Consider the following 57,671-nt stretch of genomic DNA (forward strand, 5'->3'; position numbering starts at 1 on the left):
AATTAGCAGCCTTCGCGATTACGCAACACACATGGATATTTTGCGCGAACACATGCAGGCCGTCTGGGAGGCACTCAAAGAGTACACGCAGGGCAGGGGAGTCGAGGCTCTGCGACGACTCGACCAGGCAAGCACCCTCACAGCAACAGAAGGGCCATCCTCCTCATTCCTCTACTCGCAACTGAGGGTTACGACAGAGAACGTCTCCGGGATGATCCGGCGAGGAGCGATGGACTACGCCGGTGCGAGAGCCGCTTTCGACAGAGCTGCCGCCACCGCTCAAGACTACTCGGAAACTTTATCCGGCCAATCGGAGAACAACGAAGACGATGAAGATATCCTGGCTCTATTCAGCTACTTGCAACACGCCAGTGAGGCTTACAGCTACCATATGCAGTACGAGCAACAAATTAATTGGGGAGATTACGTCAGTGCGGCAGAGAGTGCCGACGCGGCAAATTCATCATACCTGGAGGCTGCATCTTGCGCCGACAGGCACATTCCCGTAATAGCTAACTTCCTTCGCGCGTCGTCGTTTGAGGCTCTCGCTTTGCGCGATATTGCGAACGCCACTATTCAGCTTGAACAAGGAAACTGGGAAGCTACATCGGGACTGATCAAGTCGATTCAAGCACATTATCAAACGGCCAGTCGAGTATCCCTCAGGAGTAGACATCCGGCTGCGAGCGCCATGCAGGAGAGGTTTCTAAATTCTGGCTCCAGTTGGGTCACAAGGTTTCGTCGGCAGATGGATCGCGAACAAAAGCACCGTGCGCGAATTGAAGAGCTGCAACTTGAATTGCGAAATCTTTACGGAAGCGTCTGCAACGCTTTGGGACCAGCAGGCATAGTCGTTAATAACGCCACAGAAATGGTGACTTCAGTCAAACAGCAAGTAGAGGTGGTAAGTCGCGTCGAAATAAACATTCGCTCGCTATTGCGAGAGGTTCCGGACGCCCTGGACCAATCAGATATGCCGCCCCAAGAAATAGAAGAACTCTCCGCAGAAGCAGTCAGGTTGGCCGAAGAAGAAAGTGATCAAGCCACCTTCTTCTCTCGTGTGCGAAACTTCGCCGAAGGGCTTGCTACCGCTTTGGGAAAAGGAGTGGAACTAGCTACACCTGTTGTCGCACTTCTGAAGTCTTTGTCGATCGTGAAGTGATCGTCGTAAGTGGAATGATCTCCCTCAAGTCTCATCACCATGAACGGCTCAGCTCGGCTCCGCATGAGGGTGTCCGAGCTGTCCGGCTGTCCGATTATTACCCTGACCTGCAGAAATACCCCGGACAGCTAGAACGCTAGCTGTCCGGGGTGTCCGGACGGATGGCCTCAGATGTCGGTTAGGACCCGAGGCTTCGGGTACGACCGGTTCCCGATGTCAAGGTGTCCGCACGACTTGCCCCTGTTGGTGAAGGCCGCACCGGTCTCCCGCGTCATGGCAGGGAAGAACAGTTGCGCCTCGGGCGACTGGCCCGAAGTAACCCAGTCGCAACCAGGACTCTCCCGTAAAACCCACAGCAAGAGCCGTCGCCCTAGGCCTTGTCGCTGCCATTCGTCGATGATCGAGATCTTCGCGATCATCCCGAACCTGCAGTCATGGCAGACGTTCCAGATCAGCATTGCGTGATCGAGCCCATCCCGGTCACATACGCGGATCACCTTGCAGTCCGTACGCGCACTGTTCGGGTAGTAGAGGAAGAGCTTCTCTGTCCTGGGGTGACGTGACTTGATCCACCGCCATCTGAACTCACCTACGCCTTCGGGCATTTAGCCTCCATCGATTCGATGCCCAAACCGTACGAGTCGAGACTGACAACGGGGGCACACCTCTCAAACTGGCTGAGCGGAGCGTCGAACGGCCACAAGCGGCTGCAACACCCCGGGTGTTGCAGCCCGTCGGCGAAGCCGACCTCTCAATGGGTGCAGGAGCCGGAGGCGACTTCCGACTTCGCACTATCTGCGATACAGGAGGGCACCCCACACCTTCAGAGATCAAGGAAAATGCTGGTCAGCGCCGAATTGCAAGCGGATCTCCGAACGTGCTCCGGAGCCGTGTGCGCAGGTTCGAATCCTGCCGGGGGCACACTGTGTAAGTGTGCCCAAGACCCCGCCATCAGCGGTTTCGCTGAGGACGGGGTCTTCGCGTGTCTGGGGGCGTGTGCAGGCGGATGCCGCCGAAAGCAGCCGTTTGCCAGTGATCACGTAATAGCGACGTGATGACCTTGGCGACCCTTCTGGCAGTTCAACGGCTGCCTCGTCTCCTTGTCCGTCTCCGCGCAGGCAGTCGAGCCTCTCGGTCCGACCACTCGCAAGTGAAGATCCCTGGCATGTGGCCGCGCTGGTCGTCTTCAGCCTTCACGCTGTCCACTCGTAGGTCCCGCGGCACGGGACCTACGAGTGCGGACGGCCTACCCACGCCACCAACGCTGTCGGCACGCGTCTCACGCTCGGTCGCTCGGGGCTCCACCCAGGTCCTGTTGTCCCATGCGGCCAGCTCGTTGGATCAAGGAGGAGAGATGCTGGCGAACCTACTGCCTGGCCTTCGTGACGTCCGGGCACCGCTGTCGGCGGGGTGCATTTGGCTTTTGACGCTCTGGCTGATCGTGGAGCATCGGGTCCCCACGCGAGAGCAAGCGCAAGGCGTGTGGGCGTCGCTGTATCGTCTCGGCGGTTTGATGGGCCCTGCCGCACTGCTGGCGTCCGCGGCTTTTGCCGCGTACCTCATCGGTGCGATGTTGATGGTCCGAGTTGCCGCGGTGAATGTGCAGGAAGCGCGGAAGACGGCAAGGCTCAGGAACATTCAGATGGCTCTCACACCACGTGTGTCGAGGCTCGCGTTCGATGACCTGGTCCGCTTCCTGCAGGCGCAAGGACGAGTGGCGATACCAAAGCCGGACGAGGTCAGAGATGCTCGGCGTGAGCAGGGCGAGCGTGGTCTGGCCAACCTTGTGGCACGTGACGTTCTTGGTGAGACCAGGCAGCTTCGCATTAAACTCCTGATCGCCAACTACGACTTGTTCAACGAGTACGACCGAGCTGTGGGAGAGGCAGAGTTCCGCAAGAACGTCGCCTACTCCCTCGTAGGTCTCGCAGCCACGCTGAGCTGGCTCTATTCGCCTTGGTGGGCTCTCATTCTGATTGTGCCTTTCCGGCTCTACATCGCCGGGGTGGGCAGCGAGCGGATAGCCAACGACGTCATCATCCAGGCTGTGGTGGCGGGACTCCTGGAGCCAGCTACCCTGACCGGAGCCGCCGGGCTGCCGGCTGTTCCTACGGAGCAGGGGCCCTAGCAACGCGAGAGGAACTCCTCCCTCTCTCCTCAGAGGCAGTGCTGGAACGCTGGTGGGCAGCCGCAGCACTCCAGAGAGCCGGTATGGCGGATGCGTCGATCCAATTAGCGTTTATTTTTCCGAGTTTCGATGAACCGAGCGGTATTTTTGGCAGCTTGCGGCACGCATTTTCAAATAGCCGGTGGAATAGTTGCCGATAGACGTACGGTCTTCCGTGGGAACGAGCACTGCGGCGCCTCATCGTCAGAGACGGACGGCACTCCGCTGATGCCTGCACGGGGTATGTGGTAACCGTGCGAGCGTTGTGGATCTCCCGGAATTGTTATCGGGCCTGCCCTGCCACTTGCTCCGCTCAGCGAGCACAACAGTCTTAAATCTCATGCCCATCGAGCTGCTGCCCGCTAGTCTCCGACCATGGCGAGCACGACATGCGGATGGTGCGGACGGCTGGCTCACATGAGACCCGTCGGCGGTGCCGAAGTGGTCCTCGATCAGAACAGCCGTCTCAACGTGGGATTCGAAGCCTATCAATGTGCCAACTGCCGTCGACTGGTCCTCGCCCACGGGTGGACCGACTACAAGCCGACGAATGATTGGGACAACGCACCTTCTGATCTCTGGGACCATCCTCAGGCCCAGCAGCCACGATGGTTTCCCCCGGCAAAGTCCAACAGGACATTCCCAGATGTCCCCGCAGCAATCGAGTCACTCGCGGTTGAGGCGCACGACTGTCTGACCATCAAGGCTGACCGAGCTGCAGTCGCACTCGCCCGCTCAGTGGTCGAGGCATCTGCGAAGGAAAAGGGTGTCAACAGAGGGAGCCTCATCGCGAAGATCGATGAGCTCCACCGTCTCGGACTGCTGCGTGAACACATCACGGAGGCTGCACACGAGGTGCGCTTCGGCGGAAATGAGGTGGCCCATGGTGACCTCACCCCCATCGATCACGAGGCGGCCGAAGAGATACTGACACTCATGGATGAGGTGTTGAACGACCTGTTCCAGTCTCCGGCTCGCGTGGCCCGTGCCCGTCAGCGGCGCGAAGAACGTTCCCAGGCAGTCACTGAAGCGAACACGACTGCGCCAGAAGGACAGCCCGGCACCTGAGCTCCTGAACCAGCGGTCACAGCAAGGCCCCGCGGACCATCACAGACGCACGGTGGGCTCGCGCGTGTCCCGACGGCGGTGTCATGTCCGAAACGCGTTGCGATCAGAGCTCCCATACCTGGTCCGGGTCGTCCAGTGCCGACCGGATCTGGGAGAGGTCTCCGATGTCCGCGAGTGGTGAGCTCTTGGCGATGTCGACGATCCCTCGCACGACGGCCTGCAGAACCTCGCCGTTGCCCTCGTCGAGTGCCCTGTCCAGCCGCACGAACATCTCGTCGTAGATGTTGCGTCGTTCCTCAAATGCCTGCGCAAAGTAGTCCTTGAGGACGGCTTCGGCAGCCCGGATCCGAGCGACCTCGGTGGCTTCGTAGGCCTCGATCCGGGCTCTCTTGGTGCTCTCGACCTCATGGATGTGGATGCACTCACGGGCGGCTTCGACCATCCCGTTCAGCGCGGCGAGGCCGTCCATCGCTCGAACCGAGCCCTTGGCCGCGTTGACGACCTTGCCCACGTGCACCTTGGACTGGTCAGGCATGGTGAGTCTCCTCGATCAAGGGTGTGTACCTGATGGTCAGGTTTCCGCTGCGCTCGTCCAACTTGCCTTCGGTGTCGACAATCGGAGTCGCCGCCACGTCGCGGACCGCCATGACCAGTGCCATGGCTCGCTGAAAGCGCTCGGCGTGCCTCGGCGGATCGAACGGCTCGGACTCCAAGAGCTCCAGCGCGTCGAGCGCCCGGAAGGTGAGGTCAGTGAGAAGCTCGCGCAGTTCTGCGGCGCGGGTGTCGACGCCCTTCAGTCGGGCGTCTGTCTCGTCAAGCTCAGCGACTGCCACGGCGATCTTCGCCTCGGTCTCCCTTGCCCGGGTGATCGCCTTCGTGCCTTGGCCCTTGACGATCAGTCCACCGATGAGCAGCGCGGGACCAATGGTGACGAAGTTGAGCGCTGTGGCTCCCAGGGCCACGCCTCCGCCACCCGACGCAAGCGACCCACCGCCAAGGAGAGCGAGGGTCGCGCTCTCGGCTGCGGCACCGGCCAAGCCGGAGATCGCGGCTCCGGTGCTCGCGACTCCAAAGTTGCTCACCGCGGCTGTGATCCCAGCGCCCGCGCCCGCTCCCGCCACCGCAGATCCCAGAGCCCCGCTGATCCATGCCACCGCGTCGACGTCGAGGCCGCGAAGCCCGGGGATCTTGGTCATGGTGGCATCGATGCCCTCCACCAGCAGCCGTTCACTCTCGCGTACCTGTCGCTCGTGGCGGCGCAGGAAGTCGCCCATGCGTAGGACGACATCGGCCAATGCCTGCCTCTGCTCCTCCCCCAATGCCTTGAGGGCAGCATTCGTTTCTGCCAGTGCGTCCTCGGCCTGGGCTCGGCGTAGCTCGTAGCTCCGGCCTGCCTCTTTGCACCGGTCCTTGGAACGCTTCAGATCGCGAGCGCCTTTGCCGCCAAGCGCGACCCCGCTACCGCCCGTCGCCACACCAACACCGATGAGTATAACGGGTATGAAGAATGGCACGATATCCCCCTTCGGCCGCCCACGATCCTGCGCAATCGGCAGGTACAGCCGTTCACATTGTGCCCTTGGTCGGTAATCGTCCGAGGTGTCATTGCGTCGATTGATCGTTGATTGACCGACGCCATCGACAGTCGCGGCGCTCCAAGGAGAAAAATCAGGCTCTACGCGAGCAGTTGCGCCAAGCCCGTCAGCGGAGGGACCAATGGAGCGGCCTTGGAACAGCCGACGCCCCGGTCACAAGCTGGATGGCCACGCACTCAAACGCCCCCTGCGTCCTCCCCGCGTTGCCGGACAGTGAGCGGTTCCGTTGCTCGGACTCGTAGCGGCGGGCCCTCGTCCAGGCTCAGCACCACCGCGGGGTCGTCCCCGTCATGGCGTTCGCTTCGTGCGCTGACGACCACGCGCCACTCACCCCATACCTTCACGAGCTGGTCCGGTCCCACCATGGCCGCCGCGATCTCCCGTTCGACGGGCTCGGCGACGATGTCCGGCGCCTTCAGCTCGGCCCATACCGTTTTTCCGGTACCGGCCTCGTGTTCCTCGACGCCCCAGCGGTGCGCCAGTGCCTCCACCAGGAGTAGCCCGCGCCCACCGGTCTCGTCGTCGCTGGGCGTTCGCACTTCGGGCCGGCCCGCGCCCTCGTCGCTGACCTCCAGTCTCAGCAGACCGTCCGCCGTTGCTCTCGCGATCCGGACGCCGACCTGTCGGCCACTCGACGCGGGGGCTCGCAGCGCATTGGTCACCAGCTCGGAGAGCAGCAACTCCGCCACGTCCAATACGTCTTGGCCGACGCCCCATTCCCCGAGCACGGCGTGCGCCAGCGCTCGCGTTCTCGGGACGCTGCGACGGCAGTGAGGCAGCTGGAAGGTGACTTCGTTCGAGCCTGGGCTCCCTGTCATGACACTCCCTGGTGATCGGTGGTCGGCGATCTCGTCCCCGCGCTGCGGCGGCAGTTGCTGGTTCACCGAGGCAGACATTCCGCAGCATATGTATTGGCGCAACGTTGCATAGGGCTTGTTAGTCTCGCTTCACCCCTTCGAGTCACTTCGCGGCCTGAAAGCCTGACCTCTGGTAGGAGTCGCCCCATGCCTACTGTCAAACCGTCCACCGTGCTCGGACGCCAACTCGGCGACGAGCTGCGCAAGTTCCGTGAGGCTTCGGGTGTGTCCATGGCGGACGCCGCCGAGTTGCTCGACTGCACAAAGGGAAAGATCAGCCGGATGGAGAACGGGCACGTTCCCGTCCGCGCTCCGGATCTGAACGCGCTCATGCAGGCTTACCAAGTCCGGGACCTTGAGGCTCGCACGCGTCTCAGTGCCATGGCGCAGCGCGCCAACCGACGTCGCCGCGAGGGATGGTGGCATCCCTACGACGCAGTTCTAGGAGATTCGTACCGGGACCAGATCGAGCTGGAAGCCATTTGCGACAGCGTTCGAACGTACGAGGTGCAACTGGTCCCCGGACTGCTTCAGACCGCCGAGTACGGGCGGGCGGTGACAGTCGCCTCGCGGGCTTGGCAGACGCCTGAGGAGATCGACCAGTTCGTTGAGGTCCGGCTCGCCCGGCAACGACGGCTCACCGACGAGGACCCCATGTCACTCTGGGCGGTGCTGGCAGAAGGAGTTCTGCGCCAGCACGTGGGCGGCCCGACCGTGATGCATGCACAGCTGGAGCACCTCGTCGCCATGGCGGAGCGGCCCAACATCACCGTCCAGGTTCTGCCGTTCGCACGTGGTGCCCACTCGGGTATGTTCGGCCCGTATCTGCTGCTGAGCTTCCCTCAGGTGACATCGCTCGACCTTGTACTGACGGAGACCCCGACCGGCAACATCTGGGTGGAGCGCGAACCGGCGGTCGCTTATTACCGCACGCTCTTCGACGACGCCCGCACTACAGCGCTGCCTCCCACGGAATCACGCACGCTGATCCGCCGCATCGCCAAGGAGTATCGAGCATGAGCCAGGACCACCACATACAGCCCGTACTCGCGGAAGCCGTATGGCGTGCCAGTAGCTACAGCGGCGGCCAAGGCAACTGCGTCGAGGTCGCCGGCAACCTCACCCCCCTCACACCCGTCCGCGACAGCAAGCGCCCCGCCGGACCCGTACTCGCCTTCTCCCGCAACGCATGGACCAGCTTCGTCGATCACCTGCGTTGAACCGACGGCGGCTGCGCAGGACCGACGATGCCTGGATCTACGGCCGACTCAAATCCCCCCGAGTGCAAAATTTACCTAGCGCAATGATTGCCTTGTGCTTCTCGTACGTACCCCCTGTGGACCGGGTCGTACAGCTCAGGAGGCAGCATGCGTGTCACGCAACGCACCGCAGGGACCGTATTCGTGATCGGTGGGCTGGGCGTGACGGTTGCCGCGCTTGCGTATCCCGCTCTCGTCGGGGTGGAGACCACCACGACCAGTCAGGACCGGATCATCGCCAACACCCGGTACGGGCCCCTGACCGAGGCCGACCGGGATTTCGTCGTCAAGGTGCGGGCCGCGGGGCTCTGGGAGCATCCGCTGGGGCTGATGGCCATGGAGCGTGGGACGACCCCTGCCATGAAGGAGGCCGGGAAGCATCTCGTCGCCGGGCACTCCGGGCTCGACGAGATGTGCCGGAAGATAGCGCCCGAGCTGGGCATCACCCTGCCCAACCAGGCCAGCCCGCAGCAACAGCAGTTCGTGGCCACCGTGGACGGGAGCACCGGGCAGCAGTTCGACACGACCGCCGTCAACATCATGCGCGTCACGCACGGGCAGATCTTCCCCGTCATCGCGAAGATCCGCGCCAACACCAAGAACACCATGGTCCGTGAACTCGCCGACCTGGCCAACGACACCGTCCTCGACCACATCACGGTGTTGGAGAAGACCGACCTCGTCAACTACGACCAGGTCAACTTCCAGCAGACCAGCCCGCCCAAGCTCCCCAAGGCCGAGTTGACCCCGCCCGCCCCGCAGCCCGGCTCGCCCGTCCTCGTCCTCAACAGGCCGGAAGGGCTGGATGTGAACACGACCTCGCCGACGCCCACCCCGACTCCGACCCCCGCCGTGGGATGAGCGACAGCCCGCTATCCGTCGTGGCCCGTCGGCGGGTCCACCCAGCCCAGCGGGTGCGGCACCCCGTCGTCCGCGTCGTCCACGTCCGGGACCGGGGGCTCGCCGCCCGCCTCGTTGAAGGCGGTCAACGCCTCGACTATCGCGGTCCGTTGGCCGGGCGTGAGGCGTTCCACGATCGTGGCGATCTCCGCGCGCCGGCGGGCCGTCACGTCCTCGACCGTGCGGCGGCCTTCCTCCGTGAGCCGGAGCAGGGTCTCGCGGCGGTTGCCGGGGTTGGTCTGCCGGTCGGCGAGACCGGCGGTGATGAGCCGGTCGACCATGCGCATGGCCGTGGACGGCGCGACCTGGAGCAGCTCGGCGAGCGTGACCAGTTTGGTGGCGCCGCGCGTGGACAGCACGACCAGCATGCGGACCTGCGGCAGGGTCACCCGCTCCTCGACCTCGGCGAGCGAACGGGCCGAGACCGCGACCAGTACGCGCGACGCGGTCAGCACCGCCCGGGTCACCGCGTCGACGTCGTCATCGACGCCCACGCCGGCGACGCCCGCGCCGGCAACGGGCGCGTCTTCCACTGCCACTTCACTTGCGTCTACGTCGTTCATGACGTCCAGGTCCTCCGTGACATCGACGTCATCTGTGGCTCCGACAGGGGTCTCGTGCTCCGGCATGTGTCCTTTCTATATCGCCGAAGTGCCTGCCCACTCACCTGATCCACACAGATTTTCCTCGTCCGTGACCCGTGTAAGCACGCAAAGGCTCAACGGCTGAATGGCTCAACGGGTCGGCGCCGGGCCCGTACTTCTGCGCACGATCAGTTCGACCGGCACCACCCGGTCCAGTTCCGGTTCCGGCGGCCCGTCCAGCTGGGACAGGAGCAGCCGCAGGGAACGCGTACCGATCTCGGGGAAGTCGGTACGGACCGTGGTCAGCGGGGGCAGCAGGTGCGCGGCCTCGGGGATGTCGTCGTAGCCGACCACGCTGACGTCGTCCGGCACCCGGCGGCCCGACTCGTGCAGGGCGCGGAGCACGCCGAGCGCCATCTGGTCGTTGGACGCGAAGATCGCGGTGACGTCGGGGTCCTCGGCCAGTCTGCGGCCCAGTTCGTAGCCCGAGTCGGCGCTCCAGTCGCCGACGAGGGGCTCGTGGACCACGGCCCCCGCCGCCTTCAGCGTGGCCCGCCACGCCTCCACCCTGCGGTCCGCCGACAGCCAGCCCGTGGGGCCCGCGATGTGCTGGACCGTCACGTGCCCGAAGTCCAGCAGGTGCTCGGTCGCCTTGCGGGCGCCCGCCCAGTTGTCCGCCGTGACGAACGACGCGTCCTTGCCGAGGTCGTTCTCCAGGACCATCAGCGGGGTGTCGAGCCGCGCCTCCGCCAGCGCCTTGCCCACCCAGCGCTGCGGGGCGATGGCGATCACACCGTCCGCGCCCTCGGCCGACAGGGTGTCCACGGCCCGTACGACGGTGGCCCGGTCCGCCGTGTCGAGCGCGATGGAGCTGACCAGGTAACCCGCTTCCTGGGCCGCGCTGTTGATCGCGGTCAGTATGGAGGCCGGGCCGTAACGGGCCGCGTCGAAGGAGATCACGCCCAGCATGCGGGTCCGGCCGCTGGCCAGCGAGCGCGCACTGCGGCTCGGGCGGTAACCGAGGGTCCGCATGGCCGTCAGGACCACCTCGCGGGTCTCGGGGCGGACGGCCGGGTTGTCGTTCAGTACCCGGGACACCGTCTGCTTGGAGACACCGGCCAGCCGCGCCACGTCGCCCATCACCGGCCGCGCGCCCGCGAAGTTGCGCCGGCTGCGTCCCTTGGGGAGATCGGGCGGCCCATCGTCACCGGCGCTTCGGGTCATTGCGGGTGATGCCCTTCGAGGTACGGGGACGGGGGTGCGGGTTCGTCCGTCGGGCGGAGCCCGCCCGGTCGGCCCAGAATAGGCCGCCGGGCGGGAAGGCGGCGCGGCAGTCGGCCCCGCCCTACCCTGGCTGCCTCACCTCCCCCGCCTCCCCGATCACCCACGTACGGGTCGTCACCCACTCGACCCGCCCCACCGTCGCCACAGCCCCCTCGCCAGGAGCCACGTCCGCCACGTACACCCGCGCGTCCGCCGCCCTCGGCAGCACCCGCAGCCGCAGTCCCTCTCCCCGGAGGGCGAAGGCCGGGAGCCGGTCCAGGGCGATGTCCCAGGGCCGGCCCGTGTGGAACTGGTCCGCCACCAGCCTGTCGCCCACGTACGCGCGTGCCACGTCCCCGGACCAGTGGACGCGCAGGAGGGTTCCGGTGAGCGGGAGTCCGTCGGGGACGGCGATGGCGTACTCGGCGGCGGTCGTGTCGTAGTGCTCGTCGGCGGGGGCGCTCGCCCGGCCCAGTACGCCGGTCACGGGCAGGGGCGCAGGCCCGGCGGCGCGCACCAGCTCGGCCTCTCCGAATCCGAATCCGAATCCCGCTGCCGCTCCCCCGGCCTCGACCCCGACCCCGCCCCCGACATCTCCCCCTCCCTCTCCCCCTTTCCCTCTCCCGGACCGCGGGTCCAGGCCGTCCCCCGTCAGGTGATACCGCGTGAACACCCCGTCCCCCGACTCCCGCAGGCTCCCGCCCGTCACCACCGGAGGCCGTCGGGGCGCGGGCAGCACGGCGAACGAGGTCGCACCGGCCGGGCTGTGCACCCGTACCTCCCCCTGCCCACCCCGCGCGTACTCGTCGAAGACAACACCGACACCGCCACCGCCACCGGAGTCGGAACCGGCGAGCACCAGCCGCTCCGCTCCCCACGCCACACCCCGGTAGGCGGTACGGGCCGTCCTCGCGTCCAGGACCAGGAGGCCGACCCGTTCGCCGTCCGCCGTGTCCACCTCGACCAGGGCATCGGTGCCGGGCCGCACCCCCGTGACCAGGACACGGCCGTCGAGCGTGACGCACTGCCCCGAGGGCACCTGCACCGATGCCAACGTATCGGCGTCCAGGGCGAGTTCGACCGGGATGCCGTCCGTCGCCGCCATCACCAGGACCGTACGGCCGTCGGCGTCGACCGTGCAGACGGGCTGGGCGGTCGCCCAGTCCAGGCGTAGACCCCCGACCTCCAGACGCAGCGGCCAGCAGAAGTACGCGCCCGTCGGGACCGTGACCGGCGTGCTCGGGAAGGTCAGCGCGGGACCCGCCGGGAACTCGACCGTGAACGAGGTGTCCGGGTGGTCCGGCAACTCCTCGTGCGGCTGGTGGTTGTTGACGAAGAGGAAGCCGGAGTCCTCCGAGGCCCGGACCGCCCAGCGCAGGGTGTCCCGGTCGCCGTGCCCGGTCGGCTGCCGTACCGGGAGGAAGGACTCCATCGGCGCGAGCAGCCGGCCGAAGTCCGCCAACAGCAGGTGCTGCAGGCGCAGTTCGTCGTACGAGGGGCGGTACTGGCCGTACTCGCCCAGCGGGGCCTGGAAGTCGTACGTGCGGACGGGGAGGTCGTTGGGGTAGCCCGTCGCGTGGGACTCCTGGAGGGTCGTCCGCTCGCCCACCGGATTCGTACCGCCGTGGAACATGTAGTAGCCCTGCCACACGGAACCGCAGCCGATCTTCGTGAGGCCGAGCGCGCCGACGTCGGCCGCGTCGACGCGTGGGCGGCGGTGGTACGAGACCGCCATGCCGCCGCCCAACTCGCAGGTGGCCCAGGGGAATCGGCCCTCGGTGGCCGTCGGGTCGGCGCCGCGTACCGTCGTCGGGCGCAGGTCGGCGCCGATGCCCTCGTCGTCGCGCTGGTGGGTGAAGAAGAAGTGTGTGCGGCAGGTGTCGGGCCAGCCGCCGTCGGCCTCGGTCCAGAAGGTCTCGGGGTAGCCGCCGTACAGCGGAAGCAGTTCGTCGGGCGGGAGTTCGACACCTCCCCACGCCGTCGACGTCCACAGCGGGGCGCTCAGTCCGGCCGCCTGGGCCATGCGTTTCAGTGTCAGCAGGTGGCCCGGCTGGTCGTACAGCTCGTTCTCGATCTGGATCGCGACGATCGGGCCGCCGTGCGCGCGGTCGAGCCCGCTCAGTTGCGCCGCGATGGCCTCGTACCAGGTGCGTACGGGTGCCAGGTACGCCGGATCGTCGGTGCGCGGGGTGCGGGCGCGGGTCAGGAGCCAGTCGGGTAAGCCGCCGTTGCGGACCTCCGCGTGGGACCAGGGGCCGATGCGCGGGACGAAGTCCAGGCCGTGGCGGGCGCAGAGGCCGGCGAAGCGCCGCAGGTCCCGGTCGCCGTCGAAGCGGATCCGGCCCTCGACCTCCTCGTGATGGATCCAGATGACGTAACTCGCGACGGCCGTCACCCCGCCCGCCTTCATCTTCAGCAGCTCCTCCTCCCACTCCCCCGCCGGGTGGCGGGTGTAGTGGAACTCGCCGGAGACCGGGAACCAGGGGCGCCCGCCGCGGGTGAGGCAACGGCTGGTGACCTCGATCGGGTCGGGCACTCCGGGGGCGTCGGAGAAGGGGAGATGGCCGGTGAGGGGTGGCGCGGCCTGCGTGGACACCTTCAGGCGCAGCGGCGGCATCAGGGCTTCACCGGGCCGAGTTCGGGGGTGTCGGTGAGGTGGACGCGCGGTTCGGTCGTGGCCTGCAGCTCCAGCAGGACGACGTCGTTGGTGCCGGGGCGCAGGACGGGCGCGGGCACGTACAGCGTGCGCTGCGGGCCGCGGTTCCAGTAACGGCCGAGGTGGAAGCCGTTGATCCAGGCCTGGCCCTTGGTCCAGCCGGGCAGGGAGAGGAAGGTGTCGGCGGGCGTGCGGACCTCGAACGTGCCGCGGTGGAAGGCGGGCCCGGCGTCGGACGGCGAGTCGGCGGCCGGAGCGAAGGGAATCGCTCCCGCCGCGTCCAGGGCCAGGGGGTGGCAGTCCCAGCCGTGCAGGGCGGTGCCGTCGAAGGTGACGGGTCCGAGCAGTCCCTTGGCTGCGCCGATACGCGGCCCGTAGTTGACGCCACCCATGTTCTCGACGAGCACGTCCAGCGTGGCACCGGCCCGCATCACACGCACAGCCAGGGTTTCCTCGTGCCGTTCCCGCTCCAGTACGCCGACGGGGGCGCCGTCCACGAAGACCTGGGCGCGGTCGCCGACCCCGCCCGCGAAGTGCAGGACACCGTCGCCGGCCACGGGAACCGTGGTGCGGTAGAGGACGTACCCGGCCCGCAGGCCCAGCTCCTCCATGGTCACCGGACCGGCGTCGACGCGTACCGGCTCGGCGAGAACGCCGGCGTGCGGGAGCAGCGGCGCGCGATCCCCCACCTCAACAACAGTGCGGGGCAGTTTGGGGCTCGGCGCCGGGGCGGGCTCGTCGGGGACCGGCGCGTGCCGGGAGATGACGTCACGGAAGGCGTGGTACTTCGGCCCCGGGTCGCCGGACTCGGTGAGGGCCGCGTCGTAGTCGTACGAGGTCACGATCGGCTCGTACGCGTGGTCGTGGTTGGCGCCGTTCGTGAAACCGAAGTTGGTGCCGCCGTGGAACATGTAGATGTTGACCGAGGCGCCCGCGGAGAGCAGCCGGTCGAGGTCGGCGGCGGCGTCGGCCGCGTCGCGCACATGGTGCGGTTCGCCCCAGTGGTCGAACCAGCCGATCCAGAACTCCGCGCACATCAGCGGCCCTTCGGGCTGATGGGCCCGCAACTGATCGAGCGACTCGGTGATCCGGCTGCCGAACGTGCCGGTCGTGAGGACGCCGGGAAGACTGCCGGCCGCAAGGTGCGCCGGGTTGGCCTGGTCACAGGTGAACAGAAGCTCGTCCACACCCCGGGCGCGAAAGGACTCGGCGAGGTGTTCCAGATACGCGCGGTCGTCGCCGTACGCCCCGTACTCGTTCTCCACCTGGACGGCGATCACCGGCCCGCCGTTCGCGGCCAGTTGGGGCAGGAGCGGGGGAATCAGCAGGTCGAGATAGCGGTCGAGCGCGTCGGTGAAACGGGGGTCGCTGGTGCGCAGCCGGATGTCGGTGTCCGTGGTCAGCCAGGAGGGCAGGCCGCCGCCGTCCCACTCGGCGCAGATGTACGGGCCCGGACGCAGCAGCACATGCAGGCCCTCGGCCTGGGCCAGCCGCAGATAACGGGGCAGATCGAGGATGCCGTCCAGGACCAGCGTGCCGGGTTCGGGCTGGTGAAGATTCCAGGGGACGTACGTCTCCACCGTGTTGAGGCCCATCAGCCGGGCCTTGCGGAGCCGGTCGGCCCACTGGTCGGGGTGGATGCGGAAGTAGTGCATCGCACCGGAGATGATCCGGAACGGCTCGCCACGCAGCCGGAATCCGTCGGAGGACGTACTCAGAACAGTCATCAGGATGCTGCTTCCCTTCAGCTCGGACAGGGGATCGGTACGGGGGATCGCATCAGCGGCTGACGCAGTAAGGCTTCAGCGGTCGATGCAGTGCGGGGGGGGCTTCAGCGGGTGGCCGTCACCGGGCGCGTGGCACGGACCAGCCAGAGCGTGGCGGCCAGGCACACCGCCGAGACCGCGCCCAGCAGGAGCGGGACGGCACGCACCCCGGACCACTCGATGGCCTTGCCGAGCGCGGGTCCGGCGACGACCCCGCCTGCCATCGACGCGGCGATGACCACCGCGCCGGCTCTGCGGGCCTTCGGGGCGGCCCGGTTGAGCCAGGGCAGGCCCGTGGGGAAGATCGGCGCGATGAACAGGCCGACTCCCGCGTACGCGTACGGGGCGAGGCCCGGGATCGTGGCCAGCAGCAGGCAGACCGTCATGCCCGCGCACGACACGGTGACGATCGACTGGGCGGAGTGGCGCAGCGCGAGCGGGGCCGCGAGGAAGCGGCCGACGGTCATCATCAGCCAGTACACGGAGGTGGCGGTGGCCGCGGCGCCGGCGCCGTAGCCGACCGCCTCCAGATGGGTGGGCTCCCAGCCGCCGACGCCCGCCTCGATGCCCACGTGCAGCACGTACAGGGTCACGAACATGGCGAGCACCGATCCCAGGCTGCGGCCGAGAACGGACGTACCGCCGGCCGTCCGCTCCCCCTCCCCCGGCTGCGGCGCATGCTCGCGCACACCCCTGAGGCACAGCAGCAGCGGCAGATTGACCACGGCGAAGACGAGGAAGACCACCGGATACTGCTCGGCACCGACCAGGCCGATCACAGCCGGTCCGAGGATCGCGCCCACGCCGAAATGGGCGTTCAGGATGTTGAGCATGGCGGTCGAACGGTGACCGAAGCCGACGGCGAACAGCTGGTTGAGCCCGTAGTCGATCCCGCCGAAACCGAGCCCGGCGAGCAGGGCCGAGGCCAGGGCCACGGGCCAGCTCGGCGCGAGTGCGAAGCCTGCCGCGCCGAAGGCCATCAGCAGGTACGAGGCTCCGAGGATCTGCCGGTTGCCGAGGCAGCCGTACAGCCGGTCGAAGAGCAGCACTCCGGCTACGCCGCCGACGAAATGCGCGCTCAGCGCGAGCCCGGCGGCCGAGGGCGACAACCCGAACTCCTCGCGGAGGGCGGGGATCGAGGGTCCGTACAGGGCTTGGAGCGCGCCGATGAGCACGAAGCCTCCGCAGGAGGCGATGACGGCTGCGGGGCTGAACACGGGCGCGGTCCGTACTGCGTCCATGACCGGCGGCCCGGTCGGATGCCCGGTCACGTCGTCACTCACGCGGTCACTCACGTGGACTCCAGTCGGCGGTTGACGGGCCGACCGGGGCGTCGGCGCTGGCGCTACGGGAACCATGATGTTACCGGTAACTCAACCCGTCAAGATCGTGGGACCAGATGTCTGCGGGTGCGGGTCGCTTGTGGCTGAGTGCGCCGTTCCCCGCGCCCCTTGGGGGGGGTGGGGGTGGGCCTGTGTTTGTGCGTGAACGTCGTACGTGGCTGGGTGCGCCGTTCCCCGCGCCCCTAGGGGGTGGGGGCGGGCCCGGGGTTGTACGTGAACGTCGTACGTGGCTGAGCGCGCCGTTCCTCGCGCCCCTTAGGGGGTGGGGGTGGGCGCGGGGGTTTTGTGTGTCCGTCGGTTACCCCTCTCCTCGGGCGGGCGCTGATGTGAGTCGAGGGGGTGGTTCGGGATGTGCGGGCGTTGCGGCAAGGTGCGTTCACTTGTAGGCACGAGAGCAACGACCGGATATCCCGGAGCGCCCCCGCCCCCACACGCGGCGCCAGGCGCGTCTTTCAGGGGCGCGGGGAACTGCGCGGCCAGCCACAGACAACCCGCAGCCGAGTCGAGAGGTCAGGCCGATGCCCTCTTCCGGGGGGAGGGTTTCTTCGCAGCCGCGGCTTCCGACGTCTTTTTCGTCGCGGTCTTCTTCGAGCCCGCCGCAGACTTCGCCGCCGCCGCCTTCTTCGCCGGCGTCTTCTTGCCCGACGCCGGCTTCGAAGAACTCGCGGCCGTCTTTCTCGCCGCCCCCTTGCGAAGAGGCTTCACCTCGGCCCCGCCGGAACCGGCGTCCTCGCCCCGCGCAACCCGCGCCTGCCGCACGCTGTTCTCCAGCGCGGACATCAGGTCGATGACCTTGCCGCCGGACTTCGAGGCGGCGGGAGCCGACGGCGCCGCCTCCCCGGACGCCTTCGCCGCGATCAGCTCCTCCACCGCCTCGCGGTAGTCGTCGTGCAGCTCGGCGAGATCGACCTCCCCGAGCGTGTCCATCAGCGCGTCGGCCAGATCCAGTTCCTTGTCCCGGACGGTCACACTCGCGTCCGGGACGACGCTCTCGGGCGCCCGGATCTCGTCCGGCCACAGCAGCCCGTGCATGGCGATGACGTCGTCGACGACCCGCAGCATGCCCAGCCGCTCACGCCCGCGCAGCGCAAACTTCGCGATGGCGACCTTCTGGCTGCGCTTCAGCGCCTCCCGCAGCAACGTGTACGGCTTGGCCGCCGGCACCCCGTTCGCCGACAGGTAGTACGCCGTGTCCATCTGGAGCGGGTCGATCCGGTCGGCCGGCACGAAGGCGACGATCTCGATCGTCCGGGCGGTCGGGATCGGCAGGGCGGCCAGATCCTCGTCCGTGATGGGGATCATCGTGCCGTCCGCGTCCTCGTACGCCTTGCCGATCTCCGACGACGTCACCTCCCGGTCCTCCATCTCGCACACCTTGCGGTAGCGGATACGGCCGCCGTCCTCGGTGTGGATCTGGCGGAAGGAGATCGAGTGGTTCTCCGTGGCGTTCACCAGCTTGATCGGGATGCTGACCAGGCCGAAGGAGATGGCACCGTTCCAAATGGATCTCACGTTCGACACCCTTCAGGTCACTGTCACCCGTCCCCGCCCTCCACCCACCCACCCGTTTTCATACGAATACGTGGGATTGTCATCCTATGACGCCAATCACTGAGGTGGCCGGGCGAAAGGTGACCCTGAGCAACCTGGACAAGGTGCTCCACCCGGCGACGGGCTTCACCAAGGGCGAACTGCTGCACTACTACGCGACCGCGGCGGAGGCGTTCCTCCCCCACCTCCGCGACCGCCCGGTCTCCCTGCTGCGCTATCCGGACGGCCCGGACGGCCAGGTCTTCTTCACCAAGAACGTCCCGCCCGGTACGCCCGACTGGGTCGCCACCACGGAGGTCCCCCGTTCGGAGGGTCCGGCCCGCATGGTCCTGGTGCAGGATCTGCCCTCCCTGATGTGGGCGGCGAACCTGGTCACCGAGTTCCACACCCCGCAGTGGCGGGCGCGGACCCCCGACGTCGCCGACCGGCTGGTCCTCGACCTGGACCCCGGCGCACCGGCCACGATCGTGGAGTGCTGCCGGGTCGCCGTATGGCTGCGCGACCGGCTGGCGGCGGACGGACTGACGGCGTACGCGAAGACGTCCGGCTCCAAGGGGCTGCATCTGCTGGCCGCCCTGGAGCCCACTCCGTCCGCCGACGTCTCCGCCTACGCCAAGGCGCTCGCGGTGGAGGCGCAGGCCGATCTGCCCGGGCTGGTCGTCCACCGGATGACCCGCAGTCTGCGGCCTGCGAAGGTCTTCGTCGACTTCAGCCAGAACGCGGCCCGTAAGACGACCGCGGCCCCGTACACGCTGCGGGCCCGGGCGGTTCCCACGGTCTCCACCCCCGTGACCTGGGACGAGGTCGAGTCCTGCGGCGCTCCGTCCGAACTGGCCTTCGTGGCCGCGGACATCGGGCGCCGTCTCGATCGCCACGGGGATCTGCTGGCGCCGTTGCTTTCCGCGGGCCGGGCGGGGTCACTGCCGTGACGTTCAGCTGCGGGCCGGTGGGGGTCGGCCGCGCCGTTCCCCGCGCCCCCTCGGGGCACCTCAGGCCCGGGGTCATGGCCCTGACACGCAACCTGCGGGCCGGTGGGGGTCGGCCGCGCCGTTCCCCGCGCCCCTTCGGGGCACCCATCCGGCGCGGTCGGAACCCAGCACCGGAAACACCGCCCCGACACTCGACCGCAGGCCGGTGGGGGTGGGCCGCGCAGTTCCCCGCGCCCCTTCGGGGCGCCCCAAGCCCGGGGTCACCGGCCTGCACACTCGACCGTGCCTCCTCGGGGCGTCGGTCTCAGAGACCTGACCATGTGCCCCGGTCTCGGGCCATCGCGTGCAGGGCCTCTACGTCCGCCGGTTTGAGGACGCCTCCTGATCGGGCCAGGGATGTCACGTCCGTGTCCAGCAGGATGCGCATCTCGCGCAGCGGGGCCGTCACCGAGACGTCCTTGGGGGCGAAGAGGGCCAGTACGGGGCGCACCTCGGCCGTGAGGGCGTACGAGGCGCGGTCCGCGTCGGCGCGGACCTCACGCAGCAGCGGCCGGGCCTCCCGGCGCCCCACCGTGACCATGGGATCGGCGACGAGGACGCGCTGCTTGCGGGCGTACAGCGTGTGCACGGCGAACAGGCCTCCCGGGCCGATCACCAGGTGATGCAGGCGGTCCCCGCCGGGCAGCGGCACCGAGTGCAGGGTCCGCCACCCGGCCCCCTCCAGCCGGTCCAGCGCCTCGCCCACCGCGAGCTCCGCCGCGAGGGCGTGCCGCCTGGGGTCCGCTCGCAGCCGCGGCTGCGGGCCCGGCTCGTGGTCGAGCACGGTCTGCAGGGCCTCGCCGGGCCGGTTCGGCGCGAGGTCGTCGTCCGGGTGCAGGGACAGCCGGGCGAGTTCGGCGGGGGTCGGCACCGGTGGCGGTCCGACCGTCACCGTTCCGGTCAGGAACGGTCCGAGTGCATCGAGCACGTCCTCGCGCCGCTCCTCGCTGAGCAGATTGACCCGGGCGGCCTCCCTGTCGTACCAGGCGACGTTCCTGCCGTCCGTGCGGCAGACGTAGAGCCGTTCCTGGCCGTGCCGCCAAGTCGGTATGACGCGCAGTGCGTTCATGCATCATCACCCCTCGACCATGGGAACAGGCGGGGTGCTCCAGGGGCAAGAAGGCGGTTACCTTTGGAAGCAGTTGGAGGGGGAGGCGCCGTTGCGGGCTCGCAGGAGGCAACCCGATGTGCCGGTCCCGGACAGCCCGTGGAGCGAGATCGTGCCCGGTCTGTGGATGGGCGGGCACCAGTACGCGGGCCGGTCGGGAGAACCGGAGTTCGCCGTCGTGCACGACGAGTTCGACCTGGTGCTGACCCTGTTGCGACTACCGGGCCACGGCCCCGACCCGGGCGTGGAGCACCATGTGTGGGCCATCCCGGACGGGCCGCTCGACGGCACGCAGCTGGCCGGTGTGATGCGGCTCGCCCGGACCGCGACCGAGGCGTTGGAGGAGGGCAGGCGTGTCCTGGTCCGCTGCTTCCACGGCTACAACCGTTCGGGGCTCGTCGTCGCCCACGCCCTGGTCCTCACGGGCCGTACGTCCGACGAGGCGATCCGGCTGATCCGCGCCCGCCGCTCCCCGTGGGCCCTGCACAACGAACTCTTCGTGGAGTACCTGCGGACCGGTCTTGCCACGGCCCGCCTCCTGGAGGAGCTCACCGAGTAGCCGGCCGGCGGCGCCGAGAGGCCCGCCCGCCCGGTCCACCGAGTCCCCCCCCCGGTCCACTCGGTCCACTCGGTCCACTCGACGAACAAAAGGGACTTCCGTACGAATAAGGTGTCCCGGACAGCGGGGTCGGTCAGCCATACTCCCCGCCCCCGTCCGGCCCCGACGCAGGAGCGCAGCGCGCAGTGATCCACAACCGCCCCGCGGCCCTCGCGCGGCCCACCGCCGCACTGCTCGTCGCGCTGGCGCTCGCCGGTCCGCTGCTGGCGGGCTGCGGCGACCCGGGCGACCTGCGCGGCGCGGGTCCGACGTCCACCGCCGTGGGGCCGACCCGGCTGTGGCCGCAGGTCCCGCCCGCCGCCTCGCCCGCCGTCGACTACGGCGAGGCGGACACCGAGACGGTCAAGGGCGTCCCGGTCCCGGGCGACGACATCCGCAAGGCCGACCCGGTCGCCGTCTTCCGCGCGGAGATCGCCGCCCACCCGGACCTCTACACCGGCAAGGGGCGTTACGCGCAGACGGCCCGGCAGGTCGCGGAGTGCGGCGGGGAGAGTGCGCGCGGCCGGACGTGCCCGGTCCTGCGGGCGTACTACCGCGATCTCACCGGTGACGGCCGCGACGACATGGTGCTCGGGGTGCGGATGCCCGACCACCAGTTGGGCGTACGCGCGTACACCGTCATCGGGCATCGGCTCACCGAGGTCATGGCGACGACCGACAGCACGCTCGGCGTCGAGATCGCGGGCCGGGACGTGATCATCCGCTCGCCGTCGAAACTGGCGGGCTACGAGTACCGCACGGTCTGGTCGTGGGACCGGCGGCAGCGGGCGATGCTCGCGGCCAAGGACGAGATCCTGCGGGTCGGCGCCACGGCCCCGCCCTCCGGACGCGCGCCCGCCCGCACGCCCGTCCGCACGCCCCCGGCCGCCACCCGGTGAGCCGTCCACCGGAGGGGCCGCTTCCCGGACCGTTCCCCGGGCCGCCCTCAAGCACACCCCCCGGGGTCGGCCGCATCGGGCGGCTGCGGCGGCGGACCGCCAGTCTCACCTGGAAGGCCGCCGTCTTCATCACGGTGATGTGCTGCGGGCTCGCCGCGCTCCTCGGCATCCTCGTGCACGTCTCGGTGACCGACCAGACCGTCGGCGAGGCCCGGGACCACGCACTCGACCGGCTGACGGAGACCACGGAGGCGTACGAGGCGGGCGACCGGCTGCCACCGGGCGCGGGCGTGGATCCGGCGGGGCTGCCCGCCGAGTTGCGTACGCTCGCGGCGGGTGGACGGCGCGGCACGATGGTGGGGACCGGTGACCCGTACCCCACGATGTGGGCGGCCGGGCCCGTGAGCGGCGGACGGACGCTGGCCGTACAGGTCGACTACGCGCAGGGCGTCCGCACGATCGACGGGCTCGACCGGGCGATCCTCGGCTCCTCGGCGCTGGCGATCGGCGCGACCCTGCTGGTGGGCGCGTTCGCGGTGACACGCGTGACGCGGCGGCTGCAGTCGACGGCCCAGGTGGCGCGGCGGATCAGCGCCGGCGATCTGGACGCGCGGGTGGGAGATCCGCGGGCGGGGGACGTGCGGGCCGGGCGCCGGGTGAGTCCTCAGGACGAGGTGGCCGCGGTGGCGGGCGCGCTGGACACGATGGCGTCCTCGCTGCAGAACAAACTGCTGAGCGAGCAGCGCTTCACCGCGGACGTGGCGCACGAGTTGCGGACTCCGCTGACGGGGCTGCACGCGGCGGCCGAACTGCTGCCGCCCGGCCGTCCCACCGAACTCGTCCGGGACCGGGTCGCCGCGCTGCGCACGCTCACCGAGGATCTGCTGGAGATCTCCCGGCTGGACGCGCGCAGCGAGCGGGCGGAGATGGACGCGGTGCGGTTGGGGGCTGTGGCCGAGCGGGTGATTCGGGCCGCGGACGCGGACGCGGGTACGGGCACCGGTACCGGTGTCGGTACGGACATCGGTACCGGCATCGGTACGGAGATCAGGATTCTGCGGGATGCCGTCGTGGAGACCGATCAGCGGCGGTTGGAGCGGGTGCTGGGGAATCTTGTCGCCAACGCCCACCGGCATGGGCGGGGGCCCGTGACGTTGACGGTCGACGGGGGTGTCATCACCGTGCGGGACCACGGGGACGGGTATCCGGAGTATCTGCTGGGGCATGGGCCGCAGCGGTTCCGGACGGAGGGGGGTGCTCGGGGGCACGGGTTGGGGTTGACCATTGCCCTGGGGCAGGCGGAGGTGTTGGGGGCTCGGCTTGTGTTCGCCAACGGGGTGGGTGGGGGTGCGGTTGCCGTGTTGACGCTGGCCGGGGCGTAGTTGCCGGGGGCGGGCCGTTGTCGGGTGCGGGTCCGTTGTGGCTGGTCGCGCAGTTCCCCGCGCCCCTGAAAGCAAAGGATTGCGCAGTTCCCCGCGCCCCTGAAAGCAAAGGATTGCGCCGTTCCCCGCGCCCCTAAAGGCAAAAGATTGCGCCGTTCCCCGCGCCCCTAAAGGCAAAAGATTGCGCCGTTCCCCGCGCCCCTAAAGGCAAAAGATTGCGCCGTTCCCCGCGCCCCTGAAGGCGAAAGACTGCGCCGTTCCCGCGCCCCTCGGGGTCGCGGCCCCGGAGCGCTGCGCCCCGATGGCTCAGTGTGGCGGGCGGTTGTGGGGAACGGATTCTAATGTGGCGGTTAGTCAGCCTTGGTCCCCATTTCTGAGGAGCCCGCCATGTCTCTGCGCACCGCTTTCATCCGTCTCGGCATAGCCGTCGCCGGGGGCGCTCTCGCCGTCGGGGCCGCCGCGAGCCCCGCCCTCGCCGGTGACGACTGGGGCGACCACGACAGCAGCCACCCCCGGTACTACAAAGGCCGTATCAGCGCGCCCGGCGGGCTGAACCTGCGGGACAAGCCGACCCGCAGCAGTTCCGTCATCGGCTTCGCGGAGTACGGCGAGGTCGTCTCCATCTTCTGCAAGACGCCCGGTCAGAGCGTCCAGGGCAACCCCCTCTGGTACCTCCTCGCCGACGGCACCTGGGCCTGGGGAGCCGCCCGCTACATCGACAACATCGGCGCCTCGCCCCGCTGGTGCTGAGCGCGTCCCCCGTACCTCCTGAGGCGCGCCGGAACAGCCCCACTGTCACGACATAACAGGACATCGGGCGACCGGCTTGCTAACTTCCGGACATGCTCTCGCCCGGAACGACAGTGCAGGCGGACCCGCCGGCTCCCGTTGTACGCCTCCCCCGGCGCCGTGGCATCGAGTTCACCCTCCTCGTCGTGGCCGTCCTGCTCTCCGTGTACGGCTACTGCGACGTCGGTCTCGCACGGACCGGATCCGTCCCGCCCGGCGCCGCCGGATACGGCGCCGGGCTGGGCGTGCTCGCGCTCCTCGCCCATCTCGCGGTGCGCCTGCGCGCCCCCTGCGCCGACCCGCTGCTGCTGCCGATCGCCGTCCTCCTCAACGGCCTGGGCCTGGTCCTGATCTACCGGCTCGACCTGGAGACCCCGGCCGACCGGGCGGCGCCCACGCAACTCGTCTGGTCGACGCTGGGTGTGGGCCTGTTCATCGCGGTGATCGTGCTCCTGCGCGACCACCGGGTGCTCCAGCGCTACACGTACGTGTCCGTCGTCACCGCACTGGCCCTGCTCGTCCTGCCGATCTTCTTCCCCTCGGTGAACGGCGCCCGGATCTGGATCAGGATCGCCGGGTTCTCCATCCAGCCGGGCGAGTTCGCGAAGGTCATGCTCGCGCTGTTCTTCGCCGGGTACCTCGCCGCCAACCGCAACGCCCTCGCGTACACCGGCCGTCGGATCTGGCTGCTCCAGCTGCCCACCGGACGCGTACTGGGCCCGATCCTCGCGGTCTGGGTGCTGAGCGTGGGCGTACTGGTCCTCGAACGCGACCTCGGCACCTCGCTGCTCTTCTTCGGCCTCTTCGTGATCCTGCTGTACGTGGCCACGGGCCGCACCGGCTGGATCGCGGTGGGGCTGCTGCTCGCGGCGTGCGGGGCGTTCGCCGTCGGCTGGCTGGAGCCGCATGTGCACAGCAGGGTCGAGGACTGGCTGCACCCCTTCGCGTCGATCGAGGCGGGCCTGGGCCCGAACCAACTCGCCCAGTCCCTCTTCGCGTTCGCCGCCGGCGGGTTCCTCGGCACGGGCCTCGGTTCGGGCCACTCGATCCTCATCGGCTTCGCCGTGAAGTCGGACTTCATCCTCGCCACGGCGGGCGAGGAACTGGGCCTGGCCGGCCTCTCCGCCATCTTCATCCTGTACGGGCTGCTGGTCGAGCGGGGTATCCGGGCGGGCCTCGCCCTGCGCGACCCGTTCGGCCGGCTGCTCGCGGTCGGGCTCGCCTCGATCGTGGCGCTGCAGGTCTTCGTGATCGCGGGCGGGGTGACGGGGCTGATCCCGCTGACCGGGATGGCGATGCCGTTCCTCGCGCAGGGCGGTTCGTCGGTCGTCACCAACTGGATCATCGTGGCCCTGCTGATGCGCCTCAGCGACTCGGCGCGCGGCAGGTCCGAGGAGAAGCAGCAGGCAGAGGAGGTCGCGCCGTGACGGGCAACGGCCGGCCCATGACCCGGTACATCCGGCACGCCGCCGCCTTCTGCGCGCTCCTGCTGCTCGCCCTCCTCGTCAACGCCACCCGGGTGCAGCTCGTCCAGGCCCGCGCGTACGACGAGAACCCGGCCAACCGCCGCCACACGATCGCCCGCTACGGGCAGCCGCGCGGCGACATCCTCGTCGGCGGGCGGGCGGTCACCGGCTCCCGGGACTCGGGCGAGCAGTTCCGCTACGAACGGACCTACAAGAACGGCCCGTTGTACGCGCCGGTCACCGGCTTCGCCTCCCAGGTGTACGGGACGTCCCTGCTGGAGGGTGCCGCGGACGGCGTACTGGCGGGCACCGACCCGGCGCTCTCGCTGCTCCCGCTGTGGAACGACCTCGCACGGGCCCGTAACCCCGGTGGCCGGGTGGTCACGACCCTCGACGCGGCGGCGCAGCGGGCGGCGTACGCCGGGCTCGGGGCGCGGCGGGGCGCGGTGGCCGCGCTGGAACCGTCCACCGGCCGCGTCCTGGCCCTGGTCTCCACCCCCTCCTACGACCCCGGGGAGCTCTCCGGCACGGATGCCGACGTGGCCAGGGCGTGGGCGCGGCTGAACGGGGCGGCGGACAGGCCGATGCTCAACCGGGCGGTCCGGCAGACGTATCCGCCGGGTTCGACCTTCAAGGTGGTCACCGCGGCGGCGGCGCTGGACTCGGGCGTGGTGCGCGATGTGGACGCGCCCACCGACTCCCCGGACCCGTACCGGCTGCCGGGCAGTACGGCCCGGCTGACGAACGAGGTCGAGGGGTGCGCGGACGCGTCGCTGCGGTACGCCTTCCAGTGGTCGTGCAACACGGTCTTCGCCGGGCTCGGGGTGGAGGTGGGCCGGCACGCGATGGGCACGACGGCGGCCGGCTTCGGCTTCAACGACCGAAAGCTCGGCATTCCCTTCCGGGTCTCCCCCAGCACCTTCGACACCCGGGTGGACAAGGCACAGCTCGCACTGTCGTCCATCGGCCAGTACAACACCCGTGCCACACCGCTGCAGATGGCGATGGTGGCCGCGGCCGTCGCCAACTACGGCTCGGTGCGCACCCCTCATCTGGTGGAGCGGACGACGACGGCTGACGGCGACACGGTGTCCGCCGCCCCGCAGCACACCCTGCGCCGGGCCATGAACCCCGCCACGGCCGTACGGCTGCGCGAGCTGATGACGGACGTGGTGGAGAAGGGCACCGGCACGAACGCGGCGATCCCCGGCGCCACGGTCGGCGGCAAGTCCGGCACGGCCCAGCACGGCATCCACAACTCCGGCACTCCGTACGCCTGGTTCATCTCCTGGGCGCAGGCCGACGACACCATGGAACCGGCGGTGGCCGTCGCGGTCGTCGTCGAGGACGCGGCGGCCGACCGGGGCGACATCAGCGGCGGCGGGGACGCGGCACCGATCGCCCGGGCGGTGATGGAGGCGGTGCTCGACCGGTGAGACGGGGGTGGTGTCACCGCCGCGGCCCGACCTGACGTCCGGTCATGACTCAGCCCGCAGCCGCGTACGAACTCGCCCAGGTGGACATCTCTCGGCTCCAAGACCCGCTGGACTTACCGTAGTTGAAGGACTCAGCGGACGCCCTCGACCCGGTGAACGCGGTCGCCGACGCCGACGCCGACGACGGATTCGTCTGGCGGCTGCAGAGCGACGAGGACAACGCGACGGACGTGCCCGTCTTCGGCGACGACCGGCTGCTCGTCAATCCGGGCCGAGGCCGAGGAGCGCCTGCCGCATCTGCGGGCGCACGGGGCCACGGCGTACGCGTTCACCCTGCGGACGTCGTTCCCGCCCGGGGAGGCCCGGCCCCTCCTTCAGCCCCAAGAGGCCTCCCGATCCTCAAGGCACCTCCTGAACGCTAGGGGGTCTCCTCCCCCGACCGGATCGCGGCGCTCACCTCCGTCACCCGCGCCTGCTCCTCCGCGGCGAAGCGGTCCGCGTCGAGCTTCTCCGCCAGTTCCTCGTCCTGGGACATGAGGAGGTCGAGGTTGGAGTTGCCCATGTCGAAGACGCCCATGTCGACGTAGGCCTGCTGGAGGCGTTTGCCCCACAGGCCGATGTCGCGGACGCAGGGCACGATGCGGGAGAACAGCAACTGACGGAAGAGGGCCAGGAACTCCGACCGCTCGGTGTACTCCTCGGCCTCCGCCCGGGGCACGCCGAAGTTCTCCAGGACCTCCGTGCCGCGCAGCCGGTCGCGCATCAGGTAGCAGCCCTCGATGACGAACTCCTCGCGTTCGCGCAGTTCGGCGTCGGAGAGCTGCTTGTAGTAGTCGCGCAGCGCCATCCGGCCGAAGGCGACGTGACGGGCCTCGTCCTGCATGACGTACGCGAGGATCTGCTTGGGCAGCGGCTTGTCGGTGGTGTCCCTGATCAGGCCGAACGCGGCGAGGGCGAGCCCTTCGATGAGGACCTGCATCCCGAGGTAGGGCATGTCCCAGCGGGAGTCGCGCAGGGTGTCGCCGAGCAGCGACTGAAGGTTGTCGTCGACCGGGTAGAGCATCCCGATCTTCTCGTGGAGGAAGCGGGAGTAGATCTCCGCGTGCCGCGCCTCGTCCATCGTCTGGGTGGCCGAGTAGAACTTGGCGTCCAGGTCGGGCACGGACTCGACGATGCGGGCCGCGCAGACCATGGCGCCCTGCTCGCCGTGCAGGAACTGGCTGAACTGCCATGAGGCGACGTGCTTGCGGAGTTCACCCCGGTCCCGGTCGTTCATCTTCTCCCAGTACGGAGTGCCGTAGATGGAGATCGACTCGTCGGGGGTGCCGATGGGGTCGTGCGGGTCGACCTCCAGGTCCCAGTCGATCCGCTTCTGCCCGTCCCACTGTTTGTCCTTGCCCTTCTGGTAGAGGGCCAGCAGTCGGTCGCGCCCTTCGTCGTACTCCCAGCTGAACCGTGCCGCGCCGGTCGCGGGCACCTGCCAGAGGGGAGCTCCGGGGTCCTTGGCGTACAGGTCGTAGGTCGGCATGTCTCGCAGGCTCACACGTGGTAGACGGCGGGTCAACAAGTTGCGCAGGGGGGATTGACGAGCTTGCTGACAGGCAGTCTCATAAGACGTGACCGGCGGTAACCCGACCGGCTTCCGGCACGACGACGCACGCACGACGCTTGCAAGCACGACGCAAGCGCGACGCACGCACGACGAGATACGACGACGTACGGCGAGGTGGGCACAGCCATGACGACCGTGACGACGGAGGACCCCGAGGACACCGGGATCGCGGGTCTGCGCGACGCGCTCGGCCTGCTCAAGGACCGCGAACAGGTGGCCGAGCGGCTGCTCGAAGCCTCCGCGAAGCACTCCTTCGACCCGGACGAGGAACTGGACTGGGACGCGCCCTTCGAGGACGGCAAATGGTTCTGGCCGCCGGAGCTGGTGTCGCTCTACGGCACCCCGATGTGGAAGCGGATGAGCGAGGAGCAGCGCATCCTGCTCTCCCGTCACGAGGCCGCGGCGCTCGCCTCGCTGGGGATCTGGTTCGAGATCATCCTCATGCAGCTGCTGGTGCGGCACATCTACGACAAGGCGGCGACGAGCGCGCACGTGCGGTACGCGCTGACCGAGATCGAGGACGAGTGCCGCCACTCGAAGATGTTCGCGCGGCTGATCACCCGGGGCGGGACACCGCACTACCCGGTGAGCCGCGCGCACCAGAACCTGGGCCGGCTCTTCAAGACGGTGTCGACGACCCCCGGTTCGTTCACGGCCACGCTGCTGGGCGAGGAGGTCCTCGACTGGATGCAGCGGCTGACGTTCCCGGACGAGCGGGTGCAGCCGCTGGTGCGCGGGGTGACGCGGATCCACGTGGTGGAGGAGTCGCGCCACGTCCGGTACGCCCGTGAGGAACTGCGCCGCCAGATGATGACCGCGCCGCGCTGGTCGCAGGAGTTCACCCGGATCACCTCGGGCGAGTTCGCCCGCGTCTTCTCGGTCGCCTTCGTCAATCCGGAGGTCTACACGAACGTCGGCCTCGACCGGCGGGCGGCGCTGGCCCAGGTGAAGGCGAGCGGCCACCGCCGCGACATCATGCAGACGGGCAGCAAACGCCTCACGGACTTCCTGGACGACATAGGAGTCCTGCGCGGCACGGGCCGCCGCCTGTGGAAGTCGTCGGGTCTGCTGGCCTGAACGGCGCGGGCGCTCCGGCGGGGGCAGGGGCGCGGCCCCGCCCTTCCCGCGCCCCGGGGTGAAAGGCAGGGGCGCAGCCCCGCTTTTCAGGGGCGCGGGCTGCGCGACAAGCCCCCCACCGGCCCGCACCCACCCACGAGGCCCCACCCACCTCCCACCCCACTCCGCACCCCCCGGGACGGGCTACCCTGCGAGACATGACCTCGCAGGCCCCCACCCGCGCATACCGACGCCTGAGCGTCGAGGAACGCCGCAGTCAGCTCCTCGACGCCGCGCTGTCCCTGTTCGCGACACGGGCCCCGGAGGACATCTCCCTGGACGACGTGGCGGAGGCCGCGGGCGTCTCCCGCCCGCTGGTCTACCGCTACTTCCCCGGCGGCAAGCAGCAGTTGTACGAGGCGGCCCTCCGCTCCGCCGCGGAAGAGCTGGAGCACTGCTTCGCCGAACCGCCGGACGGCCCCCTCACCCGCCGCCTCGCCAACGCCCTGGACCGCTACCTCGCCTTCGTCGACCAGCACGACGCCGGTTTCAGCGCCCTGCTGCAGGGCGGCAGCGTGGTCGAGACGTCGCGGACGACGGCCATCGTGGACGGCGTACGACGGGCCGCCGCCGAGCACATCCTCAGCCATCTGGCCGTCGAGGAGCCGGGCAACCGGCTGCGGATGACCGTCCGGATGTGGATCACGGCCGTCGAGGCGGCCTCGCTGATCTGGCTGGACGAGGAGAAGGAACCCCCGCTGGACGAACTGCGGGACTGGCTGGTCGAGCAGTTCGTGGCCTGCCTGGTGGCGACGGCGGCCCGCGACGAGCAGACCGCCGCGGTCGTACGGGCCGCGCTGACGCTTGAGTCCGCGGACGGACCGATGGGCTCGCTGGCCCGCCGCGTGCTGCCCGTGGTGGGCGACGCGGCGCACCTGCTGTGACACTGGCCCGGTGAAGAGCGAAGACACCCCCTTCGAGGGCGGCCCCCTGGACGGCCGTGTGCTGCCGGTCCTGCTCGGCCCGACCGGCCACCCGCCGAAGGTGTACCGCGTCCCGGTGCCGTCGAACGACGGCGGCGCGCCCACCCTCCTGGTCTACCGCCGCGTGCAGGCGGCCGCGAGCAGCCGTCTCGGCCTGCACCAGGGATGGAAGTACGAGTACGACCCCACGGGCCGCGCCGGCGGACTCAAGTGGCCGTGGTCGAAGCCGGACCCCGCCCCCGGTCCGGTGCCGGGCGCCACGCCAGACGCCACGCCGGACGGCAAGCCGGAGGACACCCACGGGTGACCTCGTTGGGCCGGTCCGCCCACGGTCGGCGCGCGCGGTTCGCGCGGGCGTCTGATGCTCACGGTGCGGAGGAGCGGAAATACCGCCCCGCACCGGAGGTGATGGCGTGTCAGGAAGGCTTCTGCGACTGGTCTGCACGGCGGCGATCGCGGCCGGCGCGGTACTGGTCCCCGCGCCCGTCCCCGTACAGGCCTCGGCGGCACCCGGCCCGCGGGACAGCGGCGCTCCCGCGGCCGAGCGGCCGGTGGCCGAGCTGCTGACGGACCTTCAGCGGCTGTACCGGGAGGCCGAGAAGGCCACCGAGACGTACAACGCGACCGAGGAGCAGCTGAAGCGGCAGCGGACCGAGGTCACCCGGCTCAACGGCCGGCTCACCGCGGCCCGCCTCGCGCTTCACGGCAGCCGCGGCGCGGCGGGACGGCTCGCCCGGCAGCAGTACCAGGGCAGGAGCGAGCTCTCCTCCTACGTACAGCTGCTGCTCGCCCGCGACCCGCAGCACGCGCTCGACCAGGGGCACGTCATCCGGCAGGTCTCGCAGGAGCGGGCCGGGACGATGGAGCGGCTGGCGGGGGACGAGCAGCGGACCGACGAACTGGCGCGCCGGGCCCGTACCGCCCTCGACGGCCGGCTGACCCTCGCCGAGCGGCAGAAGAAGGACCGCGACCTGGTGCGCGAGCGGCTGAAGGACGTCGAGGAGCTGCTGGCCTCGCTCACCGAGGAGCAGCTCTCGCGGGTGGCCGAGCTGGAGAGGTCCGGGGTGGCGAAGGCCCAGGACGAGCTGGTGGCGTCGGGCGCGCTCAGCAGCACCCGCCGGCCCACCTCCGAGGGGGGCGCGGCGCTGCGCTACGCCGTGGCCCAGATCGGCAAGCCGTACGAGTGGGGCGCCGAGGGCCCGGACTCGTACGACTGCTCGGGCCTCACCTCACAGGCGTGGACCGACGCGGGCCGCCCCGTCCCCCGCACGAGCCAGGAACAGTGGGCCGAACTCCCCCACATCCCCCTGACCGACCTGCGCCCCGGCGACCTGGTGGTCTACTTCCCCGAGGCCACCCACGTGGCGATGTACCTGGGTGACGGCCTGGTGGTCCAGGCCCCGAGACCGGGAGCGAGGATCAAGGTGTCCCCGATCGCGGCGAACCCGATCCTGGGCGCGGTCCGCCCGGACCCGTCGGGAAAACCCCTGCGGGGGTACACCCCACCGAAGCTCCCCGACAACGCGACGGACGGCTCGGACGAGGGCTACGACACGCACTAGGGCGCCCCCGAAGGGGCGCGGGGAACTGCGCGACCGGCCACGACGGCGCGGCAGGCACTAGCGGCCCTCAGCCAGCGGTCACAGAGGCCAGGTACGCCCCCGTCTTCTCCGGCTCGTAGAAGAAGTTCTCGAAGTCGGACGGGTCGTTGAAGCCGTTCGCGAAGCGGTTGGCGACCGGGGGGAGCTGGCCCGCCGCGCCGATCAGGTTCAGGACGTGCTCCGGGGGCGGGCCGAGCATCGCGTTCGTCCACTTCGTGACGTGCTGGGCCGTGTCCCAGTAGCGCTCGAACGTGGCGCGCATCCACTCCTCGTCGAACTCCTTGTCCCCGTGGCCGAGGATCGAGTCGAGGTACGAGGCGGCGCACTTGGAGGCCGAGTTGGAGCCCTGGCCGGTGATCGGGTCGTTCGCCACGACCACGTCCGCCACGCCGAGGACCAGGCCGCCGCCGGGCAGCCGGCCGACGGGGTTGCGGACGGTGGGCGCGTAGCGGCCGGCCAGCGTGCCGCCCGCGTCGGTGAGTTCGACCTTGGTGGCCCTGGCGTACTCCCACGGCGTGAACCGCTCCATGAGTTCCAGGGTCAGGGAGAGGTGTTCGGCCGGGTCCTTCACACCCTGGAAGGCGTCCAGCGGGCCGCCGGGTATGCCCTCCCAGAAGAGGATGTCCGCCCGGCCGGAGGTGGTGAACGTCGGCATGACGAAGAGCTCGCCGACACCGGGCACGAGGTTGCAGCGGACCGCGTCGAACTCGGGGTGCTCGGGTCGCGGGCCGAGCCCGTGCACGTACGCGACGGCCAGCGCGCGCTGCGGCTCCGCGTACGGGGAGCGGGAGGCGTCGCGGCCGAACATCGACACCAGTTCGCCCTTGCCCGCCGAGACGAGGACCAGGTCGTACGTACGGGCGAAGTAGTCGAGGTCGGAGACCGCGGCGCCGTGGATGACGAGCTGGCCGCCGCGCTGCGCGAACGTCTCCATCCAGCCGGCCATCTTCACCCGCTGGTCGACCGACTGCGCGTACCCGTCGAGTGTGCCGACCCAGTCGATGGCGCGCTGCGAGGGGCCCGGGTCGAAGGAGCCGGGGGCCGCGACGGAGACGCCGAGTCCTTCGATCTTCGGGGCCTGGGACTCCCAGAAGTTCAGCTGGAGATCGCGCTCGTTCTCCAGTGCCGTGTGGAACATGCACTGGGTGGACATGACGCGCCCGGTACGGATCTCGTCCGCCGTCCGGTTGGACATCAGGGTGACCTCGTACCCGTTCGTCTGGAGTCCGAGGGCGAGCTGGAGTCCGGACTGGCCGGCTCCGACGACGAGTATCTTCCGCATGCGGGTCCTCACTGTGCACTCTGCGTACGCGTACGCCTTGTTACGCCTTGTTCGGGGCTGACGTCCTGCGCGAACTGTCCGATGCGGACTGTCCGGTGCGAACTGTCCGGTACGAACTATTCGGGGCTGACGTCGAGCGCGTGGCCCACCAGTGCCAGCAGGCTCTCGATGACCGAGATCCTGCGGCGCGCGTCCATGATCATGACAGGTATGTGCCGGGAGATCGTGAGCGCCTCCCGCACGTCGTCGGCATCGAACCGCTCGCTGCCGTCGAAGTGGTTGACGGCGACGACGTACGGCAGCCCGCAGCTCTCGAAGTAGTCCAGCGCCGGCCAGCAGTCCTTGAGACGGCGGGTGTCGGCGAGGACCACGGCGCCTATCGCCCCGCGCACCAGGTCGTCCCACATGAACCAGAACCGCTGCTGTCCGGGCGTACCGAACAGGTACAGCACCAGGTCGTCGTCGAGCGTGATGCGGCCGAAGTCCATGGCCACGGTCGTGGTGGTCTTCTCCGGGGTCGAGCTGAGGTCGTCGGTGCCCTCGCTCGCCTGTGTCATCAGCGCCTCCGTCTGGAGAGGCGTGATCTCGGAGACGGCGGTGACGAGGGTGGTCTTGCCCACCCCGAAGCCACCCGCCACCACGATCTTCGTGGCGATCGGCGCGCGGGTCCGATCCTTCTGCCAGGCTTTCAACTCCTCGTCGGGCTCCACGACTTCGGGGAGGCCGGACGATCGGGAGACATCCGAGACGCGGGAGACGTCAGAGACGACGGAGTCCACTCAGCACCCTTTCCAGCAGAGCACGGTCCGGCTGTCCCGGGCCGTGACCTGTTCCGTACACACGGATCTTGCCCTGGTCCGCCAGGTCGCTGAGGAGCACCCGGACCACGCCGAGCGGCATCTTCAGAAGGGCCGCGACCTCGGCCACCGTACGCATCCGGCGGCAGAGTTCGACGATGGCCCTCATCTCCGGCATCACCCGGGTGGAGAGTGAACCATTCTCCAGTTCACGCCGTTCATCCGGGGCCTCAAGTGCGGCCACGAACGTCTCGACGAGCAGCACGTGCCCGAACCGCGTACGCCCGCCGGTGAGCGAATAAGGGCGTACGCGGGCGGCTTTGCGGTCGCCGCCGCGGACCGGCAGCCTGGGCGTGCCGTTCACGTTCGCGTCGCTCACTTGGCCGTCTCCATCGTCGTGGCCTCAAGCGACTGGCGCAGCTCGCTGCGGAGTTCGGGAGTCAGGACGTGTCCGGCACGGCCCACGAAGAGCGCCATGTGGTACGCGACGACGCTCATGTCGCAGTCGGGGGCGCCGTGCACACCGAGCAGCGAACCGTCGCTGATCGACATGACGAAGAGCCCGCCCTCCTCCATCGCGACCATCGTCTGCTTGACGGTCCCGCCGTCCATCAGCTTCGCGGCGCCGATGGCGAGGCTGCCGATGCCGGAGACGATGGTGGCCAGGTCCGCCGCGGACCCGCGGGGACCCGAGGGTCTCCCCTCGTCCTGCCGCGCCTGCGCGTTTCTCCCGGGGTCGGAGGAGAGGAGCAACAGGCCGTCGGAGGAGACCACCGCGACCGACAGGAGGCCCGGCACCTCCTCGACGAGGTTCGTCAGCAGCCAGTGCAGATTGCGGGCTTCGTGGCTCAGTCCGAAGGTACTGGACGCGGTCAACTGCTTGCCTCCTCGACTGTGTCCCCCCTGGTTTCTACGGCATGTGCGGCGGGCGTCTGCAGCTCCGACGTCTGTTCGGAGATCTCCGCCTCGACATCGCGCCGGCCCTCGCTGGCGCCCCGGTGGAACCCGCCGAGACGGCGGCGCAGTGCCTCGGCGTCGACGGGCGTCTGGCGCGGACCGACGGCGGGCGCGGGCGCGGCGATCCTCGGGGTCCGCTTGGGCAGCCCCTTGTCCGTGATCCGCTCCGCCGGCTCCGGCGACTCCTGGGTCCCCTCGGTTCCCTGAGTTCCCTGTGACGTCTGTACGTCGTCCCGGGCGCGCTCGTGGGCGTCGGGGCCGATGGCGTACGGGTCGGGGGCGCGGTGCGGCTCGGTGCGGTGGTCCTTGGTGGCCTGGGCCGGGACCCGGATCGCCGATGCGTCCGACGGGTCCGATGCGTCCGACGGGGACGCGGCACCGGGCTCGGCAGGTGCGGCGGGCTCGTCCTTCGGCGTCGCGGGCGGCACCGGGGCCATGAGGACCATGGTGGTCTCGGGGCCGGTGGGCTGATCCGGCTCCGGGGCGGCGGGCTCGTCGTCGGCCGCAGGCTCGACGGGGGCCTCGGGAGCGGTGCGGGCCGCAGGCGAGGTGGTGGCCGCGGACTCGTCGGCGGCGGCCGACTCGGGCGGGGCAGCCGGCTCGGGCGGGGCGAGAGCCGTACCCGCCCCGTCCGTCTCGCGCAGGGTGTCCTCCGCCGCCGCGATCAGCGGGTCGCGGCCCTGACGGCCGTACAGGACGTTGGAGTTGACCTCGGCGTCCGCGCCCGGCAGGGACATCGCGGCGGCGCCCCCCGGCGTGCGGGCGGTGGTCGCCTGTGGGACGGCCACGGTCGGCGCGGCGGCGAGCAGTGCCTTGGGCAGGACCACGACGGCCGTGATGCCGCCCTGCTTCTGCTCGCGCAACTGCGCCCGTACACCGTGCCGGTGGGCGAGCCGGGCCACCACGTACAGGCCGAGCCCGAGGCCCTCGCCGCTCTCCTCGTCGTACGGGTCCTCCGGGTCGAAGGCCGCGAGGCGGGTGTTGAGCCGCTCCAGGCGCTCGCCGGTCATGCCGATGCCCTCGTCCTGGACGGAGAGCATGACCTCGCCGCTCTCCAGGAGCCAGCCGGAGACCTCGACGGGGATGTCGGGCGGCGAGAACGAGGAGGCGTTCTCCAGGAGTTCGGCCACGAGGTGGCTGATGTCGTCCGCCGCGAACCCGGCGAGGTGCGCGTGCGGCGGCAGCGCGGAGATACGGACGCGCTCGTAGCGTTCGACCTCGCTGACGGCCGCGCGGACGACGTCGACCAGCGGGACGGGGCCGGGGTGCTGGTGGCCGTGCTCCGCGCCCGCGAGGACCAGCAGGTTCTCGCTGTGGCGGCGCATGACGGTGGCGAAGTGGTCGAGCTTGAAGAGGGTGGCGAGGCGCTCGGGGTCCTGCTCGCGCTCTTCGAGGCCCTCGATGACACCGAGCTGCCGCTCGACCAGGCCCAGGGTGCGCAGGGCGAGGCTGACGTAGGTGCCGTGGATGTTCTGCCGGACCTGCTCCAGGTGGGCGGTGGCCTCGGCGAGTTCCGTACGGAACGTGTCGCGTTCGTCGGCCATCTTCTGGCGCTGGCCGATGAGGTGCTTGCGGTCGCCCTCCAGCGTGCCGAGGCGCTCCTGGAGCGCGACGGCGTGCGTGTGGAGCGTGTTGACGGAGCGCACGACCTGCGCGAACTCGTCGTTGCGGCCGGTGAACTTGACCGGGTCGCCGGTGCCGGGCTCGGCGGCCAGGCGTGCCGAACCGCGGCGCAGGACCGACAGCGGGCGCGTGAGCGACCGGGCCATGCCGGTGGAGACGCCGACGGCGAGCAGCATGAGCGCACCGAGGATCGCGACGCGGATCTCCAGCGCGGTGACGTCGTCGTCGCGCAGCTGGGCGAGTTCCTCGGCGCGCTGGGTGTTGAGGGACGCCTCGACCCCGCGCATCAGCTCGACGCGGGAGGAGAGCGCCGCGTCCAGCTTCTTGGTGCTGGTGGCCAGTTCGTCGTCGGAGAGGGTGGGCTGGTCCGCCAGGCTCGCCAGGTACTTCTCGGCGGACGCGACATCCGGTCCGTTGACCGTGGAGTCGTACGAGGTCCGGTCCGCCTTGGGTGCCGTGCCGGCGAAGTCGGCGAGGGCGGCCTGCTCACGGACGTTGGCCTGCTGGGCCGCGGCGGTGAGCGCGTCGCGCTGCTTCGTCGCGGCGGCCGACGACGTGGTGGTCGTGGTGGGCAGGCCCGTGATCGGGTCGGTGGTGGTCTGCCTGCTGGTGGGCACGCTCAGCGCGGCGAGCAGCAGACCACGGGTCGAGGCCGCCTGCTGGACGGCGGTGTCGAGGTCGGCGAGGGCGTGCGCGCCGGAGCCCGCGCGGGGCGGAATCTTCTCGGCCAGGTCCTCGGCGAGCCCGTGGAGTTCCGTGAGGGCCGTCGAGTACGCCTGGTGCGCTTCGAGGGCGCTGCTCTCCCCGGTGAGCGCCGACCTGCGGACGGCGGCGATCGCGTCGAGCGTCTTGAGGAAGGACGCGGGGGCGTCCGCCTCGACGGCGGCGACGCGCAGTTCGTCGACCTGGCGGTCCACGCGGGTGCTGCGGCGCTCCGAGGGTGCCTGGCCCTTGGGCCGGCCGGCCGCGAGGTACGAGGTGACCTCGTCGCGTTCGTCGGCCAGTGAGTGGGCGAGGGCCAGGGCGTCCTGGGTCCGCTCGGCCGACGTCACCAGATTCTGGGAATCGTTCAGCTGTCCGGAGGCGGCGATCACGGACGGAGCGCCCGCTCCGGCGATCGCGGCGGCCACCACGGCGACGGCGACGATCAGCCGACTGCGTACGTGAGCGGGCCGGCCTCGTCCCGCGGGGTCCGGAGTGTCCTGCGGTGCCGGTGAGTTCGGGGTGTGCCCTGAGGCTTCACCCGAGGCCGGCTGCCTGCCTTTGCGCCGAGGCCGCATTTTCTGCACCGGTGCTCGCATTCTTGACTCGTGTCCCCATGGGCCCGGGTGACGATCCGTCAACTCGCGTGTCGTCCCGGTTCGGCTCCCGACCTTCCCAGTGCCGGTGGGCAGTGGTCGCGCATCGCCTGACCCGCCACACGAAGGAGTGAACATCGCCGGGGAGCGGCCCGGCAAGTTCCCCTGGCGCGTGCGACACCCCTGCGGGGCAGGCCGGTTGGACGTCCACGGCAACCGATGGCAGGATGCGCCGCCACGCATCGCCCGAGTCGGCGAATCCGTCGCAAAACAGGCGCCTGACCTGCTTGTCCGGACCATTTGACCGACGGTTGCCAGCCTTTGGTGAAGCTCGTGAAGGGGTCGTGCAGACTGGCCGGATGCGCTCGGAACTGATCTCGGTACCCGGTGACCCCACCCGCCCCGACGAGGACTACGCATCGGTCGGGCTTCCCGCCTCCGGACAAGGGGGTTCGATCGTCGTCCTGGACGGCGTGACGCCTCCCGCGACCGACCAGGGCTGTCTGCATTCCGTCCCCTGGTTCACCGCCCGACTCGGTGGCGCGTTGCATGAACTGTCCGTTTCACGGCGAGATCTGACACTCACTGAGGTCTTGGGCCACGCCATCGCGCGTACCGCCGACGCACATCGGGCAACCTGTGACCTTTCTCACCCGCGCACCCCGCAGGCGACGGTGGTGCTGGCGCGCTGGTCAGAGGCGTTGGTCGAGTACTTGGTGCTCTCCGACTCGGCGCTGCTCATCGAGTCACCGGCGGGCGCGGTCATCCCCGTGCTGGACGACCGCCTCTCGCGGGTCCCGCACGCCACGCTGAGGTCGGCCGCGGCGACGGACGCGATCCTGCGCAACAAGGAGGGCGGCTTCTTCACGGCCGCGGCGGACCCGTCGGTGGCGTCCCGCGCCGTCACGGGCACGCTCCCCCGCTCCGAGGTCCGCGCCCTCACGGCCCTCACGGACGGCGCGACGCGCTGGGTGGAGAAGTTCGGCGAGGGCGACTGGACGGACCTGTTCACCCTGATCCGCAAGGAGGGCGGCCGGTCCCTGATCGACCGGGTCCGCACCCTGGAACGCTCCGAAACGGCCGCCACCTATCTGGGCCGCTCCAAGACCCACGACGACGCGACGGTGGTCCACGCGGAGCTGTGATGCCGCCCCCGCCGCGGAGTGGCCCGAAGCCGCGCGGTCGGGCCCGGGTCCGCCGTGGCTGATCGCGCCGTTCCCCGCGCCCCTCGGGGAGGGGCTGCGCCCCGTCCCACCCAGGGCGCGGGGAACGGCGCAGTCTTTTGCCTTTGTCTTCAGGGGCGCGGGGAACGGCGCAGTCTTTTCGCCCTTAAGGGGCGCGGGGAACTGCGCGACCAGCCACAACGGACCCGCAGCCGACACACAGCGCCCACCCCTTCAGCCCCGTTCGACCCCCCGGTTGAGCCGGTGCAACAACCGCGCCAGCTCAGCCACTTCCCCCCGGTCCCAACTGGCGAGTTCGCGAACATACCGAGCCCGCCGGGCATCCCGCACGGTCCCGAACCGCTCCCGCCCCACGTCGGTGAGATGCACGAGCCACGCCCGCCCGTCCGCGGGATCGGGCTCCCGCGCGACAAGCCCGATCTCCTCCAGCGCCCGCAGCTGCCGGGACATCGTGGCCTTGCCGACCCCGATGTACGCGGCAAGCTCCGTCGCCCGCTGCCGCCCGCGTTCCTCCAGCCGTACGAGCAGCCCGTAGGCCGAGGACTCCAGATCGGGGTGCACCTCGCGCACCATCTCCCCGGAGGACGCCCGCGCCCGCCTCAGCAGAACGGTCAGCTCACGCTCCAGCGCCAGGAACTCCTGGTCGACAGGACCGTGGTCCACACCACTGCCCGGAACGCCGGATCCCGCCCGATGCCCCTCACCCATACCGCCCTCGTGCACGTCAGCACCCATGACCCGGTTTCCCGATCGTGAAAGTTTCCGCCAAAGACCGCCATTGCCGCAGCTCGGCCAGTATTTCGCAGGAATAGACCAACGGCAGCCGCCGAGCCCTCTTTCCGCCGCCCGCCCGCGTGCGTAGCTTCTTCACCACGCACCCGCATGGCATGCCCACGCCATTTTATGGACCCCACCACCACCCGGGCACCACCGAGCCTTCGGAGGCACGAACATGTCCGTGCACACATCCGGAACGGCCCACCCCTCACCCGCGCGCGACCACCTCAGAACGCGCTTCGGCGCGATGGGCATCCTGCTCCTGTCCCTCTCCCTGTCCCTCTCCGTCCTCATCCCCGGTCCCGCCCACGCGGCCGACGTCCCGGCCCGCGGCTCCGCGTACATGGGGATGGGCGTCATCCCGCACGACGGCCAGGACGGCCTGCCGACCCCGGGCGACGCCACCCAGACGGAGGGGGTGGACGTCAGCAGCCACCAGGGCAACGTCGCCTGGTCCACCCTGTGGACCAGCGGGGTCAAATGGGCCTATGTGAAAGGCACCGAGGGGACGTACTACACGAACCCCTACTTCACCCAGCAGTACAACGGCTCGTACAACGTCGGCATGATCCGCGGCGCGTACCACTTCGCGACCCCCGACACGACGGGCGGCGCCGCGCAGGCCAACTACTTCGTGAACAACGGCGGCGGCTGGTCGAAGGACGGCAGGACGCTCCCGGGCGCGCTGGACATCGAGTGGAACCCGTACGGGGCGGCCTGCTACGGCAAGACGCAGAGCGCGATGGTCACCTGGATCCGCGACTTCCTGAACCAGTACAAGGCCCGCACCGGCCGTGACGCCGTCATCTACTCGGCCACCAGCTGGTGGACCCAGTGCACCGGCGACTACGCCGGTTTCGCCTCCGCCAACCCGCTCTGGATCGCCCGCTACGCCACGGCGGTGGGCACGCTCCCGGCGGGCTGGGACTACTACACGATGTGGCAGTACACGTCCTCGGGCCCCACGGTCGGCGACCACGACAAGTTCAACGGCGCCCTCGACCGCGTGGTGGCACTGGCCAACGGCTGACCCCGCCCCCGTACCCACGGCACACGTCGTACGCGGAAGGCCCGGACCCCTCACGAAGAGGGGGCCGGGCCCTACCCGCCCGATGACGTCCGTCACTGCGCCACCGGAGTCTGCGCCACGCGGCTCGCACGAGTCGTCACACGACTCACGCGAGCCCGCCGCTCACGCGGCCAGCGGAACCTCCGTCGCCGCGCCGTTCGTCGCCGGCGCCAGCGCCAGTTCCAGGACCTGGCGGACGTCCGTCACCGCGTGGACGTCGAGCTTCTCCAGCACCTCCGCCGGTACGTCGTCCAGGTCGGCCTCGTTGCGCTTCGGGATGATCACCGTGGTGACACCCGCCCGGTGCGCGGCGAGCAGCTTCTGCTTGACGCCGCCGATCGGCAGCACCCGGCCGGTGAGCGAGACCTCACCGGTCATGGCCACGTCGGTACGGACCTGGCGGCCGGACAGCAGCGAGGCCAGTGCCGTCGTCATCGTGACACCCGCGCTCGGACCGTCCTTCGGCACCGCGCCCGCCGGGAAGTGGATGTGCACGCCCCGGTCCTTGAGGTCGGCGACGGGCAGTTCCAGTTCGGCGCCGTGCGAGCGGAGGAAGGAGAGCGCGATCTGCGCCGACTCCTTCATCACGTCGCCCAGCTGACCGGTGAGGGTCAGCCCCGCCGCGCCCGTCTCCGGGTCGGCGAGCGACGCCTCGACGAAGAGGACGTCACCACCGGCGCCGGTGACCGCGAGCCCGGTCGCCACGCCGGGCACCGCCGTGCGGCGCTCGGCCGGGTCCTGGGCGGACTCGGGCACGTGGTGCGGCCTGCCGATCAGCGCGCGCAGATCGTCCGCGCCGACCGTGAACGGCAGCTTCCGCTCGCCGAGTTCGTGCTGCGCCGCGATCTTGCGGAGCAGCCGTGCGACGGACCGCTCCAGGTTCCGTACGCCCGCCTCGCGGGTGTACTCCCCGGCCAGCCTGCGCAGCGCGCTCTCGTCGAGGGTGACCTCGGCGGTCTCGAGCCCGGCTCGCTCCAGCTGGCGCGGGAGCAGGTGGTCGCGGGCGATGACGACCTTCTCGTCCTCGGTGTACCCGTCGAGCCGCACCAGTTCCATCCGGTCGAGCAGCGCCTCCGGGATGGCCTCCAGCACGTTCGCCGTGGCCAGGAAGACGACGTCGCTCAGGTCGAGCTCGACCTCCAGGTAGTGGTCCCGGAAGGTGTGGTTCTGGGCCGGGTCGAGGACTTCGAGGAGGGCCGCCGCCGGGTCGCCCCGGAAGTCGGAGCCCACCTTGTCGATCTCGTCGAGCAGGACCACCGGGTTCATGGACCCGGCCTCCTTGATCGCCCGCACGATCCGGCCGGGCAGCGCGCCGACGTACGTACGCCGGTGGCCGCGGATCTCCGCCTCGTCCCGTACGCCACCGAGGGCGACCCGGACGAACTTGCGGCCCATGGCGTGCGCGACGGACTCGCCGAGCGAGGTCTTTCCGACGCCGGGAGGGCCGACGAGCGCGAGCACCGCGCCGCCGCGCCGGCCGCCCACGACACCGAGACCCCGGTCGTTGCGCCGCTTGCGGACCGCCAGGTACTCGGTGATCCGCTCCTTCACGTCGTCCAGGCCCGCGTGCTCGGCGTCCAGGACCGTCTTGGCGCCCTGGATGTCGTACTCGTCCTCCGTGCGCTCGTTCCACGGGAGTTCGAGCACGGTGTCGAGCCAGGTGCGGATCCAGGAGCCCTCGGGCGACTGGTCGCTGGAGCGCTCCAGCTTCTCGACCTCCTTGAGCGCGGCCTCACGGACCTTCTCGGGGAGGTCGGCGGCCTCGACGCGGGCCCGGTAGTCGTCGGACTCCTCGCCCTCGGCCTCGCCGTTCAGCTCGCGCAGCTCCTTGCGCACGGCCTCCAGCTGCCGCCGCAGCAGGAACTCCCGCTGCTGCTTGTCCACACCCTCCTGTACATCCTTGGCGATGGACTCGGCGACATCCTGCTCGGCGAGGTGCTCGCGCAGGTGCTCGGTGGCCAGCTTCAGCCGGGCCACCGGGTCGGAGGTCTCAAGCAGCTCGACCTTCTGGGCGGTCGTCAGGAACGGCGAGTAACCGGAGTTGTCGGCGAGCGTGGACACGTCGTCGATCTGCTGGACACGGTCCACGACCTGCCAGGCGGCCCGCTTCTTCAGCCAGTTCGTGGCCAGCGCCTTGTACTCCTTGACCAGTTCGGTCACGGAGCCGGGCAACGGGTCCGGCACGGTCTCCTCGACCTGCGTGCCCTCCACCCACAGGGCCGCGCCAGGACCGGTCGTACCGGCACCGACGCGCACCCGTCCGCGACCGCGGATCAGGGCACCGGGGTCACCGTCGGCGAGGCGCCCGACCTGCTCGATCGTGCCGAGCACCCCCGTGTTGGCGTACGTGCCGTCGATCCGCGGAACAAGAAGCACCCTCGGCTTGCTGGCACCGGTGGAACGGGCTGCTGCCTGCGCGGCTTCCACCGCGGCGCGTACATCGGCGTCGTTCAGGTCCAGGGGCACCACCATGCCGGGCAGCACGACCTCGTCGTCGAGCGGCAGCACGGGCAGAGTGAGCGGTTCGGACGTCAAAGTCATGATCTCCCCTTCGGCATTCAAGTTGAGCTATGCCGACTCAATGCACGTGAGCCTCTGATTGTTCCCCTACGGGTGTTCGCTGTGAGCGATCGCCTCTGTCGACCCGAGCCACCGACCCCGTACCGTCTGCTCCAGTAACAGCTCAATAGCCATTTGGGCCATTACGCATGAACGCGCGTACGGAGCATACGGAGGTGGGCCGCGGTGATGAACGAGACCGTGCGGGCCTGGGTGGACGGATGGGTCGTCTCGCGTGGGGCGGCACCTCCGGTGGCCGCGCCCTGGGGATGCACCGTGGACGTGGGCGAGTCCGATCACGTCACCCGGCACGTACTGGGCGCGACGGAGGACCAGGTGGACGAGGCCACCGTCCGCGAGGTGGCCGACGCGGTGTCCGGAGCGGGCGTGTGGCTCAAGGTCTTCGCGGAGCCCGCCCGGGTCACGCCCTGGCTCGGCAGCGGCTGGTGGACCAACCCCGAGACCGGCTACCTGATGTCGACGCCCCTCGCCCGGGGCCCCGTACCGCCCGTGCCGGACGGCTACCGGCTGCGCGGCTGGTCCCGGGGCGGAGTCACCCACGTCCTGGTCGCCGCGGCCGACGGTTCACAGGCCGCGCGCGGGCGGATCGTCCCGACCGGGGCGACGGCCGTCGCCGACCGCATCGAGACGGCGCCCGCACACCGGCGCAGGGGCCTGGGCCGCTTCGTCATGCACACCCTCGCGCACACGGCGGTCGCCCAGGGTGCCGAGACCGGCGTACTGGCGGCTACGCCGGACGGGCGGGGTCTGTACGAGTCCCTGGGGTGGAGCGTGGAGGCGAGGCTGACGAGCTCGAAGTTCACGGGCCGGACGGAGCGGACGGACCGGACCGAGCAGACGGAGCGGACGCATCGGGCTCAGGCGGAGTCCCCGGCCGGAGTCTGAACGCGCCGCCGCGGCGTCCCCGGCGTCACCCGGGAGGGGCCGTCGCCGCAGCCGCCGTCGCCGCGGCCGGCCGGGAGCGGCGCACCCACGGCCAGGTGGCGACCCCGATGGCCAGGGCCAGCAGGTGTCCCCAGTTCGTCAGGGGGTCGGTGTAGGCCACCAGGCCCTCGCCGACCAGCCAGGCGGACACCGCCAGGAGGAGCAGGCGGGGCCAGAGTGTCAGGAGCCCGGCCAGTGCGCCGGCGCTCGCCGCGACACCGAAGCTGATGCCGTAGTCGTAGCGGTGGAGGGAACTGTCGGGGAGGTGCCCGGCGAGGACCGAGAGGCCGACGGGTATCTCGGTGGCCAGCGTCGCCACGACGTGCCCCAGCAGGAAGACACCCGCCGTGCGCCGGCCGCCGATGCGCCGCTCCAGCGCGGTGAGCACCAGGAGGAAGGCGATCGCGAACACGGAGGAGATTCCGCCGGCGATCCACAGCGCGCTGGCGATCAGCACGGGGACCGGCGCCTGTGCCAGGTGCACCACGTCCGTGCTGGACCCCTGGAGCACGCGGCTCACCAGGTGGGGGTCGGCGTACTCGGTGAAGAGCGAGGTCAGAAGGAGGACGACGGCGTACCCGAAGGTGAAGGGGGTGGCGGTGGGGGTGGGGAACGGGTGACGCACGCGCCTCGGCCGTCGGAGACGGGGGTCTGCCGGTATCGCGTTCGCGTGCCGGCCCGGTGGGGGCTTGTCGCGCAGTTCCTCGCACCCCTCACCGGGGCCGGAAGAGACGGGCCGTTGGGAAGGGCCCTCTGCCCGTGCCCGATTCGCGTGCCGGTTCGGTGGGGGCTTGTCGCGCAGTTCCTCGCGCCCCTTACCGGGGCTGGAGGGGGCGGGCGGATGGGAAGGGCCCTCTGCCCGTGCCGGATTCGCGTGCCGGTTCGGTGGGGGCTTGTCTCGTAGGTCCTCGCGGCCCTTGCGGGGGCTGGGGGGCTTCGGAGCGTTCGGGTTCGGGGACGCGTCCCTCTCGCTCCGCTCCACCGTCGGGGGCTCCTTCCGTTCTGCCCCCACCCTCGGCGTGCTTGATCGCGCTGTCTATGACGGATGCCACGCACAGGCCGTCCCTGTCCGGGTCCCAGCGTCCTCCAGGGGACCCGGCACCGCCACCGCGGGCCGGAGTCGGGTGGCGCGGCGCGGCGCGGCGCGGCGCGGCGCGGCGAAAACCGGCTGCCCGGCCGGGCGCGGGTTGCCAGGATGGGGTCATGACCGCGTACGACACCCCGCACGGCAGCCCCGAAGTCATCGACCGCCGCGAGGGCCCGTACGGCGAGGTCGTACTGCGCCGCCACGGCGAGCTGCTGCAGATCATCGCCAACGGCTGTTTCCTCATGGACACCTCCGACGGCCGCTCGGAGAGGCTGCTGGTCGACGCCGCGCTCGGCGCGCTGGACGGGCGCCCCGCGCCGGAGATCCTGATCGGCGGCTTGGGCGTCGGCTTCTCCCTCGCGCACGCGGCGGCCCACCCCCGCTGGGGCCGTATCGCCGTCGCCGAACGGGAACGGGCCATCGTCGACTGGCACCGCGCCGGGCCGCTCGCGGAGCTGTCCGCCCCCGCGCTCGCGGATCCGCGCACCGAGATCATCGAGGTCGATCTCGTCGCCCACGTCCATGAGACATCCGACACGTACGACGTGCTGTGCCTCGACATCGACAACGGACCCGAGTGGACCGTCACGGAGGGCAACGAGAGCCTGTACTCACGGGCCGGACTCGCCGCGTGCGCACGGGTGTTGAGGGAAGGCGGGGTACTCGCTGTTTGGTCGGCCAAACCTTCGCCTGATTTCGCAAGAACCTTGCGGAATGCCGGGTTCCAGCGGGTGCGTACCGAAGAGATCCCCGTTGCCCGGGGCGTTCCGGACGTGGTGCATCTCGCGGTAAGGCCTGGATAGCCGAGGGGTGGTCACTGCCCGTACCCTGCTGCTCTGACGCCGATCATTCAAGCGTCAAGCGCAGTCATGGAATCACCCCACTGGTTCCGGAAAGCACACTCAGGGGCGGGCGATGGAGCAGACACACACCTCGCACAACGGCACGGCGGCCACGCCGGGCGCTCAGCGCCGGGTGCTGGTGGTCGAGGACGATCCGACGATCGTCGACGCCATCGCCGCCCGGCTCCGCGCCGAGGGATTCCTCGTGCAAACAGCGGGTGACGGACCGGCCGCCGTCGACACGGCCGAGGCATGGCAGCCCGACCTGCTGATTCTCGACATCATGCTGCCGGGCTTCGACGGCCTGGAGGTCTGCCGCCGGGTCCAGGCGGCCCGTCCGGTACCGGTGATGATGCTCACCGCCCGCGACGACGAGACGGACATGCTGGTCGGCCTCGGCGTGGGCGCCGACGACTACATGACGAAGCCGTTCTCGATGCGGGAGCTGGCCGCGCGCGTGCACGTTCTGTTGCGCCGCGTGGAGCGGGCCGCCCTGGCCGCGTCCACTCCGCGCTCCGGCATCCTGCGCCTCGGCGAGCTGGAGATCGACCACGCCCAGCGGCGGGTCCGGGTGCGCGCCGACGACGTACACCTCACGCCCACCGAGTTCGACCTGCTGGTCTGCCTGGCGAACACGCCCCGCGCGGTCCTTTCGCGCGAGCAGCTGCTGGCCGAGGTCTGGGACTGGGCGGACGCCTCCGGCACCCGGACCGTGGACAGCCACATCAAGGCGCTGCGCCGGAAGATCGGCGCGGAGCGGATCCGTACGGTGCACGGCGTGGGCTACGCGCTGGAGACCCCGACACCCTAGAGTCGGGCACCCTGACCGAGGGGGCGTATGTGATGAGGGGTCTCGGCGTACTGCGCAAGCGCGTCAAGGCGGGCGCGGGGCTGATCTCCGGCACGAGTTCCGGTACTGGTTCCGGCGCGGATTCCGGCCCGGCCGCCGGGGCGGGTCCCGGTGCGGCGTCCGATGCCGGGCCTGGCGCGCAGCCTGCTGCGGGGCCTGTTTCCGGCACGCCGTCCGGTACCGCGTTCGGCGGCTCGTCCGGCACCGGCACCGGTCCCCTTGCGGACGCCGTTTCCGGTGCGAGTCCGGCGCTGGGTTCCGGTCCGGCCGTCGGCGCGGGCGCGGGCGGCTTCTCAGCGACGCGCCCGCCGCCGGGTTCGGCCCCGGGCACCGGCAGAACGTCCGGCACGACATCCGGCACCACGACCGGCGCCGCATCCGTCACCACGTCCGGCACGAGCGCGTATGCCGTCCCGGGTATCGGATCCGGCTCCGGATCGGGATCCTGGGGAGACATGCGCCCCTTCTCCATCAAGACCAAGCTCGGCACGCTGGTGGTCGTCGCCGTCTTCATCACCACCGGCCTGCTGATGATCGCGGTCCGCACGGAGACGGAACTGCGCTTCATCACGGTCTTCTCGATGATCGCGACCCTGCTGATCACCCAGTTCGTGGCGCACTCGATCACCGCTCCGCTGGACGAGATGAGCACCGTCGCGCGGGGCATCTCGCACGGCGACTACACCCGCCGGGTCAGGGGCGCCGACCGCCGCGACGAGCTGGGCGACCTGGCCCAGACGATCAACCGGATGGCCGACGACCTGGAGGCCCAGGAGCGGCAGCGCAAGGAACTCGTGGCGAACGTCTCGCACGAGCTGCGTACGCCCATCGCGGGCCTGCGGGCGGTCCTGGAGAACGTGGTGGACGGCGTCTCCGCGGCCGACCCCGAGACGATGCGCACCGCCCTGAAGCAGACGGAGCGGCTCGGCCGGCTGGTGGAGACACTGCTCGACCTCTCCCGGCTGGACAACGGCGTCGTACCGCTGCGCAAGCGCCGCTTCGAGGTGTGGCCGTACCTGTCGGGCGTACTGAAGGAGGCCAACATGGTGGCCTCCGCGCGCGCGGGCATCGCCTCCGGTTCCGGCAGTCACACGCGTACGGACGTCCATCTGCACCTCGACGTGTCGCCGCCCGAGCTGACCGCGCACGCGGACCCGGAGCGGATCCACCAGGTCGTCGCCAACCTCATCGACAACGCGGTCAAGCACAGCCCGCCGCACGGCCGCGTCACGGTGAAGGCCCGGCGCGGCGACGGCCCCGAGTCCCTGGACCTCGAAGTCCTGGACGAGGGCCCCGGCATCCCGCGCTCGGAGTGGCACCGGGTCTTCGAGCGGTTCAACCGCGGCGGGGTCGTCGCGCCGCACGGCCCGGGCAGCGACGGCGGTACGGGGCTGGGGCTGGCGATCGCCCGCTGGGCGGTCGATCTGCACGGTGGCCGGATCGGCGTGGCCGAATCCCAGCGCGGTTGCCGGATCCAGGTCACTCTTCCGGGAGTGCCCTCGCCGGACAGGTTGACGTAGGGTTCGAAGCGAGAGCCCAAGATCCACGTGATGGGGCAGCAGGACACGTGTCATCGTGCGTTCCTGGCACGGAGGTTCGGCCTTTCGGGGCCGCACCCTTGAGCCGGCGCGTCCATTTCACATCAGAACCTCGCTTGTTTCCCGCCATTTCGAACGCCGAAACACGCTTTTCGATGTGACTTACGCGACGATGACCAGGCCCGGACTGACCTAGCCGGTCCGGGGGGCGTAGCCTTTATTCCCGCTGTCCATCACCTTGTGAAGCGGAAGAGGGCGGTTGCCGCCGTGTCGCCACAGTCCCCCAGTAACTCATCGAGCGTCTCGACCGAGGACCAAGCCGGGAAGAACCCTGCTGCCGCCTTCGGCCCGAACGAGTGGCTCGTCGACGAGATCTATCAGCAGTACCTCCAGGACCCGAATTCGGTAGACCGAGCCTGGTGGGACTTCTTCGCCGACTACAAGCCCGGCGGCGTGGCCGCCTCGGCTCCGGCGGGTACCGCGGCCGCGGGGGCCGCGGGAACCACCACCGCGCCCAAGGCGGCTCCGGCCGCTCCTGCCGCACCCCAGTCCCAGGCCGCTCCGGCCCAGGCACAGGCTCCGGCTCAGGCCGCCCCGGCCAAGGCCGCGGCCCCGGCTCAGGCCGCACCGGCCGCCGCGAAGCCCGCGGCTGCCGCTCCCGCCCAGGCAGCGGCTCCGGCCGCCGCCCCGGCGAAGCCGGCCGCCGCCAAGGCGGCGCCCGCCGCGGAGGCCACCCCCTCCTCGGGCGGGCCGGAGTACGTGACGCTGCGCGGTCCGAGCGCCGCGGTCGCGAAGAACATGAACGCTTCCGTCGAGGTCCCCACGGCGACGTCCGTGCGCGCGGTCCCGGTGAAGCTGCTCTTCGACAACCGCATCGTCATCAACAACCACCTGAAGCGTGCCCGGGGCGGGAAGATCTCCTTCACCCACCTCATCGGCTACGCGATGGTGCAGGCCATCAAGGCCATGCCGTCGATGAACTACTCCTTCACGGAGAAGGACGGCAAGCCGACCCTGGTCAAGCCGGAGCACGTGAACTTCGGCCTCGCCATCGACCTGGTGAAGCCCAACGGCGACCGCCAGCTGGTCGTCGCGGGCATCAAGAAGGCCGAGACGCTGAACTTCTTCGAGTTCTGGCAGGCCTACGAGGACATCGTCCGCCGTGCGCGTGACGGCAAGCTGACGATGGACGACTTCACCGGTGTCACGGTCTCGCTGACCAACCCCGGCGGCCTCGGCACCGTCCACTCGGTCCCGCGTCTGATGCCCGGACAGTCGGTCATCATGGGCGTCGGCTCGATGGACTACCCGGCGGAGTTCCAGGGCACCTCCCAGGACACCCTGAACAAGCTCGGCATCGCCAAGGTCATGACGCTCACGTCGACCTACGACCACCGGGTCATCCAGGGCGCCGCGTCCGGCGAGTTCCTGCGCGTCGTCGCGAACTACCTGCTCGGCGAGCAGGGCTTCTACGACGAGATCTTCGAGGCCCTGCGCATTCCGTACGAGCCGGTCCGCTGGCTCAAGGACATCGACGCCTCGCACGACGACGACGTCACGAAGGCCGCCCGCGTCTTCGAGCTGATCCACTCCTACCGGGTCCGCGGCCACGTCATGGCCGACACCGACCCGCTGGAGTACCGCCAGCGCAAGCACCCCGACCTGGACATCACCGAGCACGGGCTCACCCTGTGGGACCTGGAGCGCGAGTTCGCGGTCGGCGGTTTCGCGGGCAAGTCCCTGATGAAGCTGCGCGACATCCTCGGCGTGCTGCGCGACTCGTACTGCCGCACCACGGGCGTCGAGTTCATGCACATCCAGGACCCGAAGCAGCGCCGGTGGATCCAGGACCGTATCGAGCGCCCGCACTCCAAGCCGGAGCGCGAGGAGCAGCTGCGCATCCTGCGCCGCCTGAACGCGGCGGAAGCGTTCGAGACGTTCCTGCAGACGAAGTACGTCGGCCAGAAGCGCTTCTCCCTGGAGGGCGGCGAGTCCGTCATCCCGCTGCTCGACGCGGTGCTCGACTCCGCCGCCGAGTCGCGTCTTGACGAGGTCGTCATCGGCATGGCCCACCGCGGCCGCCTGAACGTCCTGGCGAACATCGTCGGCAAGTCGTACGCGCAGATCTTCCGGGAGTTCGAGGGCAACCTCGACCCGAAGTCGATGCACGGCTCCGGCGACGTCAAGTACCACCTGGGCGCCGAAGGGGTCTTCACGGGCCTCGACGGCGAACAGATCAGGGTCTCGCTGGCCGCCAACCCCTCGCACCTGGAGGCGGTCGACCCGATCCTGGAGGGCATCGCCCGCGCCAAGCAGGACATCATCAACAAGGGCGGCACGGACTTCACCGTCCTGCCCGTCGCCCTGCACGGTGACGCGGCCTTCGCGGGCCAGGGTGTCGTGGCCGAGACCCTGAACATGTCGCAGCTGCGCGGCTACCGCACCGGCGGCACGGTCCACGTGGTCATCAACAACCAGGTCGGCTTCACCGCCGCCCCGGAGTCCTCGCGCTCCTCGATGTACGCCACCGACGTGGCCCGCATGATCGAGGCGCCGATCTTCCACGTGAACGGCGACGACCCCGAGGCCGTCGTCCGCGTCGCGCGGCTGGCCTTCGAGTTCCGGCAGGCGTTCAACAAGGACGTCGTCATCGACCTCATCTGCTACCGCCGCCGCGGTCACAACGAGTCGGACAACCCGGCGTTCACGCAGCCGCTGATGTACGACCTGATCGACAAGAAGCGCTCGGTGCGCAAGCTCTACACCGAGTCGCTGATCGGCCGGGGCGACATCACCCTGGAAGAGGCCGAGCAGGCGCTGCAGGACTACCAGGGCCAGTTGGAGAAGGTCTTCACGGAGGTCCGTGAGGCCGCTTCGGCGCCCGGCGAGGCGCACGCCCCCGACGTGAAGCCCGAGTTCCCGGTGGCGGTCACCACGGCCGTCTCCCAGGAGGTCGTCAAGCGGATCGCCGAGTCCCAGGTCAACATCCCCGAGCGCGTCACCGTCCACCCGCGTCTGCTGCCCCAGCTGCAGCGCCGCGCGGCGATGGTCGAGGACGGCACGATCGACTGGGGCATGGGCGAGACGCTCGCGATCGGCTCCCTGCTCCTGGAGGGCACCCCGGTGCGCCTCTCGGGCCAGGACTCCCGCCGCGGCACGTTCGGCCAGCGCCACGCGGTCCTGATCGACCGGGAGACGGCGGAGGACTTCACTCCGCTCCAGTACCTCTCCGAGGACCAGGCCCGCTACAACTGCTACGACTCGCTCCTCTCCGAGTACGCGGCGATGGGCTTCGAGTACGGCTACTCGCTGGCCCGTCCCGAGTCCCTCGTGATGTGGGAGGCGCAGTTCGGCGACTTCGTCAACGGCGCCCAGACGGTCGTGGACGAGTTCATCTCGTCGGCGGAGCAGAAGTGGGGCCAGACGTCCGGCGTCACCCTGCTCCTCCCGCACGGCTACGAGGGCCAGGGCCCGGACCACTCGTCCGCGCGCCCGGAGCGCTTCCTCCAGATGTGCGCGCAGAACAACATGACGGTCGCCATGCCGACGCTCCCGTCGAACTACTTCCACCTCCTGCGGTGGCAGGTGCACAACCCGCACCACAAGCCGCTGGTGGTCTTCACCCCGAAGTCGATGCTGCGCCTCAAGGCCGCCGCGTCGAAGGCGGAGGAGTTCACGACGGGCGGCTTCCGCCCCGTCATCGGCGACTCGTCGGTGGACCCGGCGGCCGTCAAGAAGGTCGTCTTCACCGCGGGCAAGGTGTACTACGACCTCGACGCCGAGCGTAAGAAGCGCGGCATCACGGACACGGCCGTCATCCGCATCGAGCGCCTGTACCCCCTCCCGGGTGCCGAGCTCCAGGCGGAGATCGCCAAGTACCCGAACGCCGAGAAGTACCTGTGGGCCCAGGAGGAGCCGGCGAACCAGGGCGCATGGCCGTTCATCGCCCTGAACCTCATCGACCACCTGGACCTGGCGGTCGGCGCGGACGTCCCCCACGGGGAGCGCCTCCGCCGCATCTCCCGCCCGGCGGGCTCGTCCCCGGCGGTCGGCTCGGCGAAGCGCCACCAGGCGGAGCAGGAGCAGCTGGTCCGCGAGGTGTTCGACGCCTGACCGGTCACGGTATGCACTGACGGTACGAACGGAGGGCCCGGTCCTGAGCTTCGGCTCGGGGGCGGGCCCTTCGTCGTGGTGGGCCGGGGCGGACGTTCCTGTCAGGTCGTCTGGGGCTCGAAGTTCCAGTACAGGCGTGACCGCTCCTCTGGCGCGGGCACCTGCTCGCCCCGCAGCGCCTGCCGGTCGGCGTCGAGGGCACGGCGGGCGCCCCGGGTCAGCGGATGCTCCTGCCCCAGGACCCGGCCGGCCCGCTCCCCCGTGTCCCGGCTCAGCGCGAGGGCCGCTTCGACGCGGCCCGTGACATGGCGTATCGCGGCGGCGTTGACGGCGCAGCCGAGAGTCCAGGGGTGGTCGGGGCCGACGGCGCTCGTCATGTCGGTCAGGGCCCGCTCGGCCAGGGTGTGGGCCTGGTTCCGTTCGCCGACGGCCCGGAGGATGAGCGCCTGGTTGCTCCGCGCGCCCGCGACGAACGGATGGTCCGCTCCGAGCAGCCGCAGGTACCTGGCGACCAGTCGCTCACTGAGCCCGCGGGCCCGGTCGATGTCTCCGTGCTCGCGCAGGAAACAACTGTGCGCTGCCGCGAACATCAGGGTGGAGGAGTATCCCTTGCCGCGGACCTGCTCGCTCTTGGCGAGCACGGACCCGAAGAGTTCCCCCGCCGCCTCGTGGTCGTCCAGGCGGTACAGGCACTGGGCCAGGTTGTAGGAGGCCTGCAGGGTCTGGGGGTGGTCCTTGCCCAGGAGCCGCAGATGCTGCGCCGTGTTGGCCCGCTGAAGGTCCAGGGCTTGCTCGTAACGGCCCAGGAGTCGCAGATCGGTCGACCGGGAGAGGTCGGAGATGAGCGTCCAGATGTGCTCAGCGCCAAGGACTTCCTCGCGGATGCCGAGTACCCACCGGTCGATCTCCAGGGCTTCCTCGTACCGGCCGAGAAGCCTCAGCGAGGATGCCTTGTTGTTCTGCGCCGCGAGGGTCAGCGGAGCACGTTCACCGCCGAGTTCCGTGTAGCCCGCGCAGACCTCCTCCGACAGGTGCAACGACTCCTCGTACCGGCCGAGAGCGCGCAGGTCCGCGGCGAGACTGCCGACCGCGCGCAGATACCGCTCGTCCCGTGCCCCGCCCTTCGCGCGGTGCTCCTCGACCGCCGCCCGGCTCACGGCCTCGCTGTCCTTGAACGCACCCATGATCCGGAGCAGGTTGGCGTAGTGGTGGCGGAGGTCCCACAACCGTTCGGAGTGCTCGTCCTCGTGGCCCTGCCAGGCTGCCAGAGCCTGTTCGGCGAACCGCACCCCTGTCGCGTGCTCACCCGAGAGGTAGAGGTAGCGAAGGCAGTTCAGGACGAGGCCCTGGACGGACGGGTCGGTGTGCGACAGCAGTTCCGCGTGCTCCAGATGCGGTACGAGTTCGGCGTAGCGCTGCCACAGAGACGTCTTGCTGGGGTCGCCCGGATCGAAGGCGATCAGTACACGCCGGGCCGTTTCGGCGCACTCCTCGTGCTCCTCCGGTGACATGTCCAGCTGGACGGTCCGATGGACCATCCGGTGCAGGGAGAGGAACTCGTTCCGCGGGTCCTGTCGCGGATGCTCCACGTGGACCACGGAGTACTTCCGCAACCGCTCGACGGCGCGGTCCCAGCGGACGTCGTCCATGAGCAACCCGGCCATGGCGGGCGGGAGTTCGCTGGCCGGTGCTCCTCGCAGCAGTCGCACGGACACCGCGTCGGGTGCGAAGAACGTGCACAGCCGGAGCAGTTGGACGGATTCCGGGGAGGTGGCGCGGAACTTGTCGAGCAGGACCGTCCAGGCGGTGCGGAAGGTCATCGGGAAGTCGGCCGACACCTGGACCGGGGTGCTCCGGTCCGCGTCGTCCGTCAGCAGTTCCCGGAGGTACTCGGACACGGGCATGCCGGACTCCTCCAGCCAGCCCGCGGTCTGGTCGAGAAGCAGCGGCAGGTCCCCCAGTGCCTCAGCCAGCTGGTGGGAGTCCTGCAGGGTCAGCCGGGGCGCGCGGCGCCGGATGAAGGCCACCGACTCCTCCCGGTCGTAACCGGGAACCTCCACCAGGGTGCCGGGAGAGATGTCCCAGTCCAGGCTGCACGAGGTGACGAGCACATGACCGGTACCGGTCGGCAGGAGGTCCCTGATCTCGTCCGGTTCGTCGGCGCCGTCCAGGATGAGCAGCCAGCGGGTGAAGGGCCGACCGCGCCTCAGCGCGTCCCGGACCGCGCGCAGCCGTTCGCCGTACTCCGCCCCGGTCGCCAGTCCCAACGCCGGGGCGAGTTCCGCCAGTCCCTGCCGGAACGCGGCACGGTTACCGGAATGCACCCACCACACCACGTGATACCCGGAGGCGAAACGGTAGGCGTACTCAGCGGCCAGCTGGGACTTGCCCACGCCGGACAGGCCGTACAGGGTGACCCGGCTCTCGCGCTGGAGGACCTCGTACACCGTGTTCAGCAGTGGTACGCGCCCGGTGAAGCGGTCGTTGCGTTCGGGCACCCGGCCCCACACACGCAGGGTGTGCACCGGGAAGGGCGGTCCGGAACGGGTGTCCCGCGACGACTCGGGAGAGCTGAAGGGCAGATCGAGCCGGGCCAGAAGGCGCCGCTCCGCCTCCTCGGCGCCCACGTCGTGGAGGGTGACCGCGTCGAGCGAGGCGGCCGCCGCCGGCGGCGGGACGGAGGGGGCCACCGTCACCGCCGCGATGCGTCGCGCGTTCGGCGCCACGACCTCGCGCAGGGCGTCGTCCCACTCCTGGGGCGTATGGGTGTCCAGTTTGAAGTACTGGTCGCTCAGGAGCAGCAGGACGGGCCCCGGAGCCAACAGGAGGTCACGGAGCGACTCCTCGATGGACGCGTCGGGCAGCGGATCCCACCGCTGGGGCACGACGCGGTGGCCGTGCAGCTCCAGACAGTGCGCGATCCAGGTGGCCCAGGGCCTGTGGACACCGGCGAAACTGAGGGTCACGGTCTGCCGTCCGGTGCGCAGCTGCCACGGCGGTCCGTTCGGCGGAACGAGTTCCGGCAGATCGCCCGGTACGGCCCGGTGACCGGTCGTACGGTCGTCGTGCGCCGCGCGGCTCCCGGCCGCCGGAAGGTCGACGGACTGTTCCGACGTCCGGGGGGCGGGGAGGCTCTCGGTCGTGGAGGCCGGTTCCCGCAAGATGTCGGTCGATCGTGCGGCAGGTGCGCGGCCGGGCACGCGTTCCCTGATCTCGGACAGCAGTTCCGCCTTGCGGACCGGCACGCCCCACTGGTTGTTGACGGTCAGCCACAGCGACGCGTGGCCGGTCGCGCGCCCGGTCGAGACCCTGAAGTGGGCCGGTCCGTACGTACCGCCGAACCGGTGCAGGACGACGCTCGGCTCGTCGAGCGCGGTGCACACGAAATAGGGCGAGCCGTCCAGGGTGACGGTGAAGGTGAACTCCTCGTCCGGATAGGGCCAGTGACGGGCCGCTTCCTCGCCCTCCGGGAGAGGGCCACGCAGGTCGACGGTGACCAGGTATTCGCACTCCGTCTCGGCGATCCGTGGCCAGGCCACAACGGGTTCGATCAGGAGGGTGTGCTCGTCGAGGTTCGTCACGGACTCCCTCCCCAGGCGCTGTGCCCTTTCTCGGTGATGAGTCGCAGTGTGGTGAGCGGATGTCCGTAATACTGGAAGGCGAAGGCGTACAGCAATCGCATGACCCGCTTTTGACCGACCTTGTCCACCTGACCGTCATCGTTGCGCGTTGTCGGGATCGCCGCCAGGGTGCCGAAGTCCTGGAGCGCGCCCTCCCGGAAGGCACGCAGCGTCTCCGGGACCGGTCTGTCGGGGCGGCCTGTCACCTCGCGCACCAGGCGCCGGATCAGTACGCGTGCTTCCTGGTTGCCGACCTCGCCCGCGGTGACGATGCATCCGCTCGCTCCTTTGCGCAGGAAGAGCTCGGCGAATCCTCTCAGCGCGTTCTCGCCCTGGCCCCGGTTGTCCACGAAGCGTCCCGAGTGGCAGGCGTTGAGACACACCAGAGAGCGGTCCCTGTCCAGGACCCGCATGGCCTGGCTGTTGTACTCCGCCCACGTGCGCTCCGCGAGCGTGAGGCGCATGACGGTGTCGCCGTAGGTGCCGTGGCAGCCCAGGTAGACCAGGCCGGTGGGATCCTCCTGCTCCGGGGCTTCGAGCGCCCGCAGGAAGGACGTCATCTCGGGGTGCGTCCGGTGGATGTACGGCGTGAAGACGTGGGAGTCGTCGGCCATGTCCCGGTGGAGATAGGCGAGGACGCTGCCGTGGCATTCGCCCGTTGCGCGTGGCAGGCCCTGGCTCCCGTCGTGCACGGTGGTCCAGCGGGTCAGGACGAGCAGGGCGCCCAACAGGCCTCCCGGCAACCCGTTTCCCCGGTCCGCGGGCACCCAGAACGCCTCCCAGGGCAGCTCGTAGCCCGTGTCGTCCCACACGATGAGGCGCAGCGCGGCGCCGTGCCGGGCGCGCGCCCGGTTGATCCAGTCCGCCAGTTCGGACTGGTTCCCGGACCAGTGCTGGATTCCCCGCAGGATCTCGGAGGGATACTCCCCGCGCTGCGTCAGGTTGCCGAGGCCGACGGCCGGGGCGGTGAGCCGGGTCGGTCCGGCCGCACAGGCGACCGTGAGGTCGCCGCACCAGCCCTGGAAGCGGTAGCCGTCCTGACCTCCGATGCCGACGGCCCG

At 70.0% G+C, this 57,671-nt stretch carries 45 protein-coding genes and 2 pseudogenes (2 of these 47 running past the window's edge); 26 read left to right on the plus strand and 21 right to left on the minus strand.

Translation table 11 applies throughout. The features are described 5' to 3' along the window. The 3 genes from ACFVH5_RS05625 to ACFVH5_RS05635 form a co-directional block, all read left to right on the plus strand. Nucleotides 1-1,162: the 3' portion of a hypothetical protein gene (locus ACFVH5_RS05625; RefSeq protein WP_385832287.1), read on the plus strand. The gene continues 275 nt to the left of window position 1, outside the view; 1,162 of the gene's 1,437 nt are visible here — the last part of the coding sequence; its start codon lies off the left edge, out of view; its stop codon occupies nt 1,160-1,162. A gap of 1,354 nt (nt 1,163-2,516) precedes the next feature. Next, nucleotides 2,517-3,290 carry a hypothetical protein gene (locus tag ACFVH5_RS05630; protein ID WP_385832289.1) on the plus strand — a complete coding sequence of 258 codons (774 nt, stop codon included), beginning with the start codon at nt 2,517-2,519 and terminating at the stop codon, nt 3,288-3,290. A 414-nt stretch (nt 3,291-3,704) separates the two neighbouring features. Next, nucleotides 3,705-4,397, plus strand: a complete 693-nt coding sequence (locus ACFVH5_RS05635) for a DUF4145 domain-containing protein (RefSeq protein WP_385832290.1) — start codon at nt 3,705-3,707, stop codon at nt 4,395-4,397. 103 nt (nt 4,398-4,500) lie between these two features. Here ACFVH5_RS05635 and ACFVH5_RS05640 read toward each other — a convergent pair whose 3' ends face one another. The 3 genes from ACFVH5_RS05640 to ACFVH5_RS05650 form a co-directional block, all read right to left on the minus strand. Further along, entirely contained in the window at nt 4,501-4,932 is a 432-nt protein-coding gene (locus ACFVH5_RS05640; protein ID WP_385832292.1) for a hypothetical protein, read from the minus strand. Further along, a complete protein-coding gene (locus ACFVH5_RS05645) occupies nt 4,925-5,911 on the minus strand; it encodes a hypothetical protein (protein ID WP_385832293.1) in 987 nt (328 codons plus the stop codon). Before ACFVH5_RS05645 ends, ACFVH5_RS05640 begins: the two co-directional genes overlap by 8 nt. 257 nt (nt 5,912-6,168) lie before the next feature. Further along, nucleotides 6,169-6,810, minus strand: coding sequence for an ATP-binding protein (locus ACFVH5_RS05650; protein WP_385832294.1), 642 nt, complete (start codon nt 6,808-6,810; stop codon nt 6,169-6,171). 186 nt (nt 6,811-6,996) lie between these two features. Between ACFVH5_RS05650 and ACFVH5_RS05655 the strand changes: the two genes are divergently transcribed. The 3 genes from ACFVH5_RS05655 to ACFVH5_RS05665 all read left to right on the plus strand — a co-directional run bounded on the left by ACFVH5_RS05655 (nt 6,997) and on the right by ACFVH5_RS05665 (nt 8,969). After that, complete coding sequence (locus tag ACFVH5_RS05655) at nt 6,997-7,869, plus strand: helix-turn-helix domain-containing protein (protein ID WP_385832296.1); 873 nt, start codon at nt 6,997-6,999, stop codon at nt 7,867-7,869. After that, complete coding sequence (locus ACFVH5_RS05660; RefSeq protein WP_385832297.1) at nt 7,866-8,069, plus strand: DUF397 domain-containing protein; 204 nt, start codon at nt 7,866-7,868, stop codon at nt 8,067-8,069. The genes ACFVH5_RS05655 and ACFVH5_RS05660 overlap by 4 nt, the downstream gene beginning before the upstream one ends. A gap of 147 nt (nt 8,070-8,216) precedes the next feature. Beyond that, a complete protein-coding gene (locus tag ACFVH5_RS05665) occupies nt 8,217-8,969 on the plus strand; it encodes a DUF4142 domain-containing protein (RefSeq protein WP_384803237.1) in 753 nt (250 codons plus the stop codon). A gap of 11 nt (nt 8,970-8,980) precedes the next feature. Here ACFVH5_RS05665 and ACFVH5_RS05670 read toward each other — a convergent pair whose 3' ends face one another. The 6 genes from ACFVH5_RS05670 to ACFVH5_RS05695 form a co-directional block, all read right to left on the minus strand. Continuing rightward, complete coding sequence (locus ACFVH5_RS05670) at nt 8,981-9,502, minus strand: MarR family winged helix-turn-helix transcriptional regulator (protein WP_384803454.1); 522 nt, start codon at nt 9,500-9,502, stop codon at nt 8,981-8,983. A gap of 240 nt (nt 9,503-9,742) precedes the next feature. Continuing rightward, entirely contained in the window at nt 9,743-10,816 is a 1,074-nt protein-coding gene (locus ACFVH5_RS05675; protein WP_385832299.1) for a LacI family DNA-binding transcriptional regulator, read from the minus strand. A gap of 121 nt (nt 10,817-10,937) precedes the next feature. Next, the gene (locus ACFVH5_RS05680) at nt 10,938-13,472 is read right to left on the minus strand and encodes a beta-galactosidase (RefSeq protein ID WP_385832301.1); all 2,535 of its coding nucleotides are present in this window, start codon (nt 13,470-13,472) and stop codon (nt 10,938-10,940) included. Further along, on the minus strand, nt 13,472-15,238 hold the full coding sequence (locus ACFVH5_RS05685) for a glycoside hydrolase family 35 protein (RefSeq protein WP_385832302.1): 1,767 nt from the start codon (nt 15,236-15,238) through the stop codon (nt 13,472-13,474). Before ACFVH5_RS05685 ends, ACFVH5_RS05680 begins: the two co-directional genes overlap by 1 nt. 104 nt (nt 15,239-15,342) lie before the next feature. Next, a complete protein-coding gene (locus tag ACFVH5_RS05690) occupies nt 15,343-16,518 on the minus strand; it encodes an MFS transporter (RefSeq protein ID WP_385832386.1) in 1,176 nt (391 codons plus the stop codon). A gap of 612 nt (nt 16,519-17,130) precedes the next feature. Next, complete coding sequence (locus ACFVH5_RS05695; RefSeq protein ID WP_385832304.1) at nt 17,131-18,132, minus strand: Ku protein; 1,002 nt, start codon at nt 18,130-18,132, stop codon at nt 17,131-17,133. 86 nt (nt 18,133-18,218) lie between these two features. Between ACFVH5_RS05695 and ligD the strand changes: the two genes are divergently transcribed. Further along, nucleotides 18,219-19,100, plus strand: a complete 882-nt coding sequence (gene ligD, locus ACFVH5_RS05700; RefSeq protein WP_385832305.1) for a non-homologous end-joining DNA ligase — start codon at nt 18,219-18,221, stop codon at nt 19,098-19,100. A gap of 304 nt (nt 19,101-19,404) precedes the next feature. Here ligD and ACFVH5_RS05705 read toward each other — a convergent pair whose 3' ends face one another. Then, nucleotides 19,405-20,208 carry a nuclease-related domain-containing protein gene (locus tag ACFVH5_RS05705; protein WP_385832307.1) on the minus strand — a complete coding sequence of 268 codons (804 nt, stop codon included), beginning with the start codon at nt 20,206-20,208 and terminating at the stop codon, nt 19,405-19,407. Between the two features lie 91 nt (nt 20,209-20,299). On the opposite strand from ACFVH5_RS05705, the gene ACFVH5_RS05710 reads away from it, so the two are divergent. The 8 genes and pseudogenes from ACFVH5_RS05710 to ACFVH5_RS05745 all read left to right on the plus strand — a co-directional run. Next, nucleotides 20,300-20,806, plus strand: a complete 507-nt coding sequence (locus ACFVH5_RS05710) for a dual specificity protein phosphatase family protein (protein WP_385832308.1) — start codon at nt 20,300-20,302, stop codon at nt 20,804-20,806. Between the two features lie 185 nt (nt 20,807-20,991). Next, a complete protein-coding gene (locus ACFVH5_RS05715; RefSeq protein WP_385832310.1) occupies nt 20,992-21,744 on the plus strand; it encodes a hypothetical protein in 753 nt (250 codons plus the stop codon). Nucleotides 21,745-21,881: 137 nt separating this feature from the next. After that, nucleotides 21,882-23,126, plus strand: a complete 1,245-nt coding sequence (locus ACFVH5_RS05720) for an ATP-binding protein (RefSeq protein WP_385832387.1) — start codon at nt 21,882-21,884, stop codon at nt 23,124-23,126. 387 nt (nt 23,127-23,513) lie between these two features. Further along, entirely contained in the window at nt 23,514-23,876 is a 363-nt protein-coding gene (locus tag ACFVH5_RS05725; RefSeq protein WP_385832311.1) for an SH3 domain-containing protein, read from the plus strand. A gap of 92 nt (nt 23,877-23,968) precedes the next feature. Beyond that, on the plus strand, nt 23,969-25,342 hold the full coding sequence (locus ACFVH5_RS05730; protein WP_385832312.1) for an FtsW/RodA/SpoVE family cell cycle protein: 1,374 nt from the start codon (nt 23,969-23,971) through the stop codon (nt 25,340-25,342). 17 nt (nt 25,343-25,359) lie between these two features. Then, the gene (locus tag ACFVH5_RS05735) at nt 25,360-26,817 is read left to right on the plus strand and encodes a penicillin-binding transpeptidase domain-containing protein (RefSeq protein ID WP_385832388.1); all 1,458 of its coding nucleotides are present in this window, start codon (nt 25,360-25,362) and stop codon (nt 26,815-26,817) included. A 44-nt stretch (nt 26,818-26,861) separates the two neighbouring features. Further along, a pseudogene (locus tag ACFVH5_RS05740) lies at nt 26,862-27,083 on the plus strand (DUF3291 domain-containing protein); the annotation flags it as partial. Nucleotides 27,084-27,087: 4 nt separating this feature from the next. Beyond that, nucleotides 27,088-27,189: pseudogene (locus ACFVH5_RS05745) on the plus strand (DUF3291 domain-containing protein); the annotation flags it as partial. A gap of 46 nt (nt 27,190-27,235) precedes the next feature. On the opposite strand, the gene ACFVH5_RS05750 reads toward ACFVH5_RS05745, so the two are convergent. Beyond that, nucleotides 27,236-28,345 carry a ferritin-like domain-containing protein gene (locus ACFVH5_RS05750; RefSeq protein ID WP_385832314.1) on the minus strand — a complete coding sequence of 370 codons (1,110 nt, stop codon included), beginning with the start codon at nt 28,343-28,345 and terminating at the stop codon, nt 27,236-27,238. 210 nt (nt 28,346-28,555) lie between these two features. Here ACFVH5_RS05750 and ACFVH5_RS05755 point away from each other — a divergent pair, with 210 nt between their 5' ends. From ACFVH5_RS05755 to ACFVH5_RS05770, 4 genes are all read left to right on the plus strand, one after another. Continuing rightward, entirely contained in the window at nt 28,556-29,506 is a 951-nt protein-coding gene (locus ACFVH5_RS05755) for a diiron oxygenase (RefSeq protein ID WP_385832316.1), read from the plus strand. Nucleotides 29,507-29,703: 197 nt separating this feature from the next. Beyond that, entirely contained in the window at nt 29,704-30,429 is a 726-nt protein-coding gene (locus ACFVH5_RS05760) for a TetR/AcrR family transcriptional regulator (protein ID WP_384803278.1), read from the plus strand. 10 nt (nt 30,430-30,439) lie between these two features. Continuing rightward, complete coding sequence (locus tag ACFVH5_RS05765) at nt 30,440-30,775, plus strand: hypothetical protein (RefSeq protein WP_385832318.1); 336 nt, start codon at nt 30,440-30,442, stop codon at nt 30,773-30,775. Nucleotides 30,776-30,881: 106 nt separating this feature from the next. Beyond that, a complete protein-coding gene (locus tag ACFVH5_RS05770) occupies nt 30,882-32,030 on the plus strand; it encodes an NlpC/P60 family protein (RefSeq protein WP_385832320.1) in 1,149 nt (382 codons plus the stop codon). A gap of 67 nt (nt 32,031-32,097) precedes the next feature. On the opposite strand, the gene ACFVH5_RS05775 is transcribed toward ACFVH5_RS05770, so the two are convergent. The 5 genes from ACFVH5_RS05775 to ACFVH5_RS05795 form a co-directional block, all read right to left on the minus strand. Beyond that, a complete protein-coding gene (locus ACFVH5_RS05775; RefSeq protein WP_385832321.1) occupies nt 32,098-33,351 on the minus strand; it encodes a styrene monooxygenase/indole monooxygenase family protein in 1,254 nt (417 codons plus the stop codon). Between the two features lie 116 nt (nt 33,352-33,467). Beyond that, on the minus strand, nt 33,468-34,130 hold the full coding sequence (locus tag ACFVH5_RS05780; RefSeq protein WP_384803290.1) for an ATP/GTP-binding protein: 663 nt from the start codon (nt 34,128-34,130) through the stop codon (nt 33,468-33,470). Then, nucleotides 34,111-34,527 carry a DUF742 domain-containing protein gene (locus tag ACFVH5_RS05785; RefSeq protein ID WP_385832323.1) on the minus strand — a complete coding sequence of 139 codons (417 nt, stop codon included), beginning with the start codon at nt 34,525-34,527 and terminating at the stop codon, nt 34,111-34,113. Before ACFVH5_RS05785 ends, ACFVH5_RS05780 begins: the two co-directional genes overlap by 20 nt. After that, on the minus strand, nt 34,524-35,024 hold the full coding sequence (locus ACFVH5_RS05790; RefSeq protein ID WP_107021333.1) for a roadblock/LC7 domain-containing protein: 501 nt from the start codon (nt 35,022-35,024) through the stop codon (nt 34,524-34,526). The genes ACFVH5_RS05785 and ACFVH5_RS05790 overlap by 4 nt, the downstream gene beginning before the upstream one ends. After that, nucleotides 35,021-38,029 (minus strand): nitrate- and nitrite sensing domain-containing protein, encoded by a 3,009-nt coding sequence (locus ACFVH5_RS05795; RefSeq protein WP_385832324.1) that lies wholly within the window; start codon nt 38,027-38,029, stop codon nt 35,021-35,023. Before ACFVH5_RS05795 ends, ACFVH5_RS05790 begins: the two co-directional genes overlap by 4 nt. 356 nt (nt 38,030-38,385) lie before the next feature. Here ACFVH5_RS05795 and ACFVH5_RS05800 point away from each other — a divergent pair, with 356 nt between their 5' ends. After that, nucleotides 38,386-39,171, plus strand: coding sequence for a hypothetical protein (locus tag ACFVH5_RS05800; protein ID WP_384803300.1), 786 nt, complete (start codon nt 38,386-38,388; stop codon nt 39,169-39,171). A 252-nt stretch (nt 39,172-39,423) separates the two neighbouring features. Here ACFVH5_RS05800 and ACFVH5_RS05805 read toward each other — a convergent pair whose 3' ends face one another. After that, nucleotides 39,424-39,933: a MarR family winged helix-turn-helix transcriptional regulator gene (locus tag ACFVH5_RS05805; protein WP_385832389.1), complete on the minus strand. Its 510-nt coding sequence runs from the start codon at nt 39,931-39,933 to the stop codon at nt 39,424-39,426. Nucleotides 39,934-40,162: 229 nt separating this feature from the next. On the opposite strand from ACFVH5_RS05805, the gene ACFVH5_RS05810 reads away from it, so the two are divergent. Continuing rightward, entirely contained in the window at nt 40,163-41,017 is an 855-nt protein-coding gene (locus tag ACFVH5_RS05810; protein ID WP_385832326.1) for a lysozyme, read from the plus strand. Between the two features lie 162 nt (nt 41,018-41,179). Here the strand turns inward: ACFVH5_RS05810 and lon are convergent, their stop codons facing one another. Beyond that, nucleotides 41,180-43,597, minus strand: a complete 2,418-nt coding sequence (gene lon, locus ACFVH5_RS05815; protein WP_384803306.1) for an endopeptidase La — start codon at nt 43,595-43,597, stop codon at nt 41,180-41,182. 207 nt (nt 43,598-43,804) lie between these two features. Here lon and ACFVH5_RS05820 point away from each other — a divergent pair, with 207 nt between their 5' ends. Further along, the gene (locus ACFVH5_RS05820) at nt 43,805-44,521 is read left to right on the plus strand and encodes a GNAT family N-acetyltransferase (RefSeq protein WP_385832328.1); all 717 of its coding nucleotides are present in this window, start codon (nt 43,805-43,807) and stop codon (nt 44,519-44,521) included. A 25-nt stretch (nt 44,522-44,546) separates the two neighbouring features. Here the strand turns inward: ACFVH5_RS05820 and ACFVH5_RS05825 are convergent, their stop codons facing one another. Beyond that, on the minus strand, nt 44,547-45,185 hold the full coding sequence (locus ACFVH5_RS05825) for a rhomboid-like protein (RefSeq protein ID WP_385832330.1): 639 nt from the start codon (nt 45,183-45,185) through the stop codon (nt 44,547-44,549). Nucleotides 45,186-45,763: 578 nt separating this feature from the next. Between ACFVH5_RS05825 and ACFVH5_RS05830 the strand changes: the two genes are divergently transcribed. The 4 genes from ACFVH5_RS05830 to ACFVH5_RS05845 all read left to right on the plus strand — a co-directional run bounded on the left by ACFVH5_RS05830 (nt 45,764) and on the right by ACFVH5_RS05845 (nt 52,990). Further along, nucleotides 45,764-46,450, plus strand: a complete 687-nt coding sequence (locus ACFVH5_RS05830) for a spermidine synthase (RefSeq protein ID WP_385832332.1) — start codon at nt 45,764-45,766, stop codon at nt 46,448-46,450. A 112-nt stretch (nt 46,451-46,562) separates the two neighbouring features. Further along, on the plus strand, nt 46,563-47,300 hold the full coding sequence (locus ACFVH5_RS05835; protein WP_107021341.1) for a response regulator transcription factor: 738 nt from the start codon (nt 46,563-46,565) through the stop codon (nt 47,298-47,300). 494 nt (nt 47,301-47,794) lie between these two features. Beyond that, complete coding sequence (locus ACFVH5_RS05840) at nt 47,795-48,859, plus strand: ATP-binding protein (RefSeq protein WP_384803469.1); 1,065 nt, start codon at nt 47,795-47,797, stop codon at nt 48,857-48,859. Between the two features lie 285 nt (nt 48,860-49,144). Beyond that, entirely contained in the window at nt 49,145-52,990 is a 3,846-nt protein-coding gene (locus ACFVH5_RS05845) for a multifunctional oxoglutarate decarboxylase/oxoglutarate dehydrogenase thiamine pyrophosphate-binding subunit/dihydrolipoyllysine-residue succinyltransferase subunit (protein WP_385832334.1), read from the plus strand. A gap of 101 nt (nt 52,991-53,091) precedes the next feature. Here ACFVH5_RS05845 and fxsT read toward each other — a convergent pair whose 3' ends face one another. Continuing rightward, nucleotides 53,092-56,571 carry an FxSxx-COOH system tetratricopeptide repeat protein gene (gene fxsT, locus ACFVH5_RS05850; protein ID WP_385832336.1) on the minus strand — a complete coding sequence of 1,160 codons (3,480 nt, stop codon included), beginning with the start codon at nt 56,569-56,571 and terminating at the stop codon, nt 53,092-53,094. Next, nucleotides 56,568-57,671 carry the 3' portion of a CHAT domain-containing protein gene (locus ACFVH5_RS05855; protein WP_247706632.1) on the minus strand. The gene runs 216 nt beyond the window's last position, so the window shows 1,104 of its 1,320 coding nt (coding positions 217-1,320); its start codon lies beyond the right edge, outside the window; the stop codon is at nt 56,568-56,570. Before ACFVH5_RS05855 ends, fxsT begins: the two co-directional genes overlap by 4 nt.

Source organism: Streptomyces sp. NPDC127119 (assembly GCF_042677425.1).
Taxonomy (GTDB): Bacteria; Actinomycetota; Actinomycetes; order Streptomycetales; family Streptomycetaceae; genus Streptomyces.

Coding starts and splice junctions, on each gene's coding strand:
- ACFVH5_RS05630 (WP_385832289.1), top strand. CDS start 2,517: ATGCTGGCGAACCTACTGCCTGGCCTTCGTGACGTCCGGGCACCGCTG.
- ACFVH5_RS05635 (WP_385832290.1), top strand. CDS start 3,705: ATGGCGAGCACGACATGCGGATGGTGCGGACGGCTGGCTCACATGAGA.
- ACFVH5_RS05640 (WP_385832292.1), bottom strand. CDS start 4,932: ATGCCTGACCAGTCCAAGGTGCACGTGGGCAAGGTCGTCAACGCGGCC.
- ACFVH5_RS05650 (WP_385832294.1), bottom strand. CDS start 6,810: ATGACAGGGAGCCCAGGCTCGAACGAAGTCACCTTCCAGCTGCCTCAC.
- ACFVH5_RS05655 (WP_385832296.1), top strand. CDS start 6,997: ATGCCTACTGTCAAACCGTCCACCGTGCTCGGACGCCAACTCGGCGAC.
- ACFVH5_RS05660 (WP_385832297.1), top strand. CDS start 7,866: ATGAGCCAGGACCACCACATACAGCCCGTACTCGCGGAAGCCGTATGG.
- ACFVH5_RS05665 (WP_384803237.1), top strand. CDS start 8,217: ATGCGTGTCACGCAACGCACCGCAGGGACCGTATTCGTGATCGGTGGG.
- ACFVH5_RS05675 (WP_385832299.1), bottom strand. CDS start 10,816: ATGACCCGAAGCGCCGGTGACGATGGGCCGCCCGATCTCCCCAAGGGA.
- ACFVH5_RS05680 (WP_385832301.1), bottom strand. CDS start 13,472: ATGCCGCCGCTGCGCCTGAAGGTGTCCACGCAGGCCGCGCCACCCCTC.
- ACFVH5_RS05685 (WP_385832302.1), bottom strand. CDS start 15,238: ATGACTGTTCTGAGTACGTCCTCCGACGGATTCCGGCTGCGTGGCGAG.
- ACFVH5_RS05690 (WP_385832386.1), bottom strand. CDS start 16,518: ATGGACGCAGTACGGACCGCGCCCGTGTTCAGCCCCGCAGCCGTCATC.
- ligD (WP_385832305.1), top strand. CDS start 18,219: ATGACGCCAATCACTGAGGTGGCCGGGCGAAAGGTGACCCTGAGCAAC.
- ACFVH5_RS05705 (WP_385832307.1), bottom strand. CDS start 20,208: ATGAACGCACTGCGCGTCATACCGACTTGGCGGCACGGCCAGGAACGG.
- ACFVH5_RS05720 (WP_385832387.1), top strand. CDS start 21,882: ATGTGCTGCGGGCTCGCCGCGCTCCTCGGCATCCTCGTGCACGTCTCG.
- ACFVH5_RS05725 (WP_385832311.1), top strand. CDS start 23,514: ATGTCTCTGCGCACCGCTTTCATCCGTCTCGGCATAGCCGTCGCCGGG.
- ACFVH5_RS05730 (WP_385832312.1), top strand. CDS start 23,969: ATGCTCTCGCCCGGAACGACAGTGCAGGCGGACCCGCCGGCTCCCGTT.
- ACFVH5_RS05735 (WP_385832388.1), top strand. CDS start 25,360: ATGACCCGGTACATCCGGCACGCCGCCGCCTTCTGCGCGCTCCTGCTG.
- ACFVH5_RS05750 (WP_385832314.1), bottom strand. CDS start 28,345: ATGCCGACCTACGACCTGTACGCCAAGGACCCCGGAGCTCCCCTCTGG.
- ACFVH5_RS05755 (WP_385832316.1), top strand. CDS start 28,556: ATGACGACCGTGACGACGGAGGACCCCGAGGACACCGGGATCGCGGGT.
- ACFVH5_RS05760 (WP_384803278.1), top strand. CDS start 29,704: ATGACCTCGCAGGCCCCCACCCGCGCATACCGACGCCTGAGCGTCGAG.
- ACFVH5_RS05775 (WP_385832321.1), bottom strand. CDS start 33,351: ATGCGGAAGATACTCGTCGTCGGAGCCGGCCAGTCCGGACTCCAGCTC.
- ACFVH5_RS05795 (WP_385832324.1), bottom strand. CDS start 38,029: ATGCGAGCACCGGTGCAGAAAATGCGGCCTCGGCGCAAAGGCAGGCAG.
- ACFVH5_RS05800 (WP_384803300.1), top strand. CDS start 38,386: ATGCGCTCGGAACTGATCTCGGTACCCGGTGACCCCACCCGCCCCGAC.
- ACFVH5_RS05810 (WP_385832326.1), top strand. CDS start 40,163: ATGTCCGTGCACACATCCGGAACGGCCCACCCCTCACCCGCGCGCGAC.
- lon (WP_384803306.1), bottom strand. CDS start 43,597: ATGACTTTGACGTCCGAACCGCTCACTCTGCCCGTGCTGCCGCTCGAC.
- ACFVH5_RS05820 (WP_385832328.1), top strand. CDS start 43,805: ATGAACGAGACCGTGCGGGCCTGGGTGGACGGATGGGTCGTCTCGCGT.
- ACFVH5_RS05830 (WP_385832332.1), top strand. CDS start 45,764: ATGACCGCGTACGACACCCCGCACGGCAGCCCCGAAGTCATCGACCGC.
- ACFVH5_RS05835 (WP_107021341.1), top strand. CDS start 46,563: ATGGAGCAGACACACACCTCGCACAACGGCACGGCGGCCACGCCGGGC.
- ACFVH5_RS05840 (WP_384803469.1), top strand. CDS start 47,795: ATGCGCCCCTTCTCCATCAAGACCAAGCTCGGCACGCTGGTGGTCGTC.